General features: G+C 38.8%; 43 protein-coding genes and 1 tRNA gene (1 of these 44 running past the window's edge). 18 read left to right on the forward strand and 26 right to left on the reverse strand.

The features are described from left to right. Positions 1–61 precede the first annotated feature (61 nt). On the reverse strand, positions 62–694 hold the full coding sequence (locus tag BC008_RS35915) for an EfeM/EfeO family lipoprotein (RefSeq protein WP_235595977.1): 633 nt from the start codon (positions 692–694) through the stop codon (positions 62–64). A 641-nt stretch (positions 695–1,335) separates the two neighbouring features. On the opposite strand from BC008_RS35915, the gene BC008_RS35920 reads away from it, so the two are divergent. Together BC008_RS35920 and BC008_RS35925 are read left to right on the forward strand one after the other, a co-directional pair. Beyond that, positions 1,336–2,043, forward strand: coding sequence for a PEP-CTERM sorting domain-containing protein (locus BC008_RS35920; protein ID WP_058184253.1), 708 nt, complete (start codon positions 1,336–1,338; stop codon positions 2,041–2,043). Positions 2,044–2,902: 859 nt separating this feature from the next. Beyond that, entirely contained in the window at positions 2,903–3,139 is a 237-nt protein-coding gene (locus tag BC008_RS35925) for a hypothetical protein (protein ID WP_058184255.1), read from the forward strand. Positions 3,140–3,259: 120 nt separating this feature from the next. Here BC008_RS35925 and BC008_RS35930 read toward each other — a convergent pair whose 3' ends face one another. Further along, a complete protein-coding gene (locus BC008_RS35930) occupies positions 3,260–3,634 on the reverse strand; it encodes a zinc ribbon domain-containing protein (RefSeq protein WP_058184257.1) in 375 nt (124 codons plus the stop codon). Between the two features lie 143 nt (positions 3,635–3,777). Beyond that, positions 3,778–4,269, reverse strand: coding sequence for a crossover junction endodeoxyribonuclease RuvC (ruvC, locus tag BC008_RS35935; RefSeq protein ID WP_027843167.1), 492 nt, complete (start codon positions 4,267–4,269; stop codon positions 3,778–3,780). A gap of 415 nt (positions 4,270–4,684) precedes the next feature. Here ruvC and BC008_RS35940 point away from each other — a divergent pair, with 415 nt between their 5' ends. After that, positions 4,685–6,082 carry a gluconeogenesis factor YvcK family protein gene (locus tag BC008_RS35940; protein WP_036265310.1) on the forward strand — a complete coding sequence of 466 codons (1,398 nt, stop codon included), beginning with the start codon at positions 4,685–4,687 and terminating at the stop codon, positions 6,080–6,082. A gap of 191 nt (positions 6,083–6,273) precedes the next feature. Here BC008_RS35940 and BC008_RS35945 read toward each other — a convergent pair whose 3' ends face one another. The 6 genes from BC008_RS35945 to psbB all read right to left on the reverse strand — a co-directional run bounded on the left by BC008_RS35945 (position 6,274) and on the right by psbB (position 17,790). Beyond that, entirely contained in the window at positions 6,274–8,682 is a 2,409-nt protein-coding gene (locus tag BC008_RS35945) for a ComEC/Rec2 family competence protein (RefSeq protein WP_027843166.1), read from the reverse strand. A gap of 299 nt (positions 8,683–8,981) precedes the next feature. Next, a complete protein-coding gene (locus BC008_RS35950) occupies positions 8,982–13,805 on the reverse strand; it encodes a cadherin domain-containing protein (protein ID WP_058184259.1) in 4,824 nt (1,607 codons plus the stop codon). 41 nt (positions 13,806–13,846) lie between these two features. Next, complete coding sequence (locus BC008_RS35955; protein WP_153009706.1) at positions 13,847–14,917, reverse strand: hypothetical protein; 1,071 nt, start codon at positions 14,915–14,917, stop codon at positions 13,847–13,849. A 550-nt stretch (positions 14,918–15,467) separates the two neighbouring features. Beyond that, on the reverse strand, positions 15,468–15,617 hold the full coding sequence (locus tag BC008_RS47055) for a photosystem I reaction center subunit IX (protein WP_072207797.1): 150 nt from the start codon (positions 15,615–15,617) through the stop codon (positions 15,468–15,470). A 66-nt stretch (positions 15,618–15,683) separates the two neighbouring features. Further along, positions 15,684–16,166: a photosystem I reaction center subunit III gene (locus tag BC008_RS35960; RefSeq protein WP_027843164.1), complete on the reverse strand. Its 483-nt coding sequence runs from the start codon at positions 16,164–16,166 to the stop codon at positions 15,684–15,686. 94 nt (positions 16,167–16,260) lie between these two features. After that, positions 16,261–17,790, reverse strand: coding sequence for a photosystem II chlorophyll-binding protein CP47 (gene psbB / locus BC008_RS35965; RefSeq protein ID WP_027843163.1), 1,530 nt, complete (start codon positions 17,788–17,790; stop codon positions 16,261–16,263). Between the two features lie 2 nt (positions 17,791–17,792). Here psbB and BC008_RS35970 point away from each other — a divergent pair, with 2 nt between their 5' ends. Further along, positions 17,793–18,149, forward strand: a complete 357-nt coding sequence (locus tag BC008_RS35970) for a hypothetical protein (protein ID WP_027843162.1) — start codon at positions 17,793–17,795, stop codon at positions 18,147–18,149. A 68-nt stretch (positions 18,150–18,217) separates the two neighbouring features. Here the strand turns inward: BC008_RS35970 and psbC are convergent, their stop codons facing one another. The 8 genes from psbC to psbA all read right to left on the reverse strand — a co-directional run bounded on the left by psbC (position 18,218) and on the right by psbA (position 27,462). After that, entirely contained in the window at positions 18,218–19,621 is a 1,404-nt protein-coding gene (gene psbC, locus BC008_RS35975) for a photosystem II reaction center protein CP43 (protein WP_027843161.1), read from the reverse strand. A gap of 206 nt (positions 19,622–19,827) precedes the next feature. Then, positions 19,828–20,886, reverse strand: coding sequence for a photosystem II D2 protein (photosystem q(a) protein) (gene psbD / locus BC008_RS35980; protein ID WP_027843160.1), 1,059 nt, complete (start codon positions 20,884–20,886; stop codon positions 19,828–19,830). 259 nt (positions 20,887–21,145) lie between these two features. After that, the gene (apcD, locus tag BC008_RS35985; RefSeq protein ID WP_027843159.1) at positions 21,146–21,667 is read right to left on the reverse strand and encodes an allophycocyanin subunit alpha-B; all 522 of its coding nucleotides are present in this window, start codon (positions 21,665–21,667) and stop codon (positions 21,146–21,148) included. Continuing rightward, entirely contained in the window at positions 21,654–24,017 is a 2,364-nt protein-coding gene (locus BC008_RS35990; protein ID WP_036265308.1) for a phycobilisome rod-core linker polypeptide, read from the reverse strand. Before BC008_RS35990 ends, apcD (BC008_RS35985) begins: the two co-directional genes overlap by 14 nt. A 79-nt stretch (positions 24,018–24,096) precedes the next feature. Beyond that, positions 24,097–24,576, reverse strand: a complete 480-nt coding sequence (gene apcD / locus BC008_RS35995) for an allophycocyanin subunit alpha-B (protein WP_027843158.1) — start codon at positions 24,574–24,576, stop codon at positions 24,097–24,099. A 229-nt stretch (positions 24,577–24,805) separates the two neighbouring features. Next, positions 24,806–25,291, reverse strand: a complete 486-nt coding sequence (locus BC008_RS36000) for a globin family protein (protein ID WP_027843157.1) — start codon at positions 25,289–25,291, stop codon at positions 24,806–24,808. Between the two features lie 169 nt (positions 25,292–25,460). Then, positions 25,461–25,937, reverse strand: coding sequence for an allophycocyanin subunit alpha-B (apcD, locus tag BC008_RS36005; RefSeq protein WP_027845865.1), 477 nt, complete (start codon positions 25,935–25,937; stop codon positions 25,461–25,463). A gap of 430 nt (positions 25,938–26,367) precedes the next feature. Further along, complete coding sequence (gene psbA, locus BC008_RS36010) at positions 26,368–27,462, reverse strand: photosystem II q(b) protein (RefSeq protein WP_027845866.1); 1,095 nt, start codon at positions 27,460–27,462, stop codon at positions 26,368–26,370. Between the two features lie 826 nt (positions 27,463–28,288). Here psbA and BC008_RS36015 point away from each other — a divergent pair. From BC008_RS36015 to BC008_RS36050, 8 genes are all read left to right on the forward strand, one after another. Beyond that, entirely contained in the window at positions 28,289–30,145 is a 1,857-nt protein-coding gene (locus tag BC008_RS36015) for a response regulator (protein WP_027845867.1), read from the forward strand. 35 nt (positions 30,146–30,180) lie between these two features. Next, entirely contained in the window at positions 30,181–32,814 is a 2,634-nt protein-coding gene (locus tag BC008_RS36020) for an ATP-binding protein (RefSeq protein WP_036267670.1), read from the forward strand. Positions 32,815–33,048: 234 nt separating this feature from the next. Further along, positions 33,049–33,420 carry a response regulator gene (locus BC008_RS36025; RefSeq protein ID WP_027844094.1) on the forward strand — a complete coding sequence of 124 codons (372 nt, stop codon included), beginning with the start codon at positions 33,049–33,051 and terminating at the stop codon, positions 33,418–33,420. 564 nt (positions 33,421–33,984) lie between these two features. Next, positions 33,985–35,109 (forward strand): photosynthetic reaction center family protein, encoded by a 1,125-nt coding sequence (locus tag BC008_RS36030; protein ID WP_082650693.1) that lies wholly within the window; start codon positions 33,985–33,987, stop codon positions 35,107–35,109. Positions 35,110–35,271: 162 nt separating this feature from the next. After that, entirely contained in the window at positions 35,272–37,638 is a 2,367-nt protein-coding gene (gene psaA / locus BC008_RS36035; RefSeq protein WP_027844096.1) for a photosystem I core protein PsaA, read from the forward strand. Between the two features lie 249 nt (positions 37,639–37,887). Continuing rightward, positions 37,888–40,110: a photosystem I core protein PsaB gene (gene psaB / locus BC008_RS36040; RefSeq protein ID WP_027844097.1), complete on the forward strand. Its 2,223-nt coding sequence runs from the start codon at positions 37,888–37,890 to the stop codon at positions 40,108–40,110. Between the two features lie 382 nt (positions 40,111–40,492). After that, complete coding sequence (locus BC008_RS36045) at positions 40,493–41,026, forward strand: photosystem I reaction center subunit XI (protein ID WP_027844098.1); 534 nt, start codon at positions 40,493–40,495, stop codon at positions 41,024–41,026. A gap of 96 nt (positions 41,027–41,122) precedes the next feature. Further along, complete coding sequence (locus tag BC008_RS36050) at positions 41,123–41,320, forward strand: photosystem I reaction center subunit VIII (RefSeq protein ID WP_036265992.1); 198 nt, start codon at positions 41,123–41,125, stop codon at positions 41,318–41,320. 391 nt (positions 41,321–41,711) lie between these two features. Here BC008_RS36050 and BC008_RS36055 read toward each other — a convergent pair whose 3' ends face one another. The 3 genes from BC008_RS36055 to BC008_RS36065 all read right to left on the reverse strand — a co-directional run bounded on the left by BC008_RS36055 (position 41,712) and on the right by BC008_RS36065 (position 44,028). Beyond that, positions 41,712–42,485: a sulfite exporter TauE/SafE family protein gene (locus BC008_RS36055; protein WP_027844099.1), complete on the reverse strand. Its 774-nt coding sequence runs from the start codon at positions 42,483–42,485 to the stop codon at positions 41,712–41,714. 165 nt (positions 42,486–42,650) lie between these two features. After that, positions 42,651–43,199 carry a rhodanese-like domain-containing protein gene (locus BC008_RS36060; RefSeq protein ID WP_027844100.1) on the reverse strand — a complete coding sequence of 183 codons (549 nt, stop codon included), beginning with the start codon at positions 43,197–43,199 and terminating at the stop codon, positions 42,651–42,653. Positions 43,200–43,329: 130 nt separating this feature from the next. Then, on the reverse strand, positions 43,330–44,028 hold the full coding sequence (locus BC008_RS36065) for an MBL fold metallo-hydrolase (RefSeq protein WP_027844101.1): 699 nt from the start codon (positions 44,026–44,028) through the stop codon (positions 43,330–43,332). A 302-nt stretch (positions 44,029–44,330) separates the two neighbouring features. Here BC008_RS36065 and BC008_RS36070 point away from each other — a divergent pair, with 302 nt between their 5' ends. The 4 genes from BC008_RS36070 (at position 44,331) to BC008_RS36085 (ending at position 49,225) form a co-directional block, all read left to right on the forward strand. Then, positions 44,331–45,656 carry an NAD(P)/FAD-dependent oxidoreductase gene (locus BC008_RS36070; protein ID WP_235595978.1) on the forward strand — a complete coding sequence of 442 codons (1,326 nt, stop codon included), beginning with the start codon at positions 44,331–44,333 and terminating at the stop codon, positions 45,654–45,656. A gap of 282 nt (positions 45,657–45,938) precedes the next feature. Next, entirely contained in the window at positions 45,939–47,381 is a 1,443-nt protein-coding gene (locus BC008_RS36075; RefSeq protein WP_027844103.1) for a cytochrome ubiquinol oxidase subunit I, read from the forward strand. Positions 47,382–47,398: 17 nt separating this feature from the next. Further along, on the forward strand, positions 47,399–48,406 hold the full coding sequence (gene cydB / locus BC008_RS36080; RefSeq protein WP_027844104.1) for a cytochrome d ubiquinol oxidase subunit II: 1,008 nt from the start codon (positions 47,399–47,401) through the stop codon (positions 48,404–48,406). Between the two features lie 471 nt (positions 48,407–48,877). Continuing rightward, positions 48,878–49,225 carry an ArsR/SmtB family transcription factor gene (locus BC008_RS36085; protein ID WP_201026204.1) on the forward strand — a complete coding sequence of 116 codons (348 nt, stop codon included), beginning with the start codon at positions 48,878–48,880 and terminating at the stop codon, positions 49,223–49,225. 768 nt (positions 49,226–49,993) lie between these two features. On the opposite strand, the gene BC008_RS36090 is transcribed toward BC008_RS36085, so the two are convergent. Further along, on the reverse strand, positions 49,994–50,530 hold the full coding sequence (locus BC008_RS36090) for an RICIN domain-containing protein (RefSeq protein WP_082650694.1): 537 nt from the start codon (positions 50,528–50,530) through the stop codon (positions 49,994–49,996). Between the two features lie 740 nt (positions 50,531–51,270). Beyond that, positions 51,271–51,344: transfer RNA gene (locus tag BC008_RS36095), tRNA-Val, on the reverse strand. A gap of 229 nt (positions 51,345–51,573) precedes the next feature. On the opposite strand from BC008_RS36095, the gene BC008_RS36100 reads away from it, so the two are divergent. Continuing rightward, a complete protein-coding gene (locus tag BC008_RS36100) occupies positions 51,574–51,993 on the forward strand; it encodes a hypothetical protein (RefSeq protein WP_058184261.1) in 420 nt (139 codons plus the stop codon). Here BC008_RS36100 and BC008_RS36105 read toward each other — a convergent pair. Both BC008_RS36105 and BC008_RS36110 read right to left on the reverse strand, forming a co-directional pair. After that, the gene (locus tag BC008_RS36105) at positions 51,911–53,029 is read right to left on the reverse strand and encodes an agmatine deiminase family protein (RefSeq protein WP_027846609.1); all 1,119 of its coding nucleotides are present in this window, start codon (positions 53,027–53,029) and stop codon (positions 51,911–51,913) included. The two genes, BC008_RS36100 and BC008_RS36105, sit on opposite strands and share 83 nt — an antisense overlap. A gap of 370 nt (positions 53,030–53,399) precedes the next feature. Next, positions 53,400–54,149 carry a hypothetical protein gene (locus BC008_RS36110; protein WP_036268663.1) on the reverse strand — a complete coding sequence of 250 codons (750 nt, stop codon included), beginning with the start codon at positions 54,147–54,149 and terminating at the stop codon, positions 53,400–53,402. 190 nt (positions 54,150–54,339) lie between these two features. On the opposite strand from BC008_RS36110, the gene BC008_RS36115 reads away from it, so the two are divergent. Then, the gene (locus tag BC008_RS36115; protein WP_027846611.1) at positions 54,340–55,635 is read left to right on the forward strand and encodes a DUF4199 domain-containing protein; all 1,296 of its coding nucleotides are present in this window, start codon (positions 54,340–54,342) and stop codon (positions 55,633–55,635) included. Positions 55,636–55,884: 249 nt separating this feature from the next. On the opposite strand, the gene BC008_RS36120 is transcribed toward BC008_RS36115, so the two are convergent. Together BC008_RS36120 and BC008_RS36125 are read right to left on the reverse strand one after the other, a co-directional pair. Then, entirely contained in the window at positions 55,885–57,063 is a 1,179-nt protein-coding gene (locus tag BC008_RS36120) for a SpoIID/LytB domain-containing protein (RefSeq protein ID WP_027844991.1), read from the reverse strand. A 255-nt stretch (positions 57,064–57,318) separates the two neighbouring features. After that, a protein-coding gene (locus tag BC008_RS36125) for a sulfite exporter TauE/SafE family protein (RefSeq protein WP_036266844.1) crosses the window boundary here: on the reverse strand, positions 57,319–57,671 show its end. 382 nt of this gene lie beyond the right edge of the window; the window shows 353 of its 735 coding nt (coding positions 383–735); its start codon lies off the right edge, out of view; the stop codon is at positions 57,319–57,321.

Below are 57,671 nucleotides of genomic sequence, written 5' to 3' on the forward strand. Positions count from 1 at the left end.
CCACGGCATGAATTAAATAAGCAATTACAGACTGTTTAAACCACAAGGGTTCCAGCTTTTCTTAGTGCCATTCGATTAATAAGCTTTGATCTGACCAAGTTTCTTCTTCGCTAGAAATTTTCTTTGCAGGAACTTCAGTCGCGACTGCAATCATACCACCAAAATGGTCTTTGGCATTGAAATTACTAGGGTCGTTTAACTTATCAATTAGTGATTTAATACTTGCGATCAAACCTTCTCCATAAGGGACTGCAGCTTTGAGATTGTCATCTCGATAAATAAAAGCCTCAATTTTATGGAACCCCTTAAAACCCTCATCTTCGTCACCATTATCAAATGCATAGGGACGAGCATCAATATCAGTATCTTCTTGCTCGAAATTACCAGCTAAAACTTCTATTTGTTCGTAAGGTGGACGAGACTCCACATAGGCTTTCTTGGCTGCTTCAAGGTTATTGCTTTTAAGAGCTTCTAAAAGTTGTTCTGCTAATGGTAATTGCTCTTGAGCTTGTTTTTGGAAATACTTGACACCTGCCTGAACTTGCTCGGTATAGTTCATATTATTGGCTGCAACCATATCAACTTTAGGGCTCACATCTTCTTGACTAATATTTGTAGACTGAGCACAGTTAGTTAAGAAGACAAGAACCACAGCCATCAATCCCAGCCCCAAAGAACGTAAGATAGACTTCATTTGTATTAATAGTTACTTGCTTGCACGATAGAGGTATATTAAAGCTTATTAATAATTATTGTCAATTTATTTGTGATGCTCGTTTTAAAAGAGAATCAATTTTTCAGGAAAAAATGTAACTTTTACATCTTGACTTTGGTTATATTTCTAGTTTCTAATATATAGGTTTATTGCAAATTTTATCAGTTTAATGAGAATAAGTTGTTTCTTAAGATAATTTTCTTTGGCTGAGATATTCAGAACGAATATTTTAATATCGTTTTAAAGTCAGCAAAAAAATTAAGAAAAAAATAGACATCATTCTTCTAAAGTAGACAGCAGAAATTATACTGACAAAAAACACTTCACAAAATACTATCAGTGTAATTTCGTGTGATTTACATTGTAATAATTATTGTTTATGATTACTTTAGTTGATACTTTTGTTACATGAGCTTATATAAGATAAATACATATATTGCTTTATTTGAATAAATAGGTATATGAATAACCGTTATTTTACTGGGAACTAAAGAAAAAATTTAACATCTATTCTTCTCGGAAGTCGCGGTAATAAAAAAGGTACGTGCTTCTACTAAAACTGTCTTACTGACATTACTGACTACAGAAATTGCACTATCAAAATTTACCCTTATAAATTAATGAATTACATAAACACTTTAAACTTAGTCAAAAAAGTATCAATTACTGTTTTGAGTATGCTTGCGATCACAACAGTATTCGAGAAACAAGCCGAAGCAGTTGTAGTAACATTTGATGATATAGAAACAACCTATGGATTTGGTGCAGTAGAAAGCGGTTACGGTGGTTTAGACTGGGTTAATTTTGGATACGTAAACCAGATATTTCATCCTGGTTCTGGTTATGAGAATGGTTTAGCTTCAGGGGACTATACTGCATTTAATTGGTATGCAAAACCAGCAGAAGTTACAGGTGATCTATTCGACTTTCAAAGTACTTTCCTGACTGCTGCTTGGAATAATGGATTGAATATCTTGGTGGAAGGATTTTCAGGGGGAATATTGAAATATTCACAAAATGTGGTTGTTAACCCCAGCCAATCCAAGAAATTTATTTTTGACTACATAGGGGTCGATAGAGTGAAATTTACTTCATCAGGAGGAGTAGACGCAAACCCTAACGATAATATTGTAGGTAGAAACTTTGTAATGGATAATTTTACCTACCACAAAAGTAATTCGAGCATTACACCAGCTACTCCACCTCCTGTTTTACAACCTGGAGGAAATGTAGCAGAAGTTCCAGAACCGATTTCAGTTTTAGGTTCCTTGGTTGCTTTGGGTTTTGGTGGTATTTTCTATCGACAACATTCTCGAAAGTCACTTTAATTGCGAGTTAACAATCTCAGAGAATAAAAAGCATCAATTCTTTATTCCTGTTAAAACGAAGGAAGAAGGAAGAAGTTTGGAATTGCATTAGCGCAGCGTGCCTGCAAGGCATTGGGGATTTAAACCCCAACGCATTCACGCTTCCTCGTGCGGGCGTATCTTACACCGTATGACGGTGGGGAGTATGCCCTTCAGGCACGCTACGCGCTTCATCCCATATTGTTAGAAGATTAGCACCTAAATTCTAGCTTCCGACAAGAACACCCTCACGGGGTGACAAGCAGCCCAAAAGCTTTACTGAATAAGGCTTGAGAGTTTTGAAGTAGAAAATACAATTAACAAAAATATTGATAATGATAATTATTGTATCGTAGGCTTGGCGATGCCTGAGACGCGGTAAGCCGAACGGCGCTTCACTGAACCGCATATGCGGTGTTTGCACGCAGCAAGCTGTTCACGTAGTGCGCCCAAACACGGAGTGCGTCCAAACGTGCTTATCGCTTATTGTAAAAAACCACAAAGAGGCATGATATAAAATTTTCTAAGTACATGCTTCCTAACATAATATAATTATAAAAACAGAAAATATAAATAAAATATTAAAATCAATCAAATTTTACAAAAAATATGCAATTTTAGATACAAAGTAATTTTTCCAAGAATGTAGTTTGAACGACAAAATTTAAAATGTCAAAACAATATTTGTGCTCTGAGGCCAATATTTTAAATTATGTTTAAGCGTAACTATCTATAAGCCAACAAAAGAAAACGCTTGGTTCAAACGTGGTTTTGCTCTTAACCCTTCCACTCAGCTTATTGAAATAATAGGTTTTTCTCACTACTGGGAGCTAAAGCTTTCATGAATTTCATGCAGGTATTATCTGAATTTTTGGCAAATAAATTTCCTTTTTGGGGTGTTTGTCATTTGAGTTTTGACCCCAATAACAGAACTCTTTATATTCGCTGTAGAAGTTCGAGGATCAGAACATCGGTTCTCAAAGATGCATCTAAGCTAATAGATTTGGATATCGGTATTTATAAGTTTGTTGTAACTCATCCAGATCATTCTGATATCATTATCCAACCATCATCTTAATTTCAAAGTGATTGTAAAGTTCTGTCACATCAAAATCTTTACTTTTTTTTTGGGTGGAAATCTGATCGCTTTAAGTTTCTTTTTCCTGTTTTATTTTTCTGGTGAATTTCTCCAATTAATTTACCCAGAAGTTATTAAGGCAAAAAGAAAACAAATTAATAGCAAACACAGTAACAAGATTAAAAACTGATTGCGTTTTAACCAAAAAATCAATTGATTACTAAATTTATTTGCTTCTTGTTGCTGTTTTTGTTCTAATTCTTGGACTCGGATATCTTCGTATATGGTACATTCCTTTGCGTAAGGGCGTTTGGGAAAATTACAGGTATCATCACTGTGATAAACACAGGTGTCGCACAAATACTCTTCATTAGTAGAACGATGTAAAGGAATTCCTGGATGTCCGTAAGCTTTTAGCTGGGTACGACAAAATGGACAGGTAATAGCTTGAGGTTCAATGTGCTGCTTGCAGCGAGGACAGGTTGTGGTATCCACGGTAGATACAAGTATTTGGGTGACTATTTGATTTTAGCTTTTGATCGTAATAGCTTACAGGTAATACCAAATTAATCAGGTGAACGCTTCACGGCTGCTCGCAGATGTTTCTCACGCAAATTCTGTTTATTTTGCCTTTCATCTTAAGATTGAAACCAAGCGGTTAATGCGATCGCTAATGCATCAGCAGCATCGTCAGGACGGGGAACATAGTCTAAATCTAATTCCTGTGCTACCGCTTCTTGAACTTGGTATTTTTCCGCGTTACCGCGACCAGTTAGGGCTAACTTAATTTGAGAAGGGGCAAATTCGACGGTATTAACAGATTTTTGGGCTAAAGCTAACATTACAACTCCTCTAGCTTGTGCAACCAAAATAGTGTTTGACATTCGGTAGAAAAAAAATTTTTCTATTGCAACCAAGTCCGGTTTCCATTCTTCTATCAAAGTATGTAAATCATCGTGCAACGTGCATAACCTTTTTCCCAACTCAGTTTTTGCTGGTGTACGAATTACACCAAAGTCAAGTAGTTGTACAGAATTATGATGAATTTGGGTTTGATTTGTCTGACAATTGATTATCCCAAATCCTAAAATTGCTAAACCCGGATCTATTCCTAAAATACGTTTTTCCATTAGTTTTAATAACTTTGCTCTGGTGCTTTCCCTTTGCTGGCTAACAGGGAACGGCGACTAGTATAGCGTAGGGAACGGTCCGTTTTTTTGTAGGAAAATTTCAAGATGAGAATCCGGAATCAAAACACAATTGAGTTATTATTTAGTCCTGTTTATTTTAGGTGAAATTTACTGAGGCAGTTTAAGTTTTTATAAAGGTACTTTATTCTCACAAATATAGGGACATCTAACCATCTAAAATTTATTCAGGGTATCATTCTGGAGATGGATATGTTCATAAACATGCGGACAACTGTAATAAAATGCGTAAAATCTAACAGACAAAGAAAATGTAATAAATCCATACCTAGGGAATAAGCCAACTGTTGTACATTTTCAATAGGTCAAAATTTATATTTATGTTGCATTTGTTGCTATGTCAATAGGTTTTTTTAAACACGCCTTAAATGTTGTGCAACAACAGTCTCGCCGCCGCACTCCTCATCGAGTAAGCCAATGGTTTAAGTGGTTATCACCCGGACTATCTGTTAAGCGTTGGTTGTTAATAAGCGTAAGTGGCGTAATTCTTGCTTGTTTAGGATTAGCAATTTGGGTCAGACTTACCCCAATTTACAGGATAATTCAATTATTTAAGATTTTTTTAGAGTTTATTACCGACATTGTACCTTATTATGTCAGCGGTCCAATTGTTTTATTGTGCGGTTTAGTTTTACTTTTATGGGGGCAAACCCGTACTGTTGGTTCCGTAACTGAGGCATTCAGACCGCAAGGTGAAGAGCAATTAGTTGATGCCTTGATGGCACATCGCCGTTTATATCGAGGACCAAAGATTGTAGTTGTTGGTGGTGGAACTGGACTTTCTACTTTGTTAAGGGGTCTTAAAGCTTACAGCGCAAATATTACGGCAATTGTAACTGTTGCCGATGATGGTGGTTCTTCAGGAAGATTGCGTCGAGAAATTGGTGTTTTACCGCCAGGAGATATTCGTAATTGCTTGTCTGGTTTGGCAGATGAAGAAAAACTATTGACAGAATTATTCCAATACCGTTTTAGTGCTGGGGATGGTTTGAGCGGCCATAGTTTTGGTAATTTATTTTTAACTGCCATGAGTGAAATTACTGGGGACTTAGAAAGGGCTGTTGCAGCAAGTTCCAAAGTCTTAGCGATTAGAGGTCAAGTTCTCCCTGCAACTTTAAGTGACGTTCAACTTTGGGCGGAACTAACCGATGGTCGTCGTATTGAAGGTGAGTCTAATATTACTGAGGCAGGGGGAAAAATTGCCAAAATTGGTTGTACTCCAGCTGCTCCACCAGCTTTGCCTACAGCAATCAAAGCTATAAAAGAAGCAGATTGTATAGTCATGGGACCTGGTAGTCTTTATACTAGTGTAATTCCTAATCTTTTGGTACCAGAAATTTCTGATGCGATCGCAGCTTCAACCTCTCCACGTATTTATGTCTGTAATATTATGACTCAACCCGGAGAAACTGATGGATATAGCGTAGCCGATCACATAGAAGCGATCGATAAGGCTTGTGGTCGGCGTTTATTTAATTCAGTATTAGTCCACAAGAAGTCTCCCTCTTCTCGTGCTTTATTTCGCTATGCAAAGGAAAAATCCCATCCTGTATTTATAGATCGCGAAGCTATAAGTAAATTAGGACGAAGGATCGTACCTGCAAATGTGATCCAAGAAGATGAAGTTGGTTATGTACGCCATAATCCCTATCAGTTAGCAAAAGTATTATTGCGTTGGTATAGTCGAACTCCACATAAAATGAGCAGATTCAAGAAAATTTACTCTAAAAAATAATTCAATATAATTGGTGGGTTTTAAGCGAATTGTGTGAGTCCGTCAAACTAATGTATTTATTCAGTAAGCCTTATTTAGTTAGTAATGCTCTACATTCATCGCCAAAGTTGTTAGAAAATTTTTCTATTATTGTTGGTTCCCTATTTGATATTCTTAATCGTCTTTTTTTGCTGCGTCCTATTCCTCACTTATTACATCACTGACGTTTGATTTTCATTTTGCTGAATTGCAGCTTCAAATTTGTTTTCTGGCGTCCATTTTATTGCACCATCGCTGCGAGTGAAGAATACCTGTGTTTGTGTTTCTTTTTGAATTTTTGACAACAAAGATTTTGTTTGTTGAGTATCTGGGGTAGAAATAATAGCAACTTTAGGCTTAATAACGCTAATCAGTTTTTGCCAAGCATCACCTGAATACCATAATACTTGAGGATGAGGTAAATAATTGTTTTCGACTGTTTTAAATAAATCGCTGCGTTTGAGATTACCTACCAACAGCCAACTTTGATTTTGAATTTGAATTTCTAATATTGGAATTCGCTCGTTAATTAAGTTTACTACTGCTGTCCCTGTATTAATAGGCGTTCCTAATAATAAAGGTTGAGATATAGTTTTTTGTGCTTGTAATTGCTCCTGGATTATCTTCTGGGAAAAATTTTGTTCGGGAACGGCAGAATATTGATAGAAGTTTTTGAATGAAAAATTTTGGAGTAGTGTTAACCACCCACTTTCGTTATCATTCTCAAAATTATTGGCGATCGCAGCAAAAATTTGGTTTACACCTTGTTGTTTTAAAAAAGGAATTATTGCAAATCTAGCTGTTTTTTCGCTACCGCTATTGATTAATGTTACTTCTCCTTGGTTTTGAATAACTATAACTGGTTCTGTTCCTGCAGCCATTACTGTAACTTGAAATAAATTACTAGAATTATGCCAAGTAGGAAGCAGCACTACAATTAATGCAATTAAGCCACCAAACCACCATCTACGCTTAAACCAAGTTAAAAAACAAACTAAAAGAATGATGCCGTAAACAGTTAATAGCTGCCAAATAGCAATTTTTCCCAAAGCAATGGAATTTCCTGGTAGCTGATTAAAAAATTCAACTAATTTAATCAACCAATCTGTAGGTAAGTACAAAAATCCTGCTAAACTACTGCCGATATTTTGAGCGGCTAAACCCACTAAAGCACTGATAATTCCACCAATACAGATTGCAGAAATCAATGGTGTGCTGATGATATTAAGTAAAATACTATAGGCTGGGACAACTCCAAAAACATATAACTGCAAGGGTAAAGTCCAAATCGTTGCAGCAACAGGAACTGATATGAGGGAAGCAATGGTGGGTGGTAACCAATTTAAACCCTTGGTAATGAGAGGAACTGTTGTAATTAAACCTAGGGTGGCTAAAAAACTAAGCTGGAAACCCAAATCCCAAATCCATAAGGGGTTTACTAGTAATAATAATGTTGCGGCTAATAATAAGGATCCCAACTGCTTTACTTTACGTTTTAAACCGATCCCTAACAAAGCTGCAAATCCCATAATCGCTGCTCTGAGAATGGAAGCTTGAAAACCTGTAAGGCTAACAAATACAATCAGAGCAATGCAGCCAGCACTGAATTGTATTCCTCGGCTCAAGCGCTTAGTGATATTTAAAACTAATCCTAAAATTAAGGAAGTATGAAATCCTGAAGCTGCAATTACGTGAGCTAATCCTGCTTTAACAAATAAATCGCGAATGTCATAGGGTAAATCGACAGCTTTGTTTCCCAAAACCATTGCACTTAGCATCGGACCTTGGGGAACACCCAATCCAGCAAGATGCAATCGCACAATTTTTTGACGAATTTTCCACCATCCCCATCCTTGCGTTTCCTCTAGAATATTCACTTGACGTCCGCTCAAACCAGCAAAAGCTCCTTGTCTTTGGAGATACTTTTGGAAGTCAAAACCGCCAGGATTACTTGCTGGTCGTGGTTGATATAAAATTCCTGTAACAGCAATTCGTTCGCCGGGATGCAAACCAGTAGCTTGAAGAATAGGTACGGTAACATATAATTTACCGTTTACACCTTTAAGGGTGTCGTCTGCATTATTTTCTTTTCTTACCTCATCTATTTGTTTGGGTTTTAACCAAAACTGTCCCCGTCCAGAACGAGTTAAGCGAGGTTTACTTGTTACTTCACCTCGGACAATAAATACTTGTTCTTGAAAATTATTATCTGTTTTTGGGATAAACCTGCTAATATCATTTGGAAGCGGTTGTGGCAGTCGAAATTGAAGATAAAAACTTGCCAACACACCAATGAAGCCGCCAATCAACCAGATAATCGATTTTGGTTTCATCGATTGTGTTTTGATTGATTGTGCTCTAACCGATTGTGAAGTATTATTTGCCAGAAATGATTTTTTTTGTTTTGTTGGCGGTCGCGTAATTGCTTCAGTCTGTTTACGCCTTGATATTGGACGTCTTTTAGCTAAAACTGCACCAACGACACCCAGTAGGAGAATCCAAACACCTCCCCCAGGAATTGCTGTGGATAGCAATCCGAAAATGTAACCCAGACAAATAATGATACCAGTAGCCCGAAGCATCAGAATAATTGCAGAATATCTGGCAATGATAGAAACGTGATTATAGCTTTTTTCTGCTCGGGCAACTACAAATCAGTGAAAACAGATCTTGATTTGGTAACATCAACGTAAATAATCACAATAAAAAAGCCAGCGAGAAGGAACTTATTTTTTTGCTTCACAAAATATAAAAAAACTGGAAATATAAAAAAAACTGGCGCTCAAAAATCAAAAGTATGATTTTACGGGTTTTGAGCGCAAGTTTTTTCAGAGATGTATCGCGATCGAATTGTAGGACAAGAGCAAAATTTCAAACAGTTTTAAGTTGTTGGAAAATTAACTCGTACAATTACATCATTAAAGTCATTGTCCCCACCACCAGATAAATCTTCAAAACCAAAGCTATTATCACCAAGTAAACGAATATGGTCAGCCCGATCCGTATTTGCTCCCAAGAAGGAGAAGTAGACTTCTGCATTGTTATTAATTGCTTCATCCACAGTTCCATCTACAACAATGAAGGAGGCTAAAATACTTCCACCCTCCAAAATTCCATCAAAGGTAGCAGTTTGCTGATTATCTGCTTGAAGCAAATCTAAACCTGTGATGCGATTTGTTAAAGCAGCTTCTGTATATCCACTATCACCAGGATTCAAATCTGCCACACCATCACTATTTATATCAATACCACCGTTAGTATCGGTAATTTGATAGAAACCAACAAGATTATCGAAATTCGCTTCCCTGTGTACTTCAACATTGACTGATACTTGACCGGTGATATCGGTCAAATCGATAATTTCATTTTGTGTTTGTCCTTGTAAATTAGTGCTGGAAGTAGGAGCATCTTGAGTAAGTTGTACGCTCAACTCCATATCTGTGAAGTCACTATTACCTATTTCATCTGACCAGTTTAATTTAAAGCCTTCTGTCGCAAAGTCAGATACTTGTAGGTTGGAGGAATCGGAAAAGAATATAGGTAAATTTGTTGTTCCGCTTGCTTGTAATTCAGTTAGTGTTGTATCAGTTGTACCATTAGATACTAGATAGAAGCCCAAACGTGCATCGGAATCAACTTCAAGTACCCTTTCAATATCTTCCAAGTCAAATCCAGTAGGGCGATTTGCAATTGCTGAGAAGATGACTTGTGCTTTTTCTAAAGCTGCTTGGAGATAACCCTCTGAACCAGGAGTTAACCCATCAATATTACCGTTTTCATCATCTACAACAAATACACCCACCTCATTGACATTTTCGGTGTCGTTGTTAGTTAAAGTAAATTTGATGTTGGTAGGGTCTCCTCCATTCAAAGTAAATATTCCGTTATTACTTTCAGTATCAAACTGAGCAGGAGGAACATCATTAAGGTTGACAGTGACGTTTGCTGTATCACTTAAACTACCTGTATCTGTTGCTGTAACCTCTAAATTGAAGCTAGGGGTGGTTTCAAAGTCGAGGTCATCTTTGTCATTAACAATAATTGCTCCCGTAGAGGGATCAATTGCAAAAGCTAGGTTACTATCATTATCTGGGTCAAGGTTTCCGGAAGTTATTGCAAAAGTTAGAGCTTCATCTTCGGGGTCGGTTGCGGTAATAATCCCTACTTGTGTTCCTTCGTCACTATTTTCATCTATGGTGAAGGTAGCATCATCAACAGTAAGTTCTTCCTCCTCATCAGTAACGCTAATAGTCAAGTCTTGAGTTACAGTTTCACTTCCATCAGAAACACCAACAGAAACTTGGTAATTGTTATCAGTATTAGCATCGGATGCAGTTTCAAAATCGGGAGGATTATTAAAGCTTAATTCCCCACTGTTGGAATCGATAGTAAATAATCCTTGGTCAGCACCACCCAATAAGTTAAATGTTAGGTCATTACCTTCTGCATCTTCTGCGGTAATTGTTCCTACTGTTGTGGTGTTTTCTGCAACTGAGAATGTTGGATTACTGGTGATAGTTGGTGGTGTGTTAACATCATCATCAAGTATTGTAAATATCAAATCCTCACTTGGAACTAATGCAGACCCTGAAACACTTGTTAGCTTAATTCCAAATGTCTCATCATCTTCAATTTCTTGATCTGGATTGATAGAAATATCAATTGTTTTTATATCTTCACTAGCAGCAAAAGTTACTTCACGTGAAGAAAAACCATCGACGAAATCAGATGCTTGAGCAGGATTATCACCAGCAGCAATAATTTCAATATTAATTGTGTCAGTTCCATTTAAACCGCCAAAGCGATCAAGTGTGAGTGTGAGAGTCGATGGAGCATCGGAATCTCCTTCTACAACTGTAGGATCGTCAGCAGTAATAGCCATGCTGATTACACTATCATCATCAATGATATTGACCCCAGCAGTTTCTGTTGTTGCTCCATCAGCAAATGTTCCACCAGAAACCACACTCAGATCGAGAAATACAGATTCATCTCCTTCAACATCAGTATCTCCTAATATTTCCAGCGTAATATCACCAGAGCTTTGTCCCGCAGCAATTGTCAATTGACCTGTAGTTTCTATAAAGTCAGTTCCTGCATCTGCATCATCTGAACGAGTAGTAAAATCAATTACTACATCTTCAGTTGTGGTACTAGAAAGATTAACAGTAAAGGTCGCAGTAGTTGAACCAGTATTACCTTCTGCGATCGAGATACCTTGGTTTGCTAAAGATAGTATTGGTGTAACCGCCAGTGTATCAACAGCTAGTCGAACATCACTGAATTCAATAAATTCTACATTTAGTAAAGTATTATCAGTACCGATATTGACTACATTCCCATTTTTGGAAACACCACCAGCCCCCTCTTGAGTCTTATTGATTTCCACAGTATCGATACCTGCACCACCGTCTACCAGGTTGACACCACCTGAGAGAATAAAACGGTCATTTCCACCATTACCAAATATGGTGTTTTCACCGTTACTAACTCGTATAGTATTATCAAGGTCGTTAGCGTTGATTTCTCGAATTACTGGCTGACTTACTATAGTATTTTCAAGACTAATTTGATTATTTTCTTGGCTGATCGACTGGCTCACCGTAGACTCAATGAAGTCAGTTTGATTCACACTGAAGGTAATAATTTGTTTTGTTCCATTATCCGTTTGCTGTGTGACCTGTTCCTGACCCGTGGTAATTTTATAGTCTAGAGAAGTTGTTGGAGTACCATCATTAAACACCACATCGAAGGTGATATCATTTTCTGCTTCCCGTGTGACTTCGAGTCCATCAATAGTACCTTCAAATTTGAGACCAAGTGTATCCTCAACCAATTGATCTGGAGTAATTGTATCGACTACAGTACCACCTAATTTCACATCAATGCGTTCAATGATATTTTTATCTACAGTTGCTGCATTAAATTCTGTGATTAAGTCAGCAGGATCTGAAAGCACAACAGCATCATCTGAATCGACAATGTTTAATTGACTTAAACTCGGATTACCAATACCAAAAGCACGAACTTCTGCTAATTGTTGTAACTGTGTAGCACTTGACGAGAAGTCAGGACCGTTATTAAATCCATCAGAGAGAAAATAAGCAATATTAGTTGCATTATTATTGCGTGACGTAAAGAAATTTTGTGCTTCAACTAAAGCTGAATTAAAGTTTGTACTACCACCAGCAATTAACCCATTGATAGTAGAAATTGTGGTAGGTGCATCTAGTGGAGCGAATAAAGATGCAGAACTATCAAAATCTACGACAGCAAATTCACTATTATTGGCAATACCATCATCAATTAAAGATTGAGTTAATTCTTGGTAGGCAGCTTTAGCTTGTACAATTCTGTTTCCAGACATACTACCGGAACTGTCAATAATATAGGCAAAATTGTATAAGATTCCCTGTTCAGAACCAATAGTAAGAGTATAGTTTACATCACCGTCAAACATCCAAGCTGGAGATTCAACAGTAATTGTCCCAATTTTGTTACCGCCATTATCAAGAATATCTTCTTCGGGAGTAATAAGCGCACCATCTTTTAACTTTGTGTTGTCGTTGGGGTCTACTTGGAGTGGTACAAAGAAAAGATTTCCATCATCGTCGGTACCATTATCATCCGCATCAACAAATTCAAAGACACCGAATTCAATATCCTTGGTGGTATCTGTAGCATCACTCTGGCTTCCACGTGCATGTGTGAATTCAAATGCAGGATTGGAGGGGTCAGTAATTGTAAAATCATAGTTGGTGAATATTTCCGAGAAGAGGGCTTGATCGACACCATCGCCACCTTCTAAGCGGTCATTTGCACCACCACCAAATAATTGGTCATTACCATCGTTTCCTAGGATGCGTTCTCTACGGTAAGAACCGAAAATATCATCGTTAGCAGTACTACCAATGATTGCATTTTCTGAAAGGTCATTAGCATTGGTTGTTCCAGAATCAGTTTCAATCTGGTCGATTATTTCATCATAAATATCCGTCGTAATCAGCACACCACTGTTGTATGTGCTTCCTCCGTAAGCATGAATCCCTAAAACGCGAGGATTACTCTCACCGTCAAGAGTGTGCCAAACACCACTTCCGCTCTGACCACCAGCAGTGTCAACATCTTGAGAGTAGAAAAAACGTCCGCTAAATGTACCTACAATATTACCTGGTGATTCTGCTGCACCTGGAGAACGTACTAAATCACGTCCCCGTCGCCCAGTGTTACCTGGTATATTACCTGAGACATTGTCTCCTGGATATCCTGCTGTATCAATAGTTAAACCTCCAGCAGTTTCAGGATCGACAAACGCAATTAGACCAATTACATCAGTGTCAGGAAGTAAAGTATTACTAGTTGTAAAAACAGCAATATCATCTCCTGGACTCTCTGTTATGTTGTAATTATCTACGAAATTTACATTTGTAACATTTGCTGCTGGGTCACCTGTAGCTCCGATAAAACGAGAGTTCAAAGCATTCTGGTTTGCACTAACAGTGGCCCTTAAAGCAGTAGCATTTGTATTATTACGGGCATTGTAAGCATTGTGACCTGCGGTAAGCACATGATTTGGTGCTATGGCTATTCCAGTACCGATACCACCACCACTACCAAATCGAGCATCCACAGCCGTAACAGTAGAAAAAGGAAATGTACCAAACGAAGTAATAACCTGTCTACTATCAGGACCAATTACGCTCATTTCAATATTCTCCAAAAAATAATAAAATGAAAATTAGCGGACTAGTCTTTTGATGTAATATGCTGCTCTATACAGAGCTTTACGCCAGAAGAGGTCTTTTGAACAGTTGTCAAAAGGCTGTTTTGAAGTAGAGCGCGATCTATATCTCTACGCTCCTTCACTAGACGAGGTGTAGCGATATCGTCAAGGTTAAATAGTTCTAAAAGGGCTTGTTGCTCACCATCACTTGAGGGGGGACGCATTCGTGCTAAAGTATTTTTGTCTAAAGAGAGTTTACCAACTCCATCAATAACTGTTCTTGAACCATCTTTAATTCCTTTAATTAAGGTTTTCGGTGGTGTAGCGTAAGTTAATCCTCCTACTGCACCAACCACAGCAAACTGGTCAGAAATTGCTACAGTACTTCCCATATGAGCATTGGGAACAGCAAGTCTTTGGGGTTTATTTTCTGATGTTTCCAAGTCAAACAACCAAGCAGCTCCTGTATCATCAAAGGTCGAACCAACGAGGAGTAGATTATTTTTAAGATCGATATCAACACCAAAATTCTGTTCTGCACTATTTGTAGGTGAAAAAATCTGCTTTACATTACCTTCTGTTAACAAATTGACTTTACCAATCCATCCACCAGGTTCTTCTTCTTCCTTGATACTGAAAGCAATTCTTCCTCCATCTGCGGAAACCGAGAAACCAGAAATTTCACCACCACTAAGTGCATCAATCCGTTTCACTTCTGCTTTCTTATCAAGCAAAACTTTATATACTCCACCAGAGAAAGATACTCCAAGTTGATTAGTATATTGAAAAATTTCTTGATTATTTGGCTTATGCTTCTCAGTGTATGCACCAACAACTAAAGTCGATTTGTCTAAAGAAATATCATAACCAAACCCAGAGCCGACAACTTCAGCAGCAGAACCTTTTGGAGGCAAAATTTCTCTTGTTCTTAACCACTTTTGATTACGATTATGGCTATATACAAGAACGCGATTTGCTTCTGGATCGCCAACTGCTAAATAGCGATCGCTAATTGCTAAAGCGTAACCAAATGACTTACTATCACCAGGTTCTGATAATAAGCATGTTTGCACGGAGGTTGAGGTACTTTTCACTGCAAATAACACCCCAAATATAATTAGTAAAATGAAGTAATTACTTTTCATACGACTTAATAAATACGAATGTATTAATGATACTCAGTGCATCAGTACAAACCCTAGTCATATAAAAAATCATAGTGGGATGTATCGAACGAGAAAACAGTCATTACTGATTTGATGACGCAGGTTAAAACCTATTTTTTCTAGTTTCTTATTTGTGAAATAAAATATATAAACTTGACAACAAGTATACTATTACGCGTACCTCCGATAAGGTTGTTCTTTTTAATACTTTTGATTTATTTGTATGCAATGATATTTTCAAGGTAGCATAAGACACTTTTCGTTAACCGGTATTAGTGTGTATGCAAATTATGTTTTGCCAAAAATTTATTAATAATTGATTCAGTAAATCACAGTTTGAAGCTATTAGAAATGATGAACTAAATCGTTTCCCAGGAATTTTAAATACAAAAATAAAGGTGATAGCTTAGAAAGCCCTATCACCCTTTAGGTATATCACAATCTTATTAACTAAAAGAAAATAGCCAAAGTTATCAAATTATTTTGGTAAAGAATGGAAAAAAGTGCCGTATTGTAGTCCAGGGAAAAGGTAATTTAACACAATGAAAACCATGAACAGGATAACTACTGCCAAAGTCGCAACAACAGGAGCAGTAGAAAGATATTTCAAAAAATAACGTGACTCCATTATTGATTCTCCTTAGATCGAGCAAGTGAAGCTAATTAAAGAATTAATTGCTAAGTACAAAATTAACTAACGAATAGAAATCGGAATTTCCTCATCCTTAGCGACTAAGTCACCACTAAGGAATTCTTTGACTGTTAATAAAGGCCACATCAGAGCCGCCACCATGCAACTAAAAAACAGTGGCACATCAATAAACAGTTCCTTTTCTTCCCCTGCGCCTTCTTTTCTAATTGCTCGTAGATAAGAACGACCACTCCAACCAATCCAACCTGCAATGTATAGAAACATCACAATCGGAGTCAATACATCAAATGCAAGGCTGAGTCGGTCAAGTACTAAATGGGGTAAACCATCATCCCCACAGAGTAGACGTGAATAAGCTTTAAATGGCTGAGTGGTGTAATAACTATCAGGTGCATTTTGCATTCTTTCTACAAACGCAGCTGATTCATTGCAAGGTACAAGTGTAGTATTCTCAGCCATTGCAACGGGAGCAAAGTTCATCCAAAGAAAAGCTGCTGCAAGTAGCGCCAAAAATAATTTTTTCATCTTGATTGTTCCTAAATCATCTGGAGATGTACCAGAGGCAAAGCCGACGCCGCAGGCTCTGGTATGTCCCTACATGTCTGTGTGTTTCTTCTAATTAAATAGTTTGCTTTTTACGAGTAGTCAAATCGCCCACTTTCTGGAAGACGCCGAACTCTACTTGTTCGTCTAGTTCTGGGTCAATTCCAGCAAAGACATCTCGGTAAATTGTGCGCGAACCATGCCAAATATGTCCGAAGAACCATAACAAGCCCCAAATAGTATGGGCAAAAGCAAACCACCCACGGGTACTGGTACGGAATATACCGTCAGATTTGAGGGTTTTGCTATCAAACTCAAAAATTTCGCCTAGTTGAGCACGCCGAGCCAGTGGTTTTACATCAATTGGATCTGTAAATGTTTGACCGTCCAGTGCACCACCATAGAAACTAACAGTTGTACCAGTTTGCTCAAAGCTTAGCTTTGATAATGCGCGCTGGAAGGGTATATCGGCACGTACAACATCATCTTTGTCAGTCAAAACTACCGGAAAAGTTTCAAAGAAATTAGGCATTCGTCGTACTTTCAATTCCCGACCTTCTCCATCCCGAAAAACTGGATGACCTGACCAAGTTAGAGCAATACCATCCCCTTTATTCATGGCTCCTACTCTGAATAAACCACCCTTAGCTGGACTATTGCCAACATAGTCATAGAAAGCCAATTTATCTGGAATACTAGACCAAGCTTGGGAAAGGTCTTTACCTTGAGCTAATTTAGTTTGCACTCTTCGATTAATTTCTTTTTGGAAATAACCGCTGTCCCATTGATAACGAGTTGGTCCAAATAGTTCAATTGGAGTAGTAGCCGAACCATACCACATGGTGCCAGAAACAACGAAAGCCGCAAAGAAGAATGTTGCTAGAGCGCTTGCAAGAACGGTTTCAATATTACCCATTCTTAAAGCTCTGTAAAGTACTTCTGGTGGTCGGAAAGCTATGTGGAAAATACCACCGATAATACCAACAATCCCCGCAGCAATGTGATGAGCCACAACACCACCAGGATTAAAAGGATTAAAGCCCTCTGGTCCCCATACCGGCGCAACTCCTTCGATGTGACCATTTAATCCATAGGGGTCAGAAACCCACATACCAGGACCAAATATCCCTGTAAGGTGAAAAGCTCCGAAACCAAAACAAAGAAGACCAGCTAATAACAAATGAATACCAAATATTTTTGGCAAGTCAAGAACTGGCTCATTAGTCTCGCGGTCTATAAATAAATCTAAATCCCAATAAACCCAGTGCCAACAAGCGGCGAGGAATAATAAGCCAGCTAAGATAATATGAGTGGCGGCGACACTTTCAAAAGTCCAAAGACTAAAACCTGTAACAGGCTCGCCCGTAATACTCCAACCGCCCCAAGATTCGGTAACACCTAATCGAGCCATAAAAGGCAATACAAACATACCCTGACGCCACATCGGGTTAAGAACAGGGTCACTGGGGTCAAAAAGGGCTAGTTCGTATAAAGCCATTGACCCCGCCCAACCAGCTGTAAGAGCTGTGTGCATCAGGTGGACAGCAATTAGTCGTCCTGGGTCATTTAAAACTACTGTGTGAACGCGGTACCAAGGTAGTCCCATTAATGATACTCCTTATTTATGAAAGAAGAATTAGGAGTCTTATCGCCCGTAGCTTTGTTATTTTGAGGGTTACTGTTTGGGTTAAGTTCATCCTCAAAATTCACAATTCAAAATTTATAGCTCCTAAATCTTCTTCATTACTTAATTTTCAGAAAAAAAGTTGCAGATATGTGCCTGAGATGGAACCGGGAAAAAATTTTTTCAAAAACATCACAGTCACAGAAAAGAATGCGATCGCAATATTACCAATGACAAGAGCAATAATGTGTTCGAGTAAAAAATTCTGCATCGGTACAACCAAAATCAAAACTTTTACTAAAATTGGAAAATATGAAAGACTAAAGCCCAATGATGAGTAAACATTTACGAGTTAACAGTTAGCTTGCAACTGATAACTGATAACTGGTAACTGGTAACTGACAACTGATTAATCCAGTGGTTTCATAGATAAAACTGGTTCATCTTCACGTTCAATACCTCTTTCAAAACCAGCAGCAGCAGCTCTTGCACGACCAGCATGCCACAGGTGACCTACCAAAAACAGTAATGCAAAGATAAAGTGGAAAGAAGCTAGCCAGGTACGAGGTCCAACAAAATTAAAGGAGTTAAGTTCCGTGGCTAAACCACCTACTGAATTCAAAGAGCCGATAGGAGCATGAGTCATGTACTCAGCAGCCCGACGAATTTGCCAAGGTTGAATATCATGCTCTAACTTGTCTATATCTAGACCATTGGGACCACGTAATGGCTCTAACCACGGTGCTCTGACATCCCAAAAGCGCATAGTTTCAGCCCCAAAGATGATTTCTCCTGAAGGCGATCGCTGTAAATATTTTCCTAAACCGGTAGGACCTTGAGCCCCAGCAACACTAGCCCCTAACTTTTGGTCGCGTACAATAAAATTTAACACTTGGGCAGTAGCAGCTTCACCAACGGTAGGACCATAAAACTCACTGGGATAAGCGGTATTGTTAAACCAGATAAACATCGCTGCAATAAAAGCTTGTCCGGCGACATTGCCTAAACTTTGGGAAAGGTAAGCTTCACCAGACCAGATAAAGACTCTATGGGTCCACTTAAATGGCTTAGTTACGATGTGCCAAATACCACCTAGGATCAGAATTCCGCCCATCCAAATATGACCGCCTACTAAATCCTCCAGGTTGTTAACGCTGACAATGTTACCTTGACCACCAGTAATATTTCTGAACACATAACCAAAAATGATTCTTGGATCAAGGGTGGGATTGGTCACAAAGCGCACTTCACCGCCTCCTGGAGCCCAAGTGTCATATAAACCACCCCAAAACATTGCTTTACATACAAGTAATAAAGCGCCTACACCAAGAGCAATCAAGTGATATCCAAGAATACTGGTGACTTTGTCTTTATCACTCCAATCAAAATTGAAAAAACCTGCTAGCTTTTCGGGACCTTTGATTGAGTGATAAATGCCACCAAAACCCAAGACAGCAGACCCAATAAGATGGATTACAGCAATGGCAAAAAATGGGAAAGTGCTTATTACTTCACCTCCATGTCCCACACCAAAACCAAGAGTTGCAATGTGGGGCATTAAAATTAAGCCCTGTTCGTACATGGGCTTATCTGGAATATAGTGAGCAACCTCGAACAACAGCATTGCTCCAGCCCAAAAAGCAATTATTCCGGCGTGAGCAACATGAGCTCCTAAGAAGCGCCCAGATAAGTTGATGAAACGGGCATTACCAGCCCACCAGGCATATCCAGTAGATGCTTGATCGCGACCTTCGCTCTCAGGCGGACTGATAGTCGTGGTATTCGTAGCTGAACTTTCAAAAGGTGTTTCCATTGTTATTAAGCGATTAGGGATTAGTGATTAGGGATTAGGGATTAGGGATTAGGGATTAGGGATTGCACTGCGTGCCGCCGCAAGCGGCATATAGCGATTGGGATGGGTCATGGGGTGGGGAGGCATAGGAGATAAAAATAGTTACCAATACCTACTCCCCAATCCCCATTCATCGTAAGGTGCGGGCGTACCCCAATCGCCATCCCCTAAAGTGCATTTCCGCGAGGTAATACTTCTTCGGGGAATTGGAAGTTTTGGTGGGGTTGGTCTTGTGGAGCCATCCAAGCCCTGACGCCCTCATTCAGGAGAATGTTTTTGGTGTAGAATGTCTCAAACTCTGGATCTTCAGCGGCTCTTAACTCTTGGCTGATAAAATCATATGCTCGTAAATTAAAGGCTAAACCCGCCATTCCAATTGCACTCATCCACAAACCGGTCACTGGTACAAACAGCATGAAAAAGTGCAACCATCGCTTATTGGAAAATGCAATTCCAAAAATCTGCGACCAAAAACGGTTAGCAGTAACAAAGGAATAAGTTTCTTCTGCTTGAGTTGCACTAAAAGCACCGAAAGTATTGAAATTTCTACCATCTTTGAAGAGGGTATTTTCCACTGTTGCACCGTGAATAGCACATAATAAAGCACCACCTAATACACCTGCTACGCCCATCATATGGAACGGGTTGAGCGTATAGTTATGGAAACCTTGGAAGAATAGCAAGAAACGGAAAATTGCGGCTACCCCAAAACTGGGAGCAAAAAACCAGCTAGATTGACCTAATGGATAAACCAAAAATACAGAAACAAAAACGGCAATAGGTGCAGAAAATGCGATCGCATTATACGGTCGAAGACGCACAAGTCTGGCAATCTCAAATTGTCGCAGCATAAAGCCGATTAAACCAAAAGCACCATGGAAGGCGACAAAATTCCATAATCCACCAAGTTGACACCAGCGGGTAAAATCTCCCTGTGCTTCTGGTCCCCATAATAATAGTAAGGAGTGATCTAGACTATCGGGGGGGGTAGAAACAGCTGCGGTAAGGAAATTACAACCCTCTATGTAAGAACTGACAATACCATGGGTGTACCAAGAAGTTACGAAGGTTGTACCGGTAAACCAAGCCCCAATAGACAAGTAAGCACAGGGGAACAATAAAAGACCAGACCAACCGATGAAAACAAAGCGATCGCGTTTGAGCCAGTCATCGAGGATGCCAAACCATCCTAAACCAGTCTGACTGCGTCTAAGAGCTACAGTCATATTATTTTTCCTTTTTTTGTAATAGTGAGTAGTGAGTGGTGAGTAATAAGTAACAAGTAATGAGTAATGAGTGGTGAAAGGTGTTCGCGGATCCGCTCTCAGCTACGCTAAGAGCTTGAAAAGCACCGAAAGTGAACAGCATCGGCGCAGCTTAGGGCGTGGCGTTAGCCATAGGTTGAGTGAATATAAAACCTAATCGCCAATCCCCAGTCGCCATTCGCCGTTAGGCGCGGGCTCACCCCAGTCCCCAATCCCCACATCACCAATCCGGATTACCATCGTTTACAAAGTAAGGGGTACCGGGTAGAGCAAGGGCTTGAATTATGTGGTCAAAATAAGGGATAACGAAAGCTGCATCGTCATCACCTAAAAGTTCTCGTGCTTCTTCTTTAATACAGCACAATGCTTCTACCCAATTAGCCAAGGGTATACCTAAAGATTTGTACATTTCTTTCATGCCGACAATGCCAATTTCTGTTAATGGCTGTTCGTTACCAGCCAAAACACAATAAGCAACTAAACGAATATACCAACCTTGATCGCGCTGACATGAAGATGTCTTTCTCATATTGCCACTATTACTGGGGGTATTAGGACACACCTTCCAGAATCTATTACTACCTCTTTCTACCAAGCGCCTTTGGTTTTTCGCCAAAGTTGTAGCAATTCGAATTCGCTGCGTCCCGGAGTGACAAAATTTTTGAATCATGTGAATTTCGCCGGGACTAGGATAACGCAGTTCTTCGTCAGCATTAAGAATGACTTGTTTAACTATACTCATAATTATCCTCATTTTGAGAGCCAGTATTTTGAGAATCGGTTATTGGCTCTTGGAACTGCGTCATGCTTTGTGCTACTAACTCTGATTTTGAGTTGTTGGATACATGTTCGGAGTTTTGCTGTTGCATGTCAGCAAATTCTGACCAGAAAAGTTGTTTTGGGACATTGCGATGCTTGGGAATAAATGCATCCAGTTCAGATGGTGATGAAACGGAGGATTTAGCCTGTAAATTTACAGTTACAGCCTCAACCGATCGAGAACGGCGCATTGCAAAACCTCTGGGTGTAACATAACGCTCATGAGGAACTGTATTTTCCCCAAAAACTTCTATATATTCGGGGTTGTTGATAATTTCATCTATCAGAACGTAAAATCCTTTGGTAGCACAAATATCATAGTAGCGATTCATTTCTTCTCGTCCATAGGTAGGACGACCTAACAAACGTCGATGAATATATTCAATTGCTTTAGTAATGTAGAGTTTTTCCCAATACATCTGACGAAACCAATTAGACTTAGCTAACTGACGGATAAACTCCCGCATTGTAATTTCGCCACCCTTGAGCTTGGTCTCTGCAGTTGCTAAACGTTGACCTTCTAATAACTCACGCCCAAATACCTGTCGATAAGCTCCTCTAATTACCGCTTCGGGTGAATGTCTGGCTAAACTTACACTAAGTTCTTGTTGCTTTTTATTATTAACTGTATCATCTGATTTTTGGCTATCTTGTAGAGAATGAACAAAAAACTTCTCTACATGTTCTAGCTTCATTACTCTTCCCAAAGAACCTGGTACTTTGCAATAGTTGGTCTGATTTGCATTCTGAACCGGCGAAGCGCAATTAATCAAAATCCGACGAGTATCTTTGTTAAAGAATGCAGGTTCGGGATGAGGGTTCCGGGTTTCTTGAGGAAAGATTGCACCAAATTGAATTTCTAATGGGTCATTACCACAACCATAAGGGTGATGATCGGGTAATGGTTTTTGATATTTAGCAAACAGTGTGACAAACTGGGGAACTTTACGAACGGGTGCACTATACTTGAATAAATCTATTTGCGGACCCCAATTACGACATTCCTGAGCTTCTTGACCCAAACCACGCAAATATGGTACTGTCTCCTCACCAAAATAATCGCTGTATTCTTGGCAATCTACCAAAGTATCTACCAGTTTAGGTAAACCACCTTTGGTTATAACTGCAAAATATTCTTGAAACTCTGTTAAAGAACTTAAGCCACGACCTAAAAAGTGACGTATCGCCAGTTCTATAATACGACTGATTGTATAAGGCTCATAAAAAAGTGTCCGGTAGAGGCGAGATTTACCCAGCCTCCGAACAAACTCTTTCATGGAGATTTGTCCACCCTTAAGTTGAGATTCTAGTTCAGTACCAGGAAAAGCATATGTTGCAGTAATGTCACGCTCAAAAACTTGACGATAAGCGGCTGTTATAACTACTTGCTTTTCCGTTTCCGGTAGAACCGACTTCATAACAAATTTTGGTCGGTGTTGGGATGCGATCGCATAACTTTCAGGTAAGACCAAACCTTGCTGCTCATTGGAAACTCCAATCCTAAGTTTGACTGGAGGTTTTTCCTCAAGATACTCGGAAATCAAAACATCAAAATAATACTTAATAACGTTTGTCGCCTCAGTATTATCCTGTAAATAACTAACCGAGATCCGCCGCATTTCCTTGAGAGCAACAACGGTAGCTTCCGTTATATCTTCTGGCATTACTCCACGTAAGCCTCGGACATTAACTGTGAGAATGCTAGGGTCCCCAGCAACAATGGCGTAGGTAATGTAACGCAAAAACCATGACAAGTCTCGCATAGACCTTTTCATTCTTTTTGGTCCATAGCGAGAAATATTGATAAAGCGAAAACCACCAGGAAGTGGATCTCTGTCAGTAAAAAGTGTTCGTGCTTGTTCCCACCAAGCTCTAACAGGAGCAAAAATATTTGGAGCTTTAATTAGTTTGAGACGTTCTTTAACTGGAACAACACGATTCCTGATTGCCGCAGTGAGATAATCTTCACCAACATAGTAACCCGAACCTGGCATCGCTACCTGTTCTTGAGGCTTTTCTAGATAATCCATTGGCGAACCGCCAACAAAAATACGGTTTGCCCCAGCAGACACTATTTCATCTGAATTATTAGTTAAGATTGCAGCAATTTCCAATCGTAGCTCACCAGAACTAAAAAAAGACTTTAGTTCTTGAAACTCAGTACGTGTTAAGCAACGGTCTCTTTGTTCCGCTTGAGAAATAACTGCAATAGGTAAAGTCTGATATTGTTGTGGATGGATAACTGGGCTACCACCACTTACTTTTACACTCATTTAATTTTTCCTTTGTCACTTATCCCTTACCAATGTTCTCCCAATCCCTAGTCACTAATCCCTAGTCGCCAACTCCTACTCAAGCCATCAATCCTTGGATCAAGTAGTCAAAATAAGGTGCAACTTCGGTGACATCTTTCAGAGATAAAAGTTCTAAAGAAGCTTCTTTGAGAGAACGAATAGCTTCAACTAAATTTGGGAGTGGAATTTCCAGGGATTCGTACATTTCCTTCACCCCAATAGTGCCGATTTTTGCCAAAGGTTCCACGTCTCCCACCACTATAGAATAAGTAATCAGACGAACATACCAACTTTGGTCTCGCAAACATGAAGCCCTATAAGTTTTATTACCACTATTACTGGGTGTATCAGGACACCGTTCCCAAAATCTCAAACTGGCTTTTTCCACAATTTTTTGTTCATTTTCAGCGAGAATTGTGGCTAGACGAATCCGAGAAAGTCCACTTTCGTAAAAATCTAGGATTGCACTTAATTCTCCCGCATTTAGATAACGAGCTTCTCGGTCAGCTTGAGCAATTGATCTTGTAATGATGCTCATGACAATCCTACTTGTAGTGTGCTTACAGTTGATATTTAGGTGTATTAACTATCAACTATTAACTGCTATAACAGTAGTCATCATTGTTAGGACATTTTTTCTTATCCGTTCCCTGTTTTGGTCACGATTCACGCGTTCCCTGTTCCCCATTCCCTTTTTACCAAAAATAATGTCCTAACTTATATGTCCATTGCTATAAAAAGATTTGTGGCTTAACTAAAAATACTTTTCAACTTAGACCAGCAGCAATGTAATCAAAGTAAACACCCATTTCTTTACCAGCTTCAGCACCTAGCATACTACCGACAACTTCTTTCATCGCTTGCACTGCTCGGATAGTTCCACCAACGGGAACTCCCAGAGAATTATAAGTTTCCCTTAAGCCATTAAGGATACGTTCATCTAAAATTGAAACATCACCAGCTAACATGGCATAAGTCGCATAGCGCAGAAAATAGTCTAAGTCACGTACGCAAGCAGCGTAACGACGACAAGTGTACATATTTCCACCAGGAGCTGTAATATCTGTGTAAAGCAAGGACTTAGCAACAGTCTGAGTTACGATATTTTTAGCATTAGCGCTGACAACAGTAGCAGATCGCGCCCGCATGTCACCAGTATGGAAATAGTGTTCTAATTTCTCCAAGGAAGTATTATCTAGATATTTGCCTTGAACGTCAGAAGAATTAATCAAAGCAGTAATTGCATCTTGCATAATCTAAATTTTCCAAACGAAGTTTTTACAGTGTATTGCAAATCAATCAGGTACAGGATCAATTCTTCATTACCATATATAAAAAAGTTTTAAATCCTGACTCCTGACTCCTGACTCCTGACTCCTGAATTCTGCTATGTATTCTGAGTTAAAGATTAGGAATCAAAAATTAAGAAAGAGCCTGAATTATATAGTCAAAATAAGGTCCTACTTCAACTGCATCTTCTTCACTCATCATTGATACAGCTTCTTCTTTGACGCAACGCATAGCCTCAACTAAATTTCTCAATGGTATCTCTAAATTGTTGTACATTTCTTTAATGCCAACAGTACCAATTTCTTCAAGGGGTTTTTCACTACCAGCCAAGATTGAATAAGCTACTAAGCGTACATACCATCCCTGGTCGCGCTGACAAGAAGCTGTTTTACGTTCGTTACCGCTATTACTTGGAGTATTAGGACAGCGTTCCCAAAATCTCATACTGCCGTTTTGGACAATTTGTTGCTCATTGTCTGCCAATATTTTGGCAATCCGAATTCTCTGATCTCCCGTTTTTAAGAAGTCTTGAAATATTCTTAATTCTTTAGGAGCAGGATATCGGGCTTCACTATCAGCATTAAGAATCAATTCGGTGACAACGCTCATTACTTACTCCTTATTATTTATTGATTATTAGTTGTTGGTTATTAGTCATTAGTTGTTTCTACTGACTAATAACTTGATATGAAGGTGAATAGCGGGACATAGACAACAAAAAAGTGAGAAACAGCCTCAAAGCGAGTCATGACAAAGGATTAACTTCAAAGTGCTAAAAATTGCTCTTAATCGCTCAGAACTTAGCGCAGCTAGAGTTTGCGGCGTCGGTGTAAGCGTCCAGTGTGGCTTTAGCAATAACCTAGATATATTCAGAAAACAATCAATTGACGTAAAACCATTGATTTATGAAGCTTTGAGACTGTTTTTTGAATGAAAAATGTCCAGGTCCCGATAGGTAAGGGATAAAAGCAAGGTGAGAGGGAGAAGTAGGGAAAAATTTGCAATTAAATTCTCCCTTCTTCTTCTCTTTTACTTACCTTTAAGAAGCGGCTAATGCTGGAGCTTTGAAGGAAACATTTACAGGAACAGCTTCACCACAAGCAAGATCGAGTGGAAAATTGTGAGCATTCCGTTCGTGCATCACTTCAAAGCCCAGATTTGCTCGATTTAATAGATCGGCCCAACTAGGAAGTACCCGACCCTCTGAATCAAGAATCGAATTATTAAAGTTGAATCCGTTCAGGTTGAATGCCATGGTACTGATACCTATAGCAGTCGCCCAAATGCAAATTACAGGCCAAGCCGCAAGAAAGAAATGTAATGAGCGACTATTGTTGAAGCTAGCATATTGGAATATCAGACGACCAAAATAGCCATGTGCTGCAACAATGTTGTATGTTTCTTGCTCTTGTCCAAATTTGTAACCATAGTTTTGGGATTCTGATTCAGTAGTCTCCCGTACAATACTAGAGGTGACAAGAGAACCGTGCATTGCACAGAATAAGGACCCTCCAAGTACTCCAGCGACTCCTAACATATGAAAAGGATTCATAAGGATGTTATGTTCGGCTTGGAAGACAAACATGAAGTTAAAGGTGCCGCTTATACCCATAGGTAAACCATCAGAGAAGCTACCTTGTCCGATGGGATAAATCAGGAATACTGATGTAGTTGCGGCAAGTGGAGCACTATAAGCAACAGCAATCCACGGACGCATACCCAAACGGTAAGAAAGCTCCCACTCCCGACCCATATAGCAAGCAAGGGCTGGGATGTAATGAAAAGCTATCATCTGATATGGGCCGCCATTATATAGCCATTCATCCATGGAAGCAGCTTCCCAAATTGGGTAGAAGTGTAAGCCAATTGCATTGGAGGTAGGTACGACCGCACCAGTAATAATATTGTTGCCATAAAGTAGCGAACCTGATAGTGGTTCGCGAATGCCGTCAATATCTACGGGTGGAGCTGCAATAAAGGCGATAATAAAAACGCAAGTGGAGACTCCCAGTAGAGGAATCATTAAAACCCCAAACCAACCTATATAAAGTCGATTTTCAGTACTAGTGACCCAATTACAGAACTTTTCCCATAGGGAAAGGGGTCTAGGCTGCTGTTGTGAAAATGTAGTCATAAGTTCCGCAACGGTATTTGAGTATCTATCAGAAAAATGTAAAGAAATGAAATTGCTACTTACCGTTTTAAGTAGCCTTTAATTGGTTTATGAGACAGGAAATTAGATGTTTATTAGTTACAACGACTAGCAGAACAGCCCTCACTCCGCTAGCGTTATGTGGTGCTAAGCGGCTCACAAATATATCCTTAGAAATTCCCCATTGCAACAACTTGATAATGTTAAGATGCGACGGGGAAGTTTTTTCTGCAGTCTGAAGTACCAATTTGGCTTTCCCAAAAATCTAGCTTCAGGTTTATGAAGAAAGGATATTGAATAAAAATGAAGAACTAATGAAGAATGTTGTTTTTGTTACAAAAATTAACTATTTTTCTAATAATATTTTTTTGTAGTAGGAGTCAGGACAGACCGCGTCCTTAGGGACGATTAGGTGTTAGGAGGAAAAGAGGTTTGTAGAGATCACCCACCGGGTCGTCTTCCAAGAATGTTGACTAGTAGATTTAAGTTTTCATTTAATTTAGATTGATAACTCATCCAATATAAATTTAAGTAAACAAGTTTAATTTTTATTGAAGCTAGATAACTTTTGAGTGACAAACCCGTTAATAATGATTTCTAATAAAACAATTTAAAAAATATGCTTTCAATAGTAGATTGTCGTATGTAAACCATAGATAATATCCATGTCTATGCATCATAATATCGCAGACTTGTTTGCTAGTAGTACTTTTTGCGTTCGCCTAACGCTATCGCGATTGATTTTTCAGTGTTTTTTCGTATCTCTGCCGATCTAAATCTAGTCTTAGGTGCACCAGGGTGATTTTAAATGAGAATCCTAGTTGTTGAAGATGACGAGTGCACTGCCAAAGCCTTAGAAGAAGTTCTTGGCAGTCAGCATTACATTGTTGATGTTGCTGATAATGGTTTGCTTGGTTGGGAATTGGTGGAAGCTTCTACCTATGATTTAATTTTGCTGGATGTTGTCTTACCCCGATTGGGTGGTATTGAGCTTTGTCAGAAATTACGTTCTCATAACTATCAAACACCTATTCTCTTATTAACAGCTCAAAACTCCAGTTCCGATAAAGTTTTGGGATTGGATGCAGGAGCAGATGATTATGTTGTTAAACCTTTTGAAGTCAAAGAATTATTAGCTCGAGTTCGTGTTTTACTACGTCGGAATAACAAACCAATACAAGCTGTTTTGGAATGGGAAAACCTACGTTTGATTCCTGGAAGCTGCGAAGTTACTTATGACGGTAATCTACTCAGTCTTACTCCCAAGGAGTATCTTTTATTAGAGCTTTTTCTTCGTAATCGTAATATTGTCTTTAGCAGAAGTGATATTTTAGACCGCCTTTGGTCTATAGAAGAAGCACCTAAAGAAGATACAGTTACAGCACATATCAAAGGTTTGCGACAAAAACTGACAAAAGCAGGAGCACCAAGCGATTTCATTGAGACGGTATATGGATTAGGTTATCGCCTCAAAGGATCTGTAAATTCTCCTTTGAAAGCATCTCTACTCAAATCTGAAACAAAGAAAAGTAAGAAAAAGGAACAAACTAAAGAAGTATTGACTCAAGCATGGGGAAAACTCAAACCACAAAATACTGATCGCATAGAAGTCCTAGAAAAAATCATTACTGCATTGGAAGATAACTCCCTAGAAAAAGAATTAAGGGTAAAAGGTTACTCTGAAGCACATAAGTTAGCCGGAGGATTAGGTATTTTTGGTTTTAACGAAGGTTCGCGTCTTGCTAGGGAGATAGAACAAATATTGAAATCGGAAGTAATCTTAAATCGTAATGACTTACTTCATTTAGGAGATTTAGTAAAGCTTTTACGTCAAGAACTAGACAAACCTGCATTCGAACGGGGTGATTTCTCAACACAATATAATGACTATCCGGCGATTGTGGCGATCGATGATGATTTACAATTTGCAAAAACAATACTCAAATTAGCTTCTGCATCAGGAATACGTATAAAACTAGTAAGAAACTTAATCGCAGCAAAAAAAGCATTAACCAAGTTTCAACTTGATGTAATTTTGCTCAACCTCCCTTTTAATAAAGCAAATGAAGACTGTTGGAATTGTCTAGCAAAATTAGTAAATACTACACCACCAATACCAGTTATATTGTGTACGGCTGACGATAATTTATCCAACCGGGTAAAACTGTCTCGATTGGTTACTCATGTATTTTTACAAAAACCATTACTTCCCGAGCATTTATTAGAAGTAGTGTCCAACTTTTCGACACAAAACCGTTCAGAAACGGGTAAAGTTATGGTGGTTGATGACGACCCACAAGTTTTGGAATTTTTAGGTGAATTACTAGAACCTTGCGGACTAAAAATTTTTACACTAGATGAACCATTATGGTTCTGGGATATTTTAGCGAAGAATTCCCCAGATTTGTTGATTCTTGACGTGGAAATGCCTCATGTTAGTGGTATTGAATTATGCCAAATAGTAAGGAATGAACCTCGTTGGAGCGAATTACCTATCATCTTCTTCACAGTTCACACTGATACTAGCACCATGGAAAAAGCATTTAATGCAGGTGCGAACGAATGTTTAAGTAAATCCATGATTGGATCGGAACTAGTGACTCACATATTCAACCGTTTAGAGCGAGTAAGATTACTTAGAACGATTAATACTATAGCTAATTAGTTATGACTTCTAATCCTTATATTTGTCAGTAGATAATGCAGCCTAACAACCCATCACCTCAAATATCAGGTAAATCTAGTCCTACAGGTGAAAAGACAATCGCCTCTGTGGAAATGCTGCTACATAGAATGATGAATCGAATTCGTCAATCTCTGGAATTACCAGCAATCTTAACAGGAACTGTTGCAGAAGTACGTACATTCTTGGAAACTGATCGGGTTAAAGTATATCGTTTTGACCCAGATGGTAGTGGTGAAGTAGTTGCTGAATCAGTTGCTGAGGAATCTTTACCATCTCTGTTAGGACAACATTTTCCCGCTGATGATATCCCCCCTGAAGTAAGGGAGTTATTTCTTAAAGCACGTCAGCGTTCAATTGTGGATGTAGCAAATCAGGAAATTGCTCTGAGTCCATTAGATTGTCCAGAAACTGGAGAGTCAATAACTCAAGATGATATTCGCTTTCGTTCCGTAGACCCTTGTCATATAGAATATCTCACATCAATGGGGGTACAATCATCTTTATTAGTGCCGATTTTGCACCGCGAACAATTATGGGGATTGTTGGTATCTCATCATAGTTCGCCACGACAGGTAACAGAGCGAGAATTACAAATAGTACAGTTAGTTGCAGATCAACTTTCCATTGCGATCGCCCAAAGTACCTTGCTCGAACAAACCCGGGCTCAAGCAGCACAGGAAGCCACTATTAATCGAGTAGGAAAACTGTTACATTCTATGACCGAGATGCGGTTGCAACAGGCATTAGAATTAACTGTATCTGCTCTTCAATCTGCGGGTGGCAGAGTTTATATCGCTCCCCCAAACCATAAAGAAGAGGCACAACTATTTGTCTGTGGCGACTGGGGAGTTGATAAGAATGGGGTCCAGGAAAAAGAAAGTGGAGAAAAGGTTCTGGAACAATCACCAATTCCTTTTGAAGAGCATCATACTTGGCAAAAGTGGTTAGATACACAAGAAACTGTCTCTCCGGGAAAACAAACTTGGGCGATCGCAGATTTACATCAATTAGCATTACCAGAATATTTAGCTGATACATTTGATGGTGCAGGAGTTCGTAGCTTGCTAGTTATAGAGTTGCAATCTCGCCAAAAGCATTTGGGTTATTTGAGTGTTTTTCGCCGTGAAATTGAGATCGAAACTTTGTGGGCGCGACGACCAGATCGCGATGACCCACGACAACAGCGCCCCATAATATCTTTTGAAACATGGCGGGAATTTAAGCAAGGTCAAGCCCAAGGATGGACTAATGCAGAAATTGAACTTGCTCGTGCTCTAGGAGGTCATTTTGCCACGGCAATTCATCAATATCAACTGTACCAGCAAGTACACAGTCTAAATGCGAGTTTGCAGCAAGACATTGAAGAACGCAAGCTAGCAGAAATCAAAATCTGTGCTTTGAATGCCGAACTAGAACAGCGAGTGCAGGAACGAACAACAGAATTGCAACGTGCTAATACAGAATTGGTACGAGAAATTAGCGATCGCAAACAAGCAAAAGCTTCCTTAGAACGTCTGAGTCGGCAAAGTGAATTAATTTTAAACTCTGCTGGCGAGGGAATTTATGGTTTGGATTCCCAAGGTAAACTCACGTTTATCAATCCGGCGGCAGCTAGAATGCTAGGATATCAGGTGGAAGAACTGATTGTTTCTATTGCCAATAAGGATTTAAACACTTATCCCACTTACATCCTCCCCAAATTTCTGCATGAATCTGGAGATGGATTTATGCACACCATATTGAAACACTTAAAACCTGACGGAACTCTTTATTCTTGGGAAGAAAATCCGATTTGTCACACTCTGAGAACAGGAGCAGTACAATATATTACTGGAGATATATTTCATCATCATGATGGAACAAAATTCCCTGTTGAGTATGTAAGTACGCCAATTAGAGAACAAGGTAAGATTGTCGGTGCAGTTGTAATTTTTAAAGATATCACTGAGCGACAAATAGTAGAACGAATGAAGAATGAGTTTGTTTCAGTAGTAAGCCACGAACTGCGGACACCCCTAACTTCTATTCGTAGCGCTTTGGGTTTACTTACCCACGGTTCTCTGAAAAATCAACCAGCGAAAAGTCAGCGAATGCTGGAAATTGCCTTCGACAATACTAACCGTTTGGTACGCCTCATTAACGATATCCTTGATATTGAGCGCATCAATTCCGGGAAAGTGACAATGGAAAAACAAAATTGCAATGCTGCTGAATTGATGACTCAAGCAGTAGATGAAATGCAAGCAATGGCTGAAAAAGCAGAAATTAATCTGATTTTGGCACCAGTTGAAACCCACTTATGGGCAGATCCAGATAGAATCATTCAAACACTTACTAACTTACTTAGCAATGCGATTAAATTTTCGCAGCCACGCAGTACAGTGTACCTCAGTGCCAAACTCCAAGATTCTCAAATAATATTTCAAGTAATAGATCAAGGTCGCGGGATTCCTGAAGATAAACTAGAAACAATTTTTGGTCGTTTTCAACAAGTTGATGCTTCTAACTCTCGCAATCAAGGAGGTACTGGCTTGGGGTTAGCAATCTGTCGTAGTATTGTACAGCAACACGGAGGCAGAATTTGGGTTGAAAGTAATTTAGGGGATGGTAGTACCTTTTACTTCACCTTACCTGTTAGTAATCAGTAGTATGGTTAAAATCTAATTGCTAGTAATAAGTAATGAGTAATAAGTAATAAGTAATGAGTAATAAGTAATAAGTACAGGAATTATCAACGGACAACAGGTTTATGTCATTGCGACGTAAGGTTAGCGAGCTAGCGCCTAGCGCAGCGTAACGGATCCGCAGGTAGCGCAGCTATAGGTATTGCGTTTCCATAAGGAAATAGCAATCCCAGACCAATGATAAATGACAAATGAAAAATGAACAAACGTATATTAATCATTGATGATGAACAAGATATCCGCGAAGCAACTCAACTTTGTCTGGAAATTTTAGGTGAATGGGAAGTCCTGAGTGCTAGTTCGGGTAAAGAAGGTTTAGTTACGGCTGCAGCCGAACAGCCCGATGCTATTCTTTTAGATGTAATGATGCCCGAGATGGATGGACTGACAACCTTCGAGAGATTGCAAGATAATCCTCTTACTCAAAATATCCCAGTGATTTTATTGACAGCTAAGACTCAACCTGCCGAACGGCGACGCTTTACCCAACTTCATGTGGCGGGAGTAATCACTAAGCCCTACGATCCGTTTACTTTGGCTGACGAAATTACACAAGCACTTACAAGTTGAAATTTATACGACTTCTGACTTTTAACTCCTGACTTCTGACTCCTGACTCCTAAATTCTGCTATAAATGTAACTTTTTTTAAATATAACCTCCTCCTTCATAAGTTCTTCAGATTTTTTTCTTATTCTTCAAAAAGAAACTAGTTGAGTTACACAATTGGAAATTTTGGATTGCCGTATTAGGACGCAGATTTAGCAATTTTGGACTATTGCTATCCCCTCAACGAAGGAATAAGGAGTCAAATCTATTTTTTTGCAGAATACTCCTTTTGACTCCTGAATCCTTCTTTTATTAGCAGCCATGCTATGTGCCGCTAATTTCCTGAGGTTGAGTTAACATACACGCGGATAAATGATTCGAAGTGCACAATAATTTTTCAATCATAAAATCTCAGTATCGTTCTTACTAGGTTCAACCTGGTAACAAAAAGATAGAGCCTCTGGCTCAAGAATGAACATGGTGTAAATTCTTAGATTCACCTTTATTTAAACTCCCGGATTTATCCGTGAGGTAATAATTACGGGTGATTTTCACCCTTACCTAAGAGAAGGAGCCATTAACCTTCATGGTACAGTCCGAACGCACAGTTGCGACCTCGACCAATGGTAATTTTGGTTTAGGTTGCCAAAATCAAAGCAATGTTTTAGAAAAACGCATAAGTATCTCGCTATGGGAAAGATTTTGTCGGTGGGTAACCAGTACTGATAATCGTCTATATATTGGCTGGTTTGGACTGGTGATGATACCTACTCTTTCTACCGCAGCGATCACTTTTATTATTGCATTTATTGCCGCTCCCCCCGTAGATATTAATGGTTGGGGAGAACCAATAAGTGGCTCTTTGTTGGGCGGTAATAATATTATCACTGCCGCTGTTGTCCCCACATCGGCAGCAATTGGTTTACACTTTTATCCTATGTGGGCTGCAGCTTCCTTTGATCAATGGCTGTACAACGGAGGTCCGTATCAGCTGATTGTACTGCACTTTTTGATTGGCATTTATTGCTATCAGGATCGGGAATGGGAGTTAAGCTATCGTTTGGGAATGCGTCCTTGGATTAGTTTAGCCTTTTCGGCTCCAGTAAGTGCTGCAGCTGCAGTTTTATTAGTCTATCCAGTAGGACAAGGAGGCTTCTGTGAGGGAATGCCTTTGGGTATTTCCGGAACTTTTTACTTTATGTTCAGGCTACAAGCCGAACACAACTTTCTTATGAACCCATTCCACATGATTGGAGTGGTTGGGGTTTTGGGAGGAGCATTTTTAAGTGCAATGCACGGTTCCTTAGTGACCTCAACTCTGGTTCAAAAAGTCAGCGAAGATGAGTCAATCAACTGTCGTTATAAGTTTGGGCAAAAAGAAGCAACTTACGATTTGATGGCAGCCCACGACTATTTAGGAAGACTTGCATGGCATCGCTTGAGCTTCACAAATAAGCGTAACTTGCACTTATTATTGGCAGCTGTACCAGTTATAGGTATTTGGTCAGCGGCTTTGGGTGTAGTCACTATGGCATTTGACATCAATGGCTTGAATTTCAATCGCCACATACACGATAAGCAAGGGCGGATAATAAATAGCTGGGCAGACTCTATCGGCTGGGCTGACTTGGGAATAAAAGTAATGGATGAAGGAAAAGTATACTCTTTTCCCTTAGATATATCATCCAACCTGGTAATACCTGTGAAGTGATTGGGGATTAGGGATAGCACTGCATGCCGCCGCAAGCGGCATATAGGGATTGGCGATTGGGTCTTAATCAGCACACTACCCATAAAAATCAACCTTCCATTGCCCATTATTCATATGGCTGACGCCAATCCCCAATCCCCTATAAAAAAGGAGACAATTATAATGACAATAACTCCAGAGCGGGAGCAAAAAGTGAGGATCGCGGTCGATAAAGACCCGGTGCCTACTTCTTTTGAGAGGTGGGCGAAACCAGGACATTTTGATCGCTCCCTTGCCAGAGGTCCTAAAAGCACTACTTGGATTTGGAACTTGCACGCCCTGGCTCATGATTTTGATACTCATACTAGCGATTTAGAAGATGTATCTCGCAAAATCTTTTCTGCTCATTTTGGACATTTGGCAGTAGTTTTTATCTGGTTGAGCGGGATGTATTATCATGGGGCAAAGTTCTCCAATTTTGAATCTTGGATGACCAACCCCGCAGGCATTAAGCCTAGTGCTCAAGTGGTTTGGCCTATATTTGGTCAGGAAATTTTGAATGCTAATATGGGTGATGGTTTCTACGGTATTCAAATTACCTCTGGACTTTTCCAGATGTGGCGGGCTGCTGGATTTACCAACACCTTCCAGTTATACTGCACTGCCATCGGAGCATTAGTAATGGCAGCACTAATGCTATTTGCTGGTTGGTTCCATTATCACAAAAGGGCTCCAAAGCTGGAGTGGTTTCAGAATGTGGAATCGATGTTAAATCACCACTTGGCTGGACTTTTAGGTTTAGGTTCTCTGGGTTGGTGCGGACACCTGATTCATGTTTCTTTGCCTACTAACAAGCTATTAGATGCTGGGGTAGCTCTCAAGGATATTCCTTTACCTCACGAGTTCATCTTGAACTCTAGCTTGATGGGAAGATTATATCCCAGTGTTGATTGGGGTTTCTTGAGTGGTGTTCTACCATTCTTTACTTTGCACTGGGGAAAATATGCAGAGTTCTTAACATTTAAGGGTGGTCTAAACCCCGTAACTGGTGGCTTGTGGTTAACAGATGTGGCACATCATCACTTAGCTATAGCTGTGATGTTCATTTTTGCTGGTCATATGTACCGTACGAATTGGAGCATTGGTCACAATATTAAAGTGATGCTCGATGACCTGAGAAATCCTAATATGTTGCCATTTTTGAGCTTTATTGGTCCTACAGGTCATAAAGGTCTTTACCGAGTTCTCACAACTTCTTGGCACGCTCAGCTAGCAATCAATTTGGCAATGTTGGGGTCTTTGAGCATCATTGTTGCCCATCATATGTATGCAATGCCGCCCTATCCTTATCTGGCTACAGACTATGCCACGGTTGTATCTCTGTTCACTCACCATGTCTGGATTGGAGGCTTTTTAATCGTTGGTGCAGCAGCTCATGCAGCAATTTATATGGTGCGGGACTATGACCCAGAGGTGAATCATAACAATGTACTCGACCGGGTACTTCGACATCGGGATGCAATTATCTCTCACCTCGCTTGGGTGTGTCAGTTCCTCGGTTTCCACAGCTTTGCAATGTATTGTCACAACGACACAATGCGGGCTTTTGGTCGTCCCCAAGATATGTTCTCGGATACGGGGATTCAATTACAGCCAATTTTTGCCCAGTGGGTACAACATATTCACACAATGGCAATTGGAAATCTAGGCTTGCAACCCGCTGCACCTCTAGGTAACGTGTTTGGGGGTTTGCAAAATTTGCAGACCTCAGGATTGGGGGTTACTGCTCCAGGTTTACATGAGCCTGTAAGTCATGCTTTTGGTGGTGGTATTGTAGCTGTTGCTGGTAAGGTGGCAATGATGCCGATTCCTCTAGGAACAGCAGATTTCTTAATTCACCACATCCACGCCTTTACAATTCACGTCACGGTGCTAGTTCTACTCAAGGGCGTGCTATTTGCACGTAGTTCGCGCTTAGTTCCAGATAAAGCAAATCTCGGTTTCCGCTTCCCTTGCGATGGTCCCGGTCGTGGTGGTACTTGTCAAGTCTCAGCTTGGGACCATGTATTCTTGGGGCTGTTCTGGATGTATAACTCACTTTCGATAGTGATTTTTCACTTCTTTTGGAAGATGCAGTCGGATGTATGGGGGACGGTCGATAGTAATGGGGTAGTCACTCATATCACCGGCGGAAACTTTGCGATGTCGTCAATTACGAACAACGGTTGGTTGCGTGATTTCCTTTGGGCACAAGCGTCGCAAGTTATTACATCCTATGATACAGCCCTGTCTGGTTACGGCTTAATGTTCCTGGGTGGACATTTCGTTTTTGGCTTTAGTCTGATGTTCCTATTTAGCGGTCGCGGCTACTGGCAAGAGCTAATTGAATCAATTGTTTGGGCACACAACAAGTTAAAAATTGCTACGGCAATTCAGCCCCGTGCTTTAAGTATTGTTCATGGTCGGGCTGTGGGAGTTGCTCATTATCTGTTAGGAGGAATTGTCACTACTTGGGCATTTTTCCTAGCGCGAATGACAGCACTTGGATGAAGAAAAATCCAAGATTAACTCTCTTTACTAAGCTAGTAAGCTTGCTTATCCGCACTACGCGAACAGTTAAGGAATCGATCTGTTGAGACTGTTAGGGGAAGGAGAGGTGTAGAGGGTCTGAGGTGTTTACTAGAACTTTCTATACTTCTGCTACTCCCTCTGTTCCTCCCCTCCTCTGATTCCTATGCTCTGACTCAAAACCAAAAATCTATAATTTTCCCTCACGCAAAACTTCTCAACTGAAAGTCTATGGCGACTAAATTTCCTAAATTTAGCCAAGACCTGGCACAAGACCCGACGACTCGTCGCATTTGGTATGCGATCGCAACTGCCCATGATTTTGAAAGTCATGATGGAATAACGGAGGAAAATCTTTACCAAAGGATTTTTGCTTCTCACTTCGGTCATTTGGCGATCATTTTCCTATGGGCATCGGGTATTTTATTCCATGTTGCTTGGCAAGGTAACTTTGAAGTATGGATTAAAGATCCACTCCATGTACGTCCTATCGCCCACGCGATTTGGGATGCTCAATTTGGACCAGGGGCAATTGAAGCTTATACTCAAGCTGGAGCACATAATCCTGTTGATATTTGCTACTCTGGTGTTTACCACTGGTGGTACACCATAGGCATAAGAACAAATACTGAACTTTATAGTGGTTCTTTGTTTCTTTTGCTTCTGGCATCAATATTCTTGTTCGCAGGTTGGCTACATCTCAAACCAAGGTTTCGTCCAGAACTAGCTTGGTTCAAAAACAATGAATCTCGTCTAAACCATCACCTCGCAGGTTTATTTGGTGTTAGTTCTTTGGCTTGGGCTGGACACTTAGTTCATGTAGCAATTCCAGAATCTCGTGGTATTCATGTGGGCTGGAACAATTTCCTGGCTGTAGCACCCCATCCAAAAGGATTATTACCATTTTTCACAGGTAACTGGGCTGCTTACGCCCAAAACCCAGATACAGCAAATCATGTGTTTGGGACTTCCGAAGGTTCGGGTACGGCAATTTTAACCTTTCTTGGTGGCTTTCACCCGCAAACAGAGTCACTGTGGCTAACAGATATGGCGCATCACCATTTGGCGATCGCAGTGGTCTTTATTGTTGCGGGTCATATGTACCGGACTAACTGGAACATTGGTCACAATATCAAGGAAATGCTCAATGCCAAAACCTTCTTTGGGCGTAAGGTGGAAGGACCATTCAATTTACCTCACCAAGGACTGTATGAAACAGTTAATAATTCCTTGCACTTCCAGTTATCTTTAGCTCTAGCATGTTTGGGTGTAGCGAGTTCTTTGACGGCTCAGCACATGTATTCGATGCCGCCCTACGCTTTCATTGCCAGGGATTTCACTACGATGTCAGCGTTATATACTCACCACCAGTATATAGCTGGGTTTTTGATGGTGGGGGCATTTTCCCATGCTGCTATTTTTTGGATCAAAGATTATGATCCAGAAATGAACAAGGGGAATGTATTAGACCGGGTTTTGAAGCACAAAGAAGCTATTATTGCTCACTTGAGTTGGGTATCTTTGTTCTTGGGCTTCCATACTCTGGGTCTCTACGTTCATAATGATGTAGAAGTTGCCTTTGGTAGACCAGAAAAACAAATTTTGGTTGAGCCAGTATTTGCGCAATTTATCCAAGCCACCCATGGTAAAGCACTATACGGGTTCAACACTCTGTTATCTAACCCAGATAGTATTGCTTCTACAGCGTGGCCTAATCATGCTAATGTCTGGTTATCGGGCTGGCTAGATGCCATCAATAATGGCGCAAACTCTTTGTTTTTGACAATTGGACCGGGTGACTTTTTAGTTCACCATGCGATCGCTCTCGGTCTACATGTCACCACTTTGATTTTAGTTAAGGGTGCCCTAGATGCCCGTGGCTCGAAATTAATGCCGGATAAAAAAGACTTTGGCTACTCCTTCCCTTGTGATGGTCCGGGTCGTGGTGGTACTTGTGATATTTCTGCTTGGGATGCTTCCTATCTAGCGATTTTTTGGATGCTCAACACCCTTGGTTGGATAACATTTTACTGGCACTGGAAGCATTTAACTCTCTGGCAAGGAAATGTTGCCCAATTTAATGAAAATTCTACCTATCTCATGGGTTGGTTCCGAGATTATTTGTGGGCTAACTCTGCTCAATTGATTAATGGATATAACCCCTATGGGACAAATAATTTAGCTGTTTGGGCTTGGATGTTTCTTTTCGGACATTTAGCTTGGGCTGTCAGTTTCATGTTCCTGATCACTTGGCGTGGTTATTGGCAAGAATTAATTGAAACTCTCGCTTGGGCACATGAAAAAACACCATTATCCTTTGGGTATTGGAGAGATAAGCCCGTCGCTTTGTCTATTGTTCAGGCTCGTTTAGTTGGTTTGACCCACTTTACGGTTGGTTATATTGCTACCTATGGAGCATTTCTGATTGCTTCAACAGCAAGTAAGTTTGGCTAGCAAAGAGAATTTTGATATGAATCTTTTCTCCATAATAGCAAAAATTATCTAAAAATATGGAGACGTTACTTGTAACGTCTCTATTAATAAAAAAATAAAAATAAAAAAACACAAATATTTTAGACATTTTAGAAGAAATAAAATAATTTTTGTATCCTTATAATCTTTAAGAAGATAATTGTTTATTTTACTATTTAAAAATATTGTCATTCGACTCCTCTGACTTTTAGCCTAAGCCTACTGGTTAGAGGATTTTCCTATATGTATTTTATGAATAAAAAATTTAATTTTTATAACAATAAAATATAATAAACATGCCTTTAATTTAAAATTAAATAAATAAGACTATTTGCTCAAATTGAGAATAAAATCATAAGTAAATATGGCTAATAATGACACAGAATTTATAAAACCATATGGGGGCGATCCCTGCGTTGCAAATCTTTCCACTCCGATTAATGATTCTCCTTTAGCAAGAGCTTTCATTAACAATTTGCCTGCTTATCGTAAAGGCTTAACTCCTTTTATGCGAGGGCTAGAAATCGGTATGGCTCACGGTTACTTTCTTGTTGGACCAGAGGTTGTAGTTGGACCTCTACGCGAAACTGCACATGGAGCTAATTTAAGTGGATTGATTACCGCTGTTTTTATCGCAGCATCAGCCTGTTTAGGGATTTCTATTTTTGCTTTGACTACTTTTCAAGGAAATCCACGGGGGGCTTACAATTCTTATGCTAAAGACCCTCTAAGACCGTTACGAACCCGTGAAGAATGGAATCAACTTAATGCTGGAGTATTTCTTGGTGCAATGGGCGGTGCAATATTTGCTTATTTGCTACTAGAAAACTTTGATGATTTAGATGCTATTTTGCGTGGTGCAGTAAATGTTGCTTTATTACCATTTGGTAATTTTTAGCTCTTGTTTTTGAACTCTTATCTTTTAGTCATTTGTTAATAAACATTCCTATTGACTTGTCATTAAATAAGTATTAGTAAATCAGGAGTATTCATCATGGTAGATATGACTCAACTTACGGGTGAATATGCTGCTTCATGGTTGCCTTGGATTATGATTCCTTTAGTTTTTTATATATTACCTTTCCCAGTATTTGCACTTGTTTTTCTATGGATTCAAAAAGAAGATGGTGATGATGAAAGAAGTTCTTCCGCAGACAGACCAATGGGTAATGTGACAAATATAAATTTTTGATTTGCACCAGGAAGTACCTGATATATCAGTGACATGAGTAGTTATTCTTTGTCTCTGGTAAGGAAGATCTTACTGGAGATAGAGCCTAGGTGTTGACTCTGTAGGTTTTCGGAAGATGAAATTTCATTCAACATCTGTGACATTACTTGTTCCTTGTCTCTGGCAAGGAATACAGTGTAGGAGGCTCTACCTCCAGTCTGGATAAGAGGCAGAGTTTCCTACTATGAGTTCCCAGACGGAGCTTTGGAACAAGGTCAGACACAAAAATTGCATCACATAAAAGTATAAAAATTACAACAAATTCAATAGCTTAGGCAGAACCTCTTAACATCGATTCCGAGGAAGAGCCTTGGAACCAGATAATACACAAAAATTGCAAATTCCGTAAAATTTATCTTTGCACCAAAATATATCCAGCAACGACAATAATAAAGTAACCAAAACTTTTTTGTAATAGCTTGGGTTTTATAAACCTAGTTAAATACGCACCGGATAAAGTACCCAAGCTTGCAGCGATCGTAAAAATTATCATTATATTTATATTTATAGGTACATGACCAAAATAACCTGCAAATCCAGCAATGGATTTAAAGGTGATTATCAATAATGATGTTCCCACAGCCTCTTTCATTGGTGTCTTACCCAGTAAAACTAATGCAGGGATAATCATAAATCCACCCCCAACACCAACAAAACCAGTCACTATTCCTACCACAAATCCTTCAATCGGAATGGCGAATAGGCGATATTTATCCTCATGCTTCTCTTCTAAATAATTCTGTTTGCGAGCTTCAGAAGGACGGCTACTTTTACTAATCATCAGAAAAGCAGCTACTACCATTGTTACTGCAAAAGAAATTAACTGAATTGTAGGATCGATTATGGGAAGTGAGGCAATTCTAGCACCCAGATATGCTCCCAACATTGCAGATGGAGAAAAAAGCAGGGCAGTCTTAAAATTTACATTACCTTGTTGCCAATGAGGGACAACACCTATGAGACTAACTGTACCAATGATCGCTAGTGTCATGGCTACAGCAGACTTAGTCTCTATTCCCATAACGTATTTTAGAATTGGTAGAGCTAAAATAGAGCCGCCTCCACCAATTAATCCTAAAGTGATACCAATGCAAACTGCCAAAAATGTTCCAAGTATCAAGTTCATAATACTCTAATGCATCTTATGGATAATATGTGTAAGTTGCTATATTCTTGAAAAGTAATTAAATATGCAGGATGGAAAATTAGTTAGTGTGAGAATGCAGCGGATTTCAGCTAACTAAAACATAATTTATTGTTATCTTTTTAATCGTCTTTTATTCTCTTCAAATTAATTTTGATTCCACGGTATCTTTGCAAGTAACAGACCTAGAGCGCATGTATTACTAATACCTGCAAATACTAATCCCGATCCAATAAAACCACTCAGAATTAAAAACCAAGGAGAGACAAATGCACCAAGTAAAGTACCCGTAACAACCAAAGAACCTGCAACTATTTGTACCTGACGCATTATGCTCATGGGTGCATTCTTATTCGTCTCAATCGGATATCCTGCTTCTTTCCAAGCATTTAGACCGCCTTCAAGACCAGTTACCTCATTAAAACTAGCTGCAAATAACTTTTGAGCTGCTTGTGCAGAACGTTTACCAGTTTGACAATACAAAACTAACTTTTTCCCTTCATCTAATGGTATTTTTCGCGGATCAAAATTAGATAATGATACCCTTGTTGCACCCTGAATCCTTTCTCCAGCATATTCAGCAGCTTCTCTTACATCAACTAAAATAATATTTCCCATCTCCAACCATTTTTTTAGGATTACAGGATGGATATTTTGTAGGCGATTGCCATTTTTTTCCTTATTAGTTATTGTCATTTTTCTATTCCTTTGATTATTTACTAGATTTCACGTCCAAAACTGATGTTTGGAGTTAATACTGGAAAAATAGGCGAATCACCCAGTGTTTAAAGTTCGGATATGTTCAAATAATTTTATATATCTGCGGTTATGCAGCAGTATTTAAGCTACCGCACTGCTGATTTGCGGGGAGGGCTTCCATAATCTTTTGTGGCATGGGAAGCTTTAAGTTGTGCATAAGTTCAATAAATTCATCCCGACTCTTATTAGTAAATCGCGGATTAAGTCTTATTTCTTCTCCAATAGTAGATACTGTATGTCCTCGATAGTCATGAGCTGGATAAACTAAAGTTTCCGAAGGTAAACTAAAGAGTCTCTGGGTTACCGAATCGTATAGTGTGCTAGGATTTCCGCTTTGAAAATCTGTACGTCCACAACCACGAATCAATAGAGAATCTCCAGTTAATAAGTGAGTTCCATCGATCAAATATGCCATATGACTATCTGTATGACCGGGAGTTGCGATCGCTTTTATCGATACCTCTCCTATCTGTAAAATTTCTTCATCTTTAATGTACCGATCAGCACATGGTGCGTTAGCATTTTTCGGGACAATACCTAAACAATCAGTTTTTTCCCGAAGCTTGCTTGTAGCGGTAATATGGTCGGCATGTATGTGAGTCTCTAAACAATAACGTAGATTTAGTTCCAACTCTTCAAGTAGTACTAAGTCACGATTTATTTGTTCTAATACCGGATCTACTAAAACTGCTTCTCGGGTATTGCGATCAGTAATTAGATAAGTATAGGTACTTGATTGTTTGTCAAATAATTGGCGAAATAGCATGATGAAAATGCCTCTGTACTAGAATTTCAGGAGTGGCTTTCTAAGCTTTGTTCGATCTGGGAGTGTATCCCAAAGAAGATCTATTACTGCTATCCCAGTAGAAGATTATCCAATTGAGTGAGAAGGAAAGACGGAGGAGGACAAAGAAGAGGAGGGAAACATGTTTATAGATAATCTTAAGGTGGGAAGCAAGTAATAGAATGATGGATTCGTTAAAGAAATTTTAGATTTTCTTTTTAGTTGAACATATTACTATCAAGTAATATGCTTATAGCAAGTATAGTACTCGACATTTTTAAAAGATGCAAATCGAAAAGATGCAAACTACCTTAGGGACTACTCAACAAAAAGAACCAGCATCAGGAAATTTTTCGGGAATTCAGCCCGATCTTTACCATCAGATTGTAGTTGTCGGGGGAGGTGCAGCAGGTATAACTGTTGCGGCTCAATTATTAAATAAAAATAAAAATCTTGATATTGCTATTATCGAGCCATCGGACAAGCATTACTATCAACCTGCTTGGACTCTTGTTGGGGGAGGGAAATATAAGATTGGAGATACGGTCAAAAATCAAAAAGACTATATTCCTGCAAATGCTAGTTGGATTCAGGCTTATGTGGCTGAGTTTGAGCCACATAATAATATTGTCATAACTAAGGAAGGACAGCTAATTCATTATGATTATTTAATTGTTTGTCCCGGAATACAAATCGACTGGGATTTAATTAAAGGACTACCTGAAACCCTTGGGAATGATGGGGTTACCAGTAATTATTCCCAACATTATGCTCCTTATACCTGGGAAAATATCAAAAATTTTCAGGGAGGAACTGCTTTATTTACTTTTCCTGAAACTCCAATCAAATGCGGTGGAGCACCTCAAAAAATTATGTATATGGCTGACGATATTTTTCGTCAAAAAGGCGTGAGGGGAAAAACAAAAATTATTTTCTGTACGGCTAAAGACAAAATGTTTGCAGTTCCAGAATATCGCCGTTCTTTGGAAATTGTAATAAAACGTAAAGATATAGAAGTAAAATTTCAACATAATCTTAAAGAAATTAGATCGCAAACCAAAGAAGCGATTTTTGAAGTTAGTAGCAAGGAAGGATTAGAGGAAACTAGCATCAAATACGATCTAATTCATGTAGCTCCTCCAATGAGCGCTCCCAATTTCATTAAGCACAGTCCACTTGCAATAGAATCCGGTTCTAGTCAAGGTTGGGTAAATGTAGATCGAAAAACTCTCCAACATAATATTTACCCTAATGTTTTTAGCTTGGGTGATGCTTCTTCCCTTCCTACTTCTAAGACAGCAGCAGCAATTCGCAAGCAAGCACCTGTTGTGGTTCAAAATCTTTTAGCATTGATAGAATCCACTGAAATAAATGCTGAATATAATGGCTACACTTGTTGTCCCCTAATTACTGGTTTTGGTAAAACCATAATGGCTGAGTTTGATTATGACAAAAAACCAACCTCGACCTTTCCTTTCGACCCCAGTAAAGAACGCTATAGTATGTGGCTGATGAAACGTCATGTTTTACCTTGGGTATATTGGAGAAGGATGTTAAAAGGAAAACCTTTCGAGGGAGATGTGTTAAAGTTTTTAAAGAAGAATAATTAAGCACAATAATTAGACTAATTACAAGGTCGAAAAATTTTGTATATCCCAAACCAAGGGAAACGAATATTAGCGTTACTTTTATTTAAATTGTACTTCGCAAGCGTTCAATACTTTTATGGACAGTTAAGCTAGTTAAAATCCCATTACCTGTACCTAACGTCATCCTATTTCCTATACGTAATTTTTGTGAAGTTGAGTTCCAAAAGTAACATTTAAATGTTAACCGCTTTTCCTCGGTGATATTGGGAAACAATCGAACAAAAACTAAAAAACAATAAGATGATGGATTTTTTATCTGACACCGTAATGTTGTCGCGGATGCAGTTTGCTCTGACTAGCATATTTCATATGCTGTGGCCCGTACTTACTACTGGTATGGGTATATACTTAGTTGTCGTAGAAGGGTTATGGTTAAAAACCCGCGACTCTGATTATTATTATCATGCCCGTTTCTGGTCGAAATTATACGTACTTAATTTTGGAATAGGCGTAGCATCTGGCTTACCGATGGAATTTCAGTTTGGCACCAATTGGGCACCATTCTCAATTGCAGTTGGTGATTTTTTTGGCAGCATTCTGGGATTTGAAGCGTCAATGGCGTTTATGTTAGAGGCTGGTTTTTTAGGTATTATGCTGTTTGGCTGGAATCGTGTTCCACCGGTTATGCATTATATCGCTACTATAATGGTTGCTTTTGGCGCAAACCTATCTACATTCTGGATACTTAGCGCTAATTCTTGGATGCAAACTCCCGTAGGTGGAGAATTCGTTGATGGTAAATTTATAGTGAGGGATTATTTTCAAGCAATTTTTAATCCTTCAATGGCAGCAAGCGTGAGTCACATGTTCTTTGCAACTTTAGAAACCTCGCTGTTTGTAATTGGTGGTATTAGCGCTTGGTATATTCTCAATAAGAGACATCAAGAATTTTTCTCCAAATCCTTAAAGATTGTGTTAGCTGCAACTATTGCGATCGCGCCGTTGCAAATTGCGATCGGACATATTAGTGCAGAGCAGGTTTATCACAATCAACCTTCAAAACTTGCGGCGATCGAGGCTCGTTGGGAAAACGTTAATGCTGGGGAATCTGCACCTTGGAGTCTCCTAGCTTTACCCAGCAAAGAAGCAGAAAAAAATATATTTGAGTTAAATATTCCCCACGGTTTGGGCTATATCCTGGAGTTTAAAGACAAACTCAGCGAACCTTTATTAGGTTTAAAAGAGTGGAAACCAGAAGACAGACCTCCGGCGATCGGATTGATTTTCTATTCTTTTCGGATCATGTCCGGTATTGGCTTTTTCTTTGTGGGATTGATGCTATTGAGTGTAATCCAATGGTTGCGGGGTAAACTTTCTCCCGAAAATATTACTCAACAATCACTACTAATGTTGGGATGGATTTTTGCTGCTCCTTTAGGTTACATTGCGGTGGAAGCTGGTTGGATTGTACGGGAAGTTGGAAGACAACCTTGGACTGTGTACGGATTAATTCGTACTACCGATGCTGCTTCTAGTTTACCTGCCAGTGATGTTCTTGGTTCTTTAAGTGTTTTTGCTGTTGTATATACAATTCTATTTATTTGTGCGCTGTATTTCGGTAGTAGGATTATTACCAAAGGACCAAACTTTAATTTAACCGTACCAGGAGTTGAAAAAGAGGAAGATTTAGATACAACTCCAGCAGAATTTATCCCCGATAAACGTCCTGTAGAAGCTCAACAATAGGAGGTTTTAAAGCATTTATGGATACATTAGAATATTTTTTACCACAAGTTTGGTTTGTTATTTTAGCTTTATTTCTCTTCCTTTATGTAATGTTAGATGGTTTTGATTTGGGGGTAGGAATTCTATCTTTAACAGCGACAACGGAAGAACGGAGAGGAATTTTGATGACCAGCTTGGGTAATGTTTGGGATGCAAACGAAACCTGGCTGGTTCTTATGGGAGGAGCTCTTTTTGGTGCTTTTCCTTTGGCTTATGCAACCATACTCAGCGCCTTGTATATTCCCATCTTGACAATGATTTTTGGGTTGATATTCCGGGCTGTAGCATTTGAATTTCGGGAACATTCTGATCGTAAATTCTTTTGGAATTTAGCCTTTGGAGTAGGTAGTTTCCTGGCTGCGCTCGGTCAAGGTTTTGCTCTTGGTGCAGTACTTGCGGGAATTAAAGTTGATGAAGCTGGTATATTTATTGGGTCTACATGGGATTGGTTAAATGTTCCTTCCCTAGCGATCGCTTTAACCCTAATTCAGGGATATGTGTTAATTGGTTCCACCTATCTGATTTGGAAAACATCAGGAGAGTTGCAGCAAACCCATTATCAAACAGCTAAAATAGCAGCTTGGACAACTCTAATCGGAGCAATTGTAATTACTGCGATCGCGCCTATTTTTTACGAACACACCCGAGCACGTTTGTTTACACAGCCACTAATTTATATTTTTGCAGCAATCCCCATACTAGGAGTGATATTAATTTGGCAGCTTTTGAGTAGTCTAGAAAAACATCAGGAAAGAACACCTTTTATTTGGACTATTCTCCTATTTTTACTGACATTTATTGGTTTAGGATTGGTAGTTTTCCCTTACATCATCCCTACTCAGATTACTATTTATAAAGCTGCGGCAGCTGATAGTTCTTTAGTATTTATGCTTGTCTTTATTGGATTTTTGATCCCAATCATGATGGCATACAATATTTACCAATATATTGTTTTCAAAGGTAAAGTTACAGGCAGCCACGATTAAATTTAATCTGCATACTATTCCAATAAAATTGACTTAATATAGCAATCGTATTTGATTTGTGAACAGATAAATTCTGTAAAGATATGCTGTGGTGCGTCTCTATAATATTAATTTTTACCACATAAATGATTTAGGATTGCTATGGTAAGTCCGTTCAAATAGTAATTATTGCGATATCCCTACAGGGGATGCGCGAAGCGATCACCAGGTCTGTCTGCACAACGCTGTAAGCGCATCTTGCGCTGCGCATAACATCTCAGTTCGTATTCTGACTCCTGACTTCTGACTCCTGACTCCTGACTTTTCAATTGCGCATAACGCTATGGTATGTATCTTTTGGCTTAATAGATGCCATACTACCCTATGGTAATATAGTAAATAGCTGAAAAGTTAAGAATTAATATGGCAAAAAACACTTTAAAGAAAAATTATCAACCACAAGAGCAACTTATGCAGCCTGCGGATTGTGGAATGAAAAGGTTGTCTCCTACAGCGATCGCTTTAATGGCGGATTTTTTTAAAGTTCTATCAGAACCCAGCAGACTGCAAATTATTTGTACTTTAAAGTCTGGCTCTAAAAATGTGTCTCAAATTATTAGTGATACTTCCTTAGGACAGGCTAATGTATCTAAGCATCTTAAAGTTTTGACACAAGCAAGTATAGTTAATCGCACCCAACAGGGGATTAATGTTTTTTATCAAATTAGTAATCCTTTTATTTTTGAGTTATGCGAGTTAGTATGCGATTCTATTTCTTTGCAAATCGAGCAACAAAGTGAAAATTTAGAACATCTGAAAAATATTAAAAGTTCTTTTTAAGGATTAATTTTTGGGTTTCAGTTGCATATTAAATTAACTTAAAAATTGCATTTAGGGCTTTACAGATTTTTATAGAATACACACGTACATAGTTTCGTATCCCCTCAAAATTTAGGGGTAGGGAGTTATTCAGGCTGCCACGACCAACCAAATGGATTTGAAGAAGATTTCTCTCGGATAATACTTTTCAAAGAAGGAATACCACCAATTTTTGAAATTCGGTCACGCATATATTCAATGAGATATAATCCATAAAATGGACAATAATTTGGCAAATGACAGTACAGTTAATGTACAATTCTGTCATTTAAAGTTTGTTATTGCTGGATTTTAAAGCTAGATTTAGCCGCTACAGTGGTTAAAACCCTAATAATTACGTTATTTGTATAACGTAATTATATAGTTTTTCAAGTTTTATTTTGCCGAAATAGTAAATTTAAAGTTTGAGATTGCCGGTGGTAGACAAAGTTTAGGAACTATGGAATTCAGATTATATTAATTTCCCGTGATTATCTGACACGAGAAGAAGCTTTAACACGAGCTGGTTCTGCTTCAACATAAGAAGCTTACTCCCTTCATGCAAAGAAAATCGCCCCCTAAATCCTCCATTACTGGGAGACTTTGAAAGTTTTGTTCCTTCAAAGTTGCGAGATTAGGGGTGCGAAATTAGTTTAACTTATTGCAAGTATTTGATAGGAGAAGAAGTTTTAAGACAAGTTACAATTTAGTCTTATCTAACTACATTTTTTATGGATTTCAGAAATCTACTCAAGAAGCTGGTGAAAAGTTAGGAATCTTCCAGAACTGTCCAGAAAAATTACCACATTTAGCCATAATGGGTTTATTATCCCTAGAATCGTTAATAATATCTAGACATTTCTTTTCACCTGTAAACATGGTCTTGAGGCGATAATGTCCGGAAGATCGGGTTTTTTCTATTTTCCACAACTGTCCAGAAAAGTTACCACATTTAGCCATAATAGGCTTATTATCTCTAGCATCATTAATGATATCGAGACACTTCCTGTCTCCGGTAAACAGGGTTTTGAGGCGATAATATCCAGGGGAGTTTTTCGCTTTTTCTATCTTCCAAAATTGTCCCGAGAAATTACCACATTTAGCCATGATAGGCTTATTATCTTTAGCATCATTAATAATATCTAGACACTTGTTATTCCCTGTAAACATAGTTTTAAGGCGATAATTTGTCCCACCTTGAGCAAAACTAGGTGAACTAGCAAAGCTAGCGATCGCCAGTGCAGAGGAAGCAACAGTTACACCAAAAGCAGTTATTTTCTTGTTCATATTCTTAGTTTTCAGATTCTTAGTAAGAATTAAAATATTGAGTATTTGATTCTAGTTAATTTACACTAGGAACTATATAACTCAAGTTACTCAAAATATTCTGAGTGCAATTACTAATTTTTTTTTGATTTCGCACACCACAAAGGTGATATGAAAGATTTCAGCTTTATTTGCTTGACTTGATTTTCAATCTAAGAATCAATAGAGAAAAACTAGGGAAGTTATCTGAAATACTTATAGCTCCTTATGTAGCGTAATTGTGCCCTTAATGATGATACTTGCGTAAACCCTATTTACTCATAAAATTTATTTACAATCTTTATTGATAATGAGTTTCAAAAATTCTGTCAATAATAACCAATAGATACGACTGATATAGCGCTACGCGCAAGTCATTAGCACCTAGCGGTTAGCGGCGAAAGACGCACCTACGGTGTTTGTTGACGCGGCTTAGCCGAACACGTAGTGCGTCCAAACGCATAAGCGCGCCCTGCGTGACGTTAGTCAGAGGCTTTGCCGACGCCGCAGGCTAAGGGCGTACCATAGGTATTGCGTGTCCGCAGGACATAAGTTTAATATTCATAGGTTTGAGCGTTCACCGATGTCCTAACCTAGTTACGTAGTGCTATAATTAAGAAATTGGTTTTTTCTTATCTATGTTTTTCAAGCATAGCTTTGCCGTTGCGGCAAAAACAAACTTTAAATTACAAATTCTAGATTATATATTACTTTCTGAAAAATGGACGTAACTGGATTCGAACCAGTGACCTCTACGATGTCAACGTAGCGCTCTAACCAACTGAGCTATACGTCCGCGACTTGCAAATAATAGCACGACTTATCCTTTGAAGCAAATACCCATAGAAATTTTATTTTCAAAACTTTATTTTCAAAACTTTATTTTTGAAATCTTATTTTCGAAGTTTTACCTCCAAAATTTCTAATACCAATTTATTTTAAGATTGCCNGAAAGGGAACAGCGCGATACCCCGCAGGTTGGGAAAGAGTCGCAAGACAGGGAACGAGGAACAGTAAACTAATGTGTGGCGTTGTTTTTTGAAATTGGTATGATTTCTGCTGATGGAAGAATTGGAATCATGTTCCTACAGGTATTGCAACTGATGATACTTGTAAAATTTAAAAACAAACCGAGTGATGCTTTAGTTCCACTTTATGAAGCAAAAATATTTCATCAATTTGACCATCGTTGGGCTACTTATAAAAATAGTAGTGATACTCGCGATTTGAGTGATGAGGAAAAAAGTGATTCAAGTTTTAAAGTGCGATCACGTTATTGGTTAAATCGTAATGAGTTTGAGAATAAATTAGGTAATACTAAAGTAGTACTATTATTAGCCAAGAATGGTGTTCGTGCTGCTGTTAGATTTTTGGTTCTTGCTGTGTTGTGCAGTGTATACTTCCCCCACCTGAAGCAATACCATCTATCGCAATTTGTTCAATAATCCTGTTGGGGAATGCTTTGGCTATTATGCCTTTTGCATTATCATCAGCATATTGATCGCCAAATTTTTGCATAATAACTGCATCGTTACAAATATAGTATCCAACATATCCAGCGGCAAAATGATTCACACCGTACGCTTGATTAATTGAATTGGGTGTATCAATAATGGTGACATTCAATTTGTTCCCATCTGCATCTGTAGCATTTTTCAACTCTTGAATATTATTTCTGGTAACCTCATAGTCATAGGATTGTTGATCATTATCGCGACTAACGATCACTTCTCCTAGTTTTGAAAAACGTGCATAAAAATCGGTATGACCATCAGTAATATCTCTGCCTCTGATACCTTCAAGCCAAATTATTTTTTTAAGACCCAATAATACCTTTAGCTTTTCTTCTACCTGAATCTGGTTGATATTAGAGTTGCGGTTATGATTTAATACACAGCTTTTTGTTAAAATCGCTGTGCCATGACCATCTACTTCAAAACACCCACCTTCAAGTGTTAAGTCAGTTGTTTTGATTGTAGCGTTTACCGTGTTTGTGATAAAGTTTGCGACTTTTGAATCTTGAGTGTGTTCTTGTTTGTTGCCCCAGGCGTTAAAATTGAAGTTTATACCATACTTTTTTCCATAATTTCCTCTAACAAAAGTAGGTCCACTATCTCTTAACCATAGGTCGTCCGTTGTAAATTCTATTAGCTCTATTGGATAATTATGTGAATTTAATCCTTGAAGAAGAGAAGTTGCTTCCTCATAGTCATTAGGACTTACAAGCATAGATACAGGTTCATATTTTGCAATTGTTTTTGCGATCAAAACCAAATTTCTTTTTACTTCTGGTATTTGACGATTTGACCATATGTAATCATTTGCAACAAAAGACATCCATGTCCTTTCATGGGGTTGGTTTTCTTCTGGCATTATGAATAAATTATTTTCTGAAATATTTACTCTGCCAGATTTACACCCTAATAAGAATCCTCCAGTTATAAAAGATGCTGATTTTATCAACTTTCGTCTTGATAACATTTAATACCTCATTTGAAATATAACTACTCATTATACGCAAGTTTTTTGTTCACCATGAATTATTGGTTGATTTGAACGTAAGTTGCTAGTTACACTAATATAAATATGACAAGAGAAGTGGCAAAAGAAGGATAATAATTTAGGTTTTTCATTGATCTAGTATCCGAAGCTATTCAATTTAAACTTCTTTAGTAAGGGACTGAAAAACTACTGCTAAAGCTTTCAGACCCAAAAAATAAATATTTCCTTATTTTCTCTCTTGCATAGCGATCCTATTTGATTTTTATAAATGATCTAGGATTGCTATATCTATCTCCAAATATTTCAAAAAGTGGATTGAGGTTTAGAAATTTTAATCTAGACTAAAAAATTAAAGATTAAAAACTTTAAGAATATTTTTGTAAGTATCTCGGCGACTTTTTAGAGGAAACCGACGAATTTGTTCGTCAGTAATAGCTGCAACAGTTTTCATCTTGTTACTATTAAAATCGTAGAAAAATACTCCTGCAAGATTATCTCTCTCGTCAAAGATGAAAAGTTCTTCAGTGTGAAGTATTTTAACTGCTCTAACTTTACCCTTTTCAAACCAGTAAGCTAAACCATCACCAAGTTCCACATTAGATTCGCTAGCTTTTACAGGTTTACCGTTAATTGTACAAACAGTGTATTTAGTGTATTTCTGAATTTTTTCGGTTTCCTGGCAATTTTTAGTTAACCTATCCAAGAAAGCGACTACACTTTGATGGGAACTCAAATCAATTTGCGCTTGGATTGGGGGTTTCTCATCTCCAATGACACACTCATCAGGAATTCCATCGCCATCATAATCTACGCGGGAGTCATCTGCTTGTCCGTCATTGTCGCAATCAAATGCAGGTCCGATAATTGTACCGGTTTTGGACTTACCAGGTTTGGAAGTAATAGGTTTGGACTGTTTTGCTTGTGTTGTGTTTGCATCGTTAGATAAAGAATTCTGTTTTTGAGATACAGTTGATGCTTTTACTGCATTATTTGTCTGAGTATCATTTCTCCCAGTTTCAATAGCATCTTTATTACAACCAAATGTAGTAAAAACTAGCAGACCCAAGGAAAATAAAATTTCACATAAATTTGTACGCATATCTTATCAACTCTAAAAAATATAAGTCTATCTATCGACGTTAACTAAATTAAGATCAAGTTATCAGGGTTACAATACTGAAAAATGTAGGCAATTTAAGTCTGAATTACGTTTTGTCTGCCATCCAAGCAAAAACCAAAACTTTATACTAGAAATAGGAAAACATATTTTAAATTGTGAGGGAAGGGCAATGGCTCTCAATCCCACCATTATGCAAGCAGTCGAAAAGCTCGACTATCGTGTTACTGTTGGTGATATCGCAACTCAAGCTGGGTTAAACATCGCCGAAGCTTCTCAAGGTTTGCTGGCTTTAGCCACGGAAGCTGGTGGACATTTGCAGGTAGCAGATGATGGCGACATTGTTTACCTATTTCCAAAAAACTTCCGGCAAGTTTTACGTAACAAAAATCTGCGATTGCAACTACAAGAATGGTGGCAAAAGATTTGGGGAGTTTTATTTTACTTAATTCGCATTTCTTTCGGAATTTTCTTAATAGTTTCTATAGCCCTAATTTATATCACTATTATTGTTGTTATTTCTGCTGCTAACTCTGACCGGGATAATGATGATGGAGGTAGTTTTTCTTTTGGTACTGGCTTCTTTTATTTTCCCGATTTGTTTTGGTTTTTTGGCACTGACTATAATCAAAACCAATACCAACGTAGGAATAAATCATCACGGGATAAAAGCGATTTGAATTTTTTTGAATCTGTTTTTTCTTTCTTATTTGGTGATGGGAACCCAAATGCTAATTTAGAAGAACGTCGCTGGCGAGAAATTGGAACTATAATTCGCAGTCACAAGGGTGCAGTAGTTGCAGAACAAATTAGCCCTTACCTTGATGATATCGGTGAAACCTATCAACAAGATTATGAGGACTATATGTTACCGGTACTTAGCCGTTTTAACGGACAACCACAAGTAAGTCCTCAAGGCGAAATAGTCTATTATTTCCCTGAATTGCAAGTAACAGCTACCAAAAAATCGAATTCCCGTTCAAAGTCAAATTATCTCCAAGAATTTCTATGGCGTTTTAGTAAAGCTAGTTCCGGACAGATAATGTTGAGTGTTGGGCTAGGTGCAGCTAATTTAATCGGCGCTTTAATTCTAGGAAACTTGCTGGGGGATGGAACTTTAGCCCAAGAAATTGGTGGATTAGTAGGTTTTGTCCAAGGAATTTACTGGTTATTGTTAGCCTACGGTATTGGTTTTTTGGGTGTACCTTTAATACGTTACTTTTGGATTCAATGGCGCAACGGTAAAATTGAGCAACGTAATTCCCAAAGACAAGCTAGAGCAAATTTATTAAATAGTGGAAATGAAGCCTTGCAAGAAAAAATCACTTTTTCTCGTCAATTTGCTCAAGAAAAAGCGATCGCACAAGAAGATTTAGTTTATACAACAGAAACCGATTTATTTGACCAGGAGATAGAAAATTCGGCAAAACTTGATGCTGAATGGCAAAAACGGTTGAATCAGTCGTAATTTGGTAATGGGTAATGGGTCATAGGTCATGGGTCATTGGGACAATTATCAAAATTCTGATTTTTTACCCTTTACTTCTGACTTCTGACTCCTGACTTCTGACTCCTGCTCGCTCGTTAGAGCGCGGTCTGTCCTGACTTCTGACTCCCGACTCCTGACTCCTGACTCCTGACTCCTGACTCCTGCTCGCTCGTTAGAGCGCGGTCTGTCCTGACTCCTGACTTCTGACTCCTGACTTCTTATTTATTTCTACTTCTTCAACTTAATTTTGGTTAAGAAGACCTTTTGACCGTAATAATGACCCAAAATTCTCAGATGGTCTACTTTTTGCGAAGCCAAATTAAAAGCTCCGACCTGACTCATACCCAAACCGTGACCCCAACCACGTCCATCTAAAACGAAATTACCGTCTGATGTTTGATTAAGATCAAATCTAGTACTGTTTAACCTCAAAGCAGTGCGAACCTCTTCACCTTTAAGTGTTTTTGTACCCTTATCTCCAACAATTTTTAAGGCTGTAACACTTTGATGAGGTGACCTTTGTTCGATCTTCATTTCCTCAACTTTACCAATGGAAGGAAATTTGGTACTAATTTGATCAGGAGAAAAAGTTTTTTGCCAAATACACTTTTGTGCATAGGAACCATTTACATTCCCATCGAAACCAGGAACTGCTCGGAGGTAAGGTAAAGGATTACCCCAAACATCTTCTACATTTTCCGTATGACCGCCAGAACAAGCATGAAAAACTGAAAGAATTGGTTGATTATTATAAGTTAATACCTGGTCTTTGGTTGCATCAACCGCAGCATATACGGTGGGAGTTTCTTTCTTGACCCCTTCGTAAATTTGCCAGCGATCTGGAGTATCACCCACATCATAGATTGGATTTTTCCGCTGTCTTTCTCGTTTGTAAAGAGCATAGGTACGAGCGGCGATCGCTTGAGCTTTTAGAGCTTCTGGATGCCAACTTGGATTCATTTCTCCACCAATCACGCTGTAGAGATATTCTTCTAGATCTACCCAATTGACAGCAGTTAAACCTTCTTGGGTTGGTAAAACTAGAGTTCTGCCACGATACCACTTATCACCAATATAAACAAATCCTTTTCCTTGTGGTTCGATCCAAAATAAACCAGAACGCCATCTATCTAAAGCAACTCCCCCACCGGAAGCTGGTTGAGCATAATAAGCTTTCATTTTAGGTAATTGTCCTAAAGTTTTCCCACTACCGTCTTTGACGATTGCTGTAGTGGAACTACCAACTCTTACTTGCTCCACATTTCTTTCTATAGCTACCCGCAAAATTACGGATGCTTGGGCTGGGGCTAGTAAAATCATCCAAGTGACAATACTAAGCCACCAATGATGTCCTTTCATCTGGGGAATTCGAGAAAATATAGCGGCTACAAACAGTTGGATTTTCATACTAAAGAACTAGTAGTACCTTCGTTGATCTGACGCACTTCAGAGCAGTAGTTTCCCACTTTTTAACATTTTTCTCAAAGATTAGACTAGCAACGGGAAAGCAGCAAAAAAAACTGAGTATTATAGATTACATTTCTGTAGGTTATATAAAGTAGTAGTTATTTAATTTCTCCTGTCTTGAGTTTGATACTCGAATAAAGCTTAAACCTAAACAAAACCTAATGTAATGAGTGCGTAAGTCTTAATAAACTTAATTCAAAAACCCAAGAGTTGAAAAGCTGCAATCAATGATACCGTATAAATAAACTTATTAAATAATTTTTGGGGAATTTTCGGTAGTAGTTTGTAGCCTAGAAATACACCAAATCCAGCAAAAGGCAACATCCACAAATCGAATGCTAAAGTTTGATGATCGATAAAATTAAGCTTATAAAATATAGGGAACTTACCAATATTGGCTATAAGAAAAAACCAAGCAGTGGTTCCCATGAAGTTATGCTTATCAAATCCCTTGGATAATAAAAAAATACTGGTAATTGGACCTGCTGCATTACCAATTGTCGTAGCGAAACCAGCCACTGCACCGAAGATAAGAGGGGACAAACTAT

The organism is Mastigocoleus testarum BC008, assembly GCF_001456025.1.
Taxonomy (GTDB): domain Bacteria; phylum Cyanobacteriota; class Cyanobacteriia; order Cyanobacteriales; family Nostocaceae; genus Mastigocoleus; species Mastigocoleus testarum.

Coding starts and splice junctions, on each gene's coding strand:
- BC008_RS36015 (WP_027845867.1), top strand. CDS start 28,289: ATGAGAATCCTAGTTGTTGAAGATGACGAGTGCACTGCCAAAGCCTTA.
- BC008_RS36070 (WP_235595978.1), top strand. CDS start 44,331: ATGCAAATCGAAAAGATGCAAACTACCTTAGGGACTACTCAACAAAAA.
- BC008_RS36055 (WP_027844099.1), bottom strand. CDS start 42,485: ATGAACTTGATACTTGGAACATTTTTGGCAGTTTGCATTGGTATCACT.
- BC008_RS35970 (WP_027843162.1), top strand. CDS start 17,793: ATGATACTCCTTATTTATGAAAGAAGAATTAGGAGTCTTATCGCCCGT.
- BC008_RS36120 (WP_027844991.1), bottom strand. CDS start 57,063: ATGAAAATCCAACTGTTTGTAGCCGCTATATTTTCTCGAATTCCCCAG.
- BC008_RS36060 (WP_027844100.1), bottom strand. CDS start 43,199: ATGACAATAACTAATAAGGAAAAAAATGGCAATCGCCTACAAAATATC.
- cydB (WP_027844104.1), top strand. CDS start 47,399: ATGGATACATTAGAATATTTTTTACCACAAGTTTGGTTTGTTATTTTA.
- BC008_RS36115 (WP_027846611.1), top strand. CDS start 54,340: ATGGCTCTCAATCCCACCATTATGCAAGCAGTCGAAAAGCTCGACTAT.
- psaA (WP_027844096.1), top strand. CDS start 35,272: ATGACAATAACTCCAGAGCGGGAGCAAAAAGTGAGGATCGCGGTCGAT.
- BC008_RS36075 (WP_027844103.1), top strand. CDS start 45,939: ATGGATTTTTTATCTGACACCGTAATGTTGTCGCGGATGCAGTTTGCT.
- BC008_RS35950 (WP_058184259.1), bottom strand. CDS start 13,805: ATGAGCGTAATTGGTCCTGATAGTAGACAGGTTATTACTTCGTTTGGT.
- BC008_RS35915 (WP_235595977.1), bottom strand. CDS start 694: ATGAAGTCTATCTTACGTTCTTTGGGGCTGGGATTGATGGCTGTGGTT.
- BC008_RS35960 (WP_027843164.1), bottom strand. CDS start 16,166: ATGAAAAAATTATTTTTGGCGCTACTTGCAGCAGCTTTTCTTTGGATG.
- BC008_RS36065 (WP_027844101.1), bottom strand. CDS start 44,028: ATGCTATTTCGCCAATTATTTGACAAACAATCAAGTACCTATACTTAT.
- psbB (WP_027843163.1), bottom strand. CDS start 17,790: ATGGGACTACCTTGGTACCGCGTTCACACAGTAGTTTTAAATGACCCA.
- psaB (WP_027844097.1), top strand. CDS start 37,888: ATGGCGACTAAATTTCCTAAATTTAGCCAAGACCTGGCACAAGACCCG.
- BC008_RS36090 (WP_082650694.1), bottom strand. CDS start 50,530: ATGAACAAGAAAATAACTGCTTTTGGTGTAACTGTTGCTTCCTCTGCA.
- BC008_RS36105 (WP_027846609.1), bottom strand. CDS start 53,029: ATGTTATCAAGACGAAAGTTGATAAAATCAGCATCTTTTATAACTGGA.
- BC008_RS36020 (WP_036267670.1), top strand. CDS start 30,181: ATGCAGCCTAACAACCCATCACCTCAAATATCAGGTAAATCTAGTCCT.
- BC008_RS35945 (WP_027843166.1), bottom strand. CDS start 8,682: ATGCTTCGGGCTACTGGTATCATTATTTGTCTGGGTTACATTTTCGGA.
- apcD (WP_027843159.1), bottom strand. CDS start 21,667: ATGAGTATAGTTAAACAAGTCATTCTTAATGCTGACGAAGAACTGCGT.
- psbD (WP_027843160.1), bottom strand. CDS start 20,886: ATGACTGTAGCTCTTAGACGCAGTCAGACTGGTTTAGGATGGTTTGGC.
- BC008_RS36000 (WP_027843157.1), bottom strand. CDS start 25,291: ATGCAAGATGCAATTACTGCTTTGATTAATTCTTCTGACGTTCAAGGC.
- BC008_RS47055 (WP_072207797.1), bottom strand. CDS start 15,617: ATGGAGTCACGTTATTTTTTGAAATATCTTTCTACTGCTCCTGTTGTT.
- BC008_RS36110 (WP_036268663.1), bottom strand. CDS start 54,149: ATGCGTACAAATTTATGTGAAATTTTATTTTCCTTGGGTCTGCTAGTT.
- apcD (WP_027845865.1), bottom strand. CDS start 25,937: ATGAGCGTTGTCACCGAATTGATTCTTAATGCTGATAGTGAAGCCCGA.
- BC008_RS35925 (WP_058184255.1), top strand. CDS start 2,903: ATGAATTTCATGCAGGTATTATCTGAATTTTTGGCAAATAAATTTCCT.
- psbA (WP_027845866.1), bottom strand. CDS start 27,462: ATGACTACATTTTCACAACAGCAGCCTAGACCCCTTTCCCTATGGGAA.
- BC008_RS36045 (WP_027844098.1), top strand. CDS start 40,493: ATGGCTAATAATGACACAGAATTTATAAAACCATATGGGGGCGATCCC.
- BC008_RS36050 (WP_036265992.1), top strand. CDS start 41,123: ATGGTAGATATGACTCAACTTACGGGTGAATATGCTGCTTCATGGTTG.
- ruvC (WP_027843167.1), bottom strand. CDS start 4,269: ATGGAAAAACGTATTTTAGGAATAGATCCGGGTTTAGCAATTTTAGGA.
- BC008_RS36025 (WP_027844094.1), top strand. CDS start 33,049: ATGAACAAACGTATATTAATCATTGATGATGAACAAGATATCCGCGAA.
- BC008_RS36085 (WP_201026204.1), top strand. CDS start 48,878: ATGAAAAGGTTGTCTCCTACAGCGATCGCTTTAATGGCGGATTTTTTT.
- BC008_RS36030 (WP_082650693.1), top strand. CDS start 33,985: ATGGTACAGTCCGAACGCACAGTTGCGACCTCGACCAATGGTAATTTT.
- BC008_RS35940 (WP_036265310.1), top strand. CDS start 4,685: ATGTCAATAGGTTTTTTTAAACACGCCTTAAATGTTGTGCAACAACAG.
- BC008_RS35920 (WP_058184253.1), top strand. CDS start 1,336: ATGAATTACATAAACACTTTAAACTTAGTCAAAAAAGTATCAATTACT.
- psbC (WP_027843161.1), bottom strand. CDS start 19,621: ATGGAAACACCTTTTGAAAGTTCAGCTACGAATACCACGACTATCAGT.
- BC008_RS35990 (WP_036265308.1), bottom strand. CDS start 24,017: ATGAGTGTAAAAGTAAGTGGTGGTAGCCCAGTTATCCATCCACAACAA.
- apcD (WP_027843158.1), bottom strand. CDS start 24,576: ATGAGCATCATTACAAGATCAATTGCTCAAGCTGACCGAGAAGCTCGT.